The organism is Mesorhizobium sp. GbtcB19, assembly GCF_019091085.1.
In the GTDB taxonomy this organism is placed as follows: Bacteria; Pseudomonadota; Alphaproteobacteria; order Rhizobiales; family Rhizobiaceae; genus Mesorhizobium.
The window spans coordinates 1-54800 of record NZ_JAGXJY010000013.1; the positions used below are offsets into that span (position 1 = coordinate 1).

General features: G+C 63.9%; 60 protein-coding genes, 3 tRNA genes and 1 pseudogene. 26 read left to right on the forward strand and 38 right to left on the reverse strand.

Annotated features, from left to right (window positions below; translation table 11 throughout):
• Positions 1–88: 88 nt before the first annotated feature.
• The 3 genes from KVT37_RS20900 to KVT37_RS20910 all read right to left on the reverse strand — a co-directional run bounded on the left by KVT37_RS20900 (position 89) and on the right by KVT37_RS20910 (position 3537).
• Complete coding sequence (locus tag KVT37_RS20900) at positions 89–811, reverse strand: 3-keto-5-aminohexanoate cleavage protein (RefSeq protein WP_217576548.1); 723 nt, start codon at positions 809–811, stop codon at positions 89–91.
• Between the two features lie 166 nt (positions 812–977).
• Positions 978–1910: a dimethylarginine dimethylaminohydrolase family protein gene (locus KVT37_RS20905; protein ID WP_217576550.1), complete on the reverse strand. Its 933-nt coding sequence runs from the start codon at positions 1908–1910 to the stop codon at positions 978–980.
• Positions 1911–1941: 31 nt separating this feature from the next.
• Positions 1942–3537: an amidohydrolase gene (locus KVT37_RS20910; RefSeq protein ID WP_217576552.1), complete on the reverse strand. Its 1596-nt coding sequence runs from the start codon at positions 3535–3537 to the stop codon at positions 1942–1944.
• 82 nt (positions 3538–3619) lie between these two features.
• On the opposite strand from KVT37_RS20910, the gene KVT37_RS20915 reads away from it, so the two are divergent.
• From KVT37_RS20915 to KVT37_RS20935, 5 genes are all read left to right on the forward strand, one after another.
• The gene (locus tag KVT37_RS20915) at positions 3620–4507 is read left to right on the forward strand and encodes a LysR substrate-binding domain-containing protein (RefSeq protein ID WP_127228293.1); all 888 of its coding nucleotides are present in this window, start codon (positions 3620–3622) and stop codon (positions 4505–4507) included.
• 162 nt (positions 4508–4669) lie between these two features.
• Positions 4670–5764 carry an ABC transporter ATP-binding protein gene (locus tag KVT37_RS20920; RefSeq protein ID WP_217576554.1) on the forward strand — a complete coding sequence of 365 codons (1095 nt, stop codon included), beginning with the start codon at positions 4670–4672 and terminating at the stop codon, positions 5762–5764.
• Between the two features lie 68 nt (positions 5765–5832).
• Positions 5833–6948: an ABC transporter substrate-binding protein gene (locus KVT37_RS20925; RefSeq protein WP_217576556.1), complete on the forward strand. Its 1116-nt coding sequence runs from the start codon at positions 5833–5835 to the stop codon at positions 6946–6948.
• Positions 6949–6970: 22 nt separating this feature from the next.
• Positions 6971–7804, forward strand: coding sequence for an ABC transporter permease (locus KVT37_RS20930; RefSeq protein WP_112101393.1), 834 nt, complete (start codon positions 6971–6973; stop codon positions 7802–7804).
• Positions 7805–7809: 5 nt separating this feature from the next.
• Entirely contained in the window at positions 7810–8616 is an 807-nt protein-coding gene (locus KVT37_RS20935; protein WP_217576558.1) for an ABC transporter permease, read from the forward strand.
• Between the two features lie 477 nt (positions 8617–9093).
• On the opposite strand, the gene KVT37_RS20940 is transcribed toward KVT37_RS20935, so the two are convergent.
• Complete coding sequence (locus tag KVT37_RS20940) at positions 9094–9453, reverse strand: helix-turn-helix transcriptional regulator (RefSeq protein WP_040988334.1); 360 nt, start codon at positions 9451–9453, stop codon at positions 9094–9096.
• 424 nt (positions 9454–9877) lie between these two features.
• On the opposite strand from KVT37_RS20940, the gene KVT37_RS20945 reads away from it, so the two are divergent.
• From KVT37_RS20945 to KVT37_RS20955, 3 genes are all read left to right on the forward strand, one after another.
• Positions 9878–10072, forward strand: coding sequence for a hypothetical protein (locus KVT37_RS20945; protein WP_127228299.1), 195 nt, complete (start codon positions 9878–9880; stop codon positions 10070–10072).
• A gap of 108 nt (positions 10073–10180) precedes the next feature.
• Entirely contained in the window at positions 10181–10426 is a 246-nt protein-coding gene (locus tag KVT37_RS20950) for a DUF982 domain-containing protein (RefSeq protein WP_217576560.1), read from the forward strand.
• Positions 10427–11144: 718 nt separating this feature from the next.
• The gene (locus KVT37_RS20955; protein WP_217576562.1) at positions 11145–11387 is read left to right on the forward strand and encodes a DUF982 domain-containing protein; all 243 of its coding nucleotides are present in this window, start codon (positions 11145–11147) and stop codon (positions 11385–11387) included.
• A gap of 56 nt (positions 11388–11443) precedes the next feature.
• Here KVT37_RS20955 and KVT37_RS20960 read toward each other — a convergent pair whose 3' ends face one another.
• From KVT37_RS20960 to KVT37_RS33985, 3 genes and pseudogenes are all read right to left on the reverse strand, one after another.
• Positions 11444–11836, reverse strand: coding sequence for a RidA family protein (locus tag KVT37_RS20960; RefSeq protein WP_217576564.1), 393 nt, complete (start codon positions 11834–11836; stop codon positions 11444–11446).
• 556 nt (positions 11837–12392) lie between these two features.
• Complete coding sequence (locus KVT37_RS20965; RefSeq protein ID WP_217576567.1) at positions 12393–13352, reverse strand: glycosyltransferase; 960 nt, start codon at positions 13350–13352, stop codon at positions 12393–12395.
• Between the two features lie 104 nt (positions 13353–13456).
• Positions 13457–13684, reverse strand: a pseudogene (locus KVT37_RS33985) (DapH/DapD/GlmU-related protein); the annotation flags it as partial.
• 449 nt (positions 13685–14133) lie between these two features.
• Between KVT37_RS33985 and KVT37_RS20975 the strand changes: the two are divergent.
• On the forward strand, positions 14134–14919 hold the full coding sequence (locus KVT37_RS20975) for a hypothetical protein (RefSeq protein WP_217576571.1): 786 nt from the start codon (positions 14134–14136) through the stop codon (positions 14917–14919).
• Between the two features lies 1 nt (position 14920).
• Here the strand turns inward: KVT37_RS20975 and KVT37_RS20980 are convergent, their stop codons facing one another.
• A complete protein-coding gene (locus KVT37_RS20980; protein WP_217576574.1) occupies positions 14921–15826 on the reverse strand; it encodes an NmrA family NAD(P)-binding protein in 906 nt (301 codons plus the stop codon).
• A 154-nt stretch (positions 15827–15980) separates the two neighbouring features.
• On the opposite strand from KVT37_RS20980, the gene KVT37_RS20985 reads away from it, so the two are divergent.
• Positions 15981–16886 (forward strand): LysR family transcriptional regulator, encoded by a 906-nt coding sequence (locus KVT37_RS20985; RefSeq protein WP_217576576.1) that lies wholly within the window; start codon positions 15981–15983, stop codon positions 16884–16886.
• A 4-nt stretch (positions 16887–16890) separates the two neighbouring features.
• Here KVT37_RS20985 and KVT37_RS20990 read toward each other — a convergent pair whose 3' ends face one another.
• The 7 genes from KVT37_RS20990 to KVT37_RS21020 all read right to left on the reverse strand — a co-directional run bounded on the left by KVT37_RS20990 (position 16891) and on the right by KVT37_RS21020 (position 19306).
• Entirely contained in the window at positions 16891–17262 is a 372-nt protein-coding gene (locus KVT37_RS20990) for a hypothetical protein (protein WP_217576578.1), read from the reverse strand.
• A 21-nt stretch (positions 17263–17283) separates the two neighbouring features.
• Positions 17284–17348 (reverse strand) — tRNA-Arg (locus tag KVT37_RS20995).
• 13 nt (positions 17349–17361) lie between these two features.
• Positions 17362–17670, reverse strand: a complete 309-nt coding sequence (locus tag KVT37_RS21000; RefSeq protein WP_217576580.1) for a HigA family addiction module antitoxin — start codon at positions 17668–17670, stop codon at positions 17362–17364.
• A 27-nt stretch (positions 17671–17697) separates the two neighbouring features.
• Positions 17698–17976, reverse strand: coding sequence for a type II toxin-antitoxin system RelE/ParE family toxin (locus KVT37_RS21005; protein ID WP_217576876.1), 279 nt, complete (start codon positions 17974–17976; stop codon positions 17698–17700).
• Positions 17977–18062: 86 nt separating this feature from the next.
• Positions 18063–18716 carry a suppressor of fused domain protein gene (locus KVT37_RS21010; RefSeq protein ID WP_217576582.1) on the reverse strand — a complete coding sequence of 218 codons (654 nt, stop codon included), beginning with the start codon at positions 18714–18716 and terminating at the stop codon, positions 18063–18065.
• A gap of 152 nt (positions 18717–18868) precedes the next feature.
• A tRNA-Arg gene (locus KVT37_RS21015) sits at positions 18869–18945 on the reverse strand.
• A gap of 55 nt (positions 18946–19000) precedes the next feature.
• The gene (locus KVT37_RS21020) at positions 19001–19306 is read right to left on the reverse strand and encodes an ETC complex I subunit (protein ID WP_126061746.1); all 306 of its coding nucleotides are present in this window, start codon (positions 19304–19306) and stop codon (positions 19001–19003) included.
• Between the two features lie 297 nt (positions 19307–19603).
• Here KVT37_RS21020 and KVT37_RS21025 point away from each other — a divergent pair, with 297 nt between their 5' ends.
• The 4 genes from KVT37_RS21025 (at position 19604) to KVT37_RS21040 (ending at position 22415) form a co-directional block, all read left to right on the forward strand.
• Positions 19604–20779 carry an NAD(P)/FAD-dependent oxidoreductase gene (locus tag KVT37_RS21025; RefSeq protein ID WP_217576878.1) on the forward strand — a complete coding sequence of 392 codons (1176 nt, stop codon included), beginning with the start codon at positions 19604–19606 and terminating at the stop codon, positions 20777–20779.
• A gap of 141 nt (positions 20780–20920) precedes the next feature.
• Positions 20921–20997, forward strand: a tRNA-Pro gene (locus KVT37_RS21030).
• Between the two features lie 45 nt (positions 20998–21042).
• Positions 21043–21765: a hypothetical protein gene (locus tag KVT37_RS21035; protein ID WP_217576584.1), complete on the forward strand. Its 723-nt coding sequence runs from the start codon at positions 21043–21045 to the stop codon at positions 21763–21765.
• A gap of 371 nt (positions 21766–22136) precedes the next feature.
• Complete coding sequence (locus tag KVT37_RS21040; protein WP_217576586.1) at positions 22137–22415, forward strand: hypothetical protein; 279 nt, start codon at positions 22137–22139, stop codon at positions 22413–22415.
• On the opposite strand, the gene hdaA is transcribed toward KVT37_RS21040, so the two are convergent.
• The 3 genes from hdaA to KVT37_RS21055 are packed head-to-tail and all read right to left on the reverse strand — an operon-like array spanning position 22412 to position 24888.
• On the reverse strand, positions 22412–23116 hold the full coding sequence (gene hdaA / locus KVT37_RS21045) for a DnaA regulatory inactivator HdaA (protein WP_217576588.1): 705 nt from the start codon (positions 23114–23116) through the stop codon (positions 22412–22414). The two genes, KVT37_RS21040 and hdaA, sit on opposite strands and share 4 nt — an antisense overlap.
• Before the next feature lies 1 nt (position 23117).
• A complete protein-coding gene (locus KVT37_RS21050) occupies positions 23118–24359 on the reverse strand; it encodes an AI-2E family transporter (protein ID WP_217576590.1) in 1242 nt (413 codons plus the stop codon).
• Complete coding sequence (locus KVT37_RS21055; RefSeq protein WP_217576592.1) at positions 24271–24888, reverse strand: CDP-alcohol phosphatidyltransferase family protein; 618 nt, start codon at positions 24886–24888, stop codon at positions 24271–24273. The genes KVT37_RS21050 and KVT37_RS21055 overlap by 89 nt, the downstream gene beginning before the upstream one ends.
• 383 nt (positions 24889–25271) lie before the next feature.
• On the opposite strand from KVT37_RS21055, the gene purM reads away from it, so the two are divergent.
• The 3 genes from purM to KVT37_RS21070 are packed head-to-tail and all read left to right on the forward strand — an operon-like array spanning position 25272 to position 27579.
• Positions 25272–26351 (forward strand): phosphoribosylformylglycinamidine cyclo-ligase, encoded by a 1080-nt coding sequence (purM, locus tag KVT37_RS21060; protein WP_217576594.1) that lies wholly within the window; start codon positions 25272–25274, stop codon positions 26349–26351.
• Complete coding sequence (gene purN / locus KVT37_RS21065) at positions 26348–27055, forward strand: phosphoribosylglycinamide formyltransferase (RefSeq protein ID WP_217576596.1); 708 nt, start codon at positions 26348–26350, stop codon at positions 27053–27055. The genes purM and purN overlap by 4 nt, the downstream gene beginning before the upstream one ends.
• Before the next feature lie 8 nt (positions 27056–27063).
• A complete protein-coding gene (locus KVT37_RS21070) occupies positions 27064–27579 on the forward strand; it encodes a histidine phosphatase family protein (protein ID WP_217576598.1) in 516 nt (171 codons plus the stop codon).
• A 182-nt stretch (positions 27580–27761) separates the two neighbouring features.
• Here the strand turns inward: KVT37_RS21070 and KVT37_RS21075 are convergent, their stop codons facing one another.
• The 5 genes from KVT37_RS21075 to KVT37_RS21095 form a co-directional block, all read right to left on the reverse strand.
• Entirely contained in the window at positions 27762–28004 is a 243-nt protein-coding gene (locus KVT37_RS21075; RefSeq protein ID WP_217576600.1) for a DUF680 domain-containing protein, read from the reverse strand.
• Between the two features lie 275 nt (positions 28005–28279).
• A complete protein-coding gene (locus tag KVT37_RS21080; protein ID WP_217576602.1) occupies positions 28280–28480 on the reverse strand; it encodes a DUF680 domain-containing protein in 201 nt (66 codons plus the stop codon).
• 327 nt (positions 28481–28807) lie between these two features.
• Positions 28808–29014 carry a DUF680 domain-containing protein gene (locus tag KVT37_RS21085; RefSeq protein WP_217576604.1) on the reverse strand — a complete coding sequence of 69 codons (207 nt, stop codon included), beginning with the start codon at positions 29012–29014 and terminating at the stop codon, positions 28808–28810.
• A 54-nt stretch (positions 29015–29068) separates the two neighbouring features.
• Complete coding sequence (locus tag KVT37_RS21090) at positions 29069–29275, reverse strand: DUF680 domain-containing protein (RefSeq protein ID WP_217576605.1); 207 nt, start codon at positions 29273–29275, stop codon at positions 29069–29071.
• A gap of 57 nt (positions 29276–29332) precedes the next feature.
• Positions 29333–29566: a DUF680 domain-containing protein gene (locus KVT37_RS21095; protein ID WP_217576607.1), complete on the reverse strand. Its 234-nt coding sequence runs from the start codon at positions 29564–29566 to the stop codon at positions 29333–29335.
• A 460-nt stretch (positions 29567–30026) separates the two neighbouring features.
• Between KVT37_RS21095 and KVT37_RS21100 the strand changes: the two genes are divergently transcribed.
• Both KVT37_RS21100 and KVT37_RS21105 read left to right on the forward strand, forming a co-directional pair.
• The gene (locus tag KVT37_RS21100; protein ID WP_217576609.1) at positions 30027–30704 is read left to right on the forward strand and encodes a response regulator; all 678 of its coding nucleotides are present in this window, start codon (positions 30027–30029) and stop codon (positions 30702–30704) included.
• Positions 30701–32074, forward strand: coding sequence for a sensor histidine kinase (locus KVT37_RS21105; RefSeq protein ID WP_217576610.1), 1374 nt, complete (start codon positions 30701–30703; stop codon positions 32072–32074). Before KVT37_RS21100 ends, KVT37_RS21105 begins: the two co-directional genes overlap by 4 nt.
• Positions 32075–32170: 96 nt before the next feature.
• Here KVT37_RS21105 and KVT37_RS21110 read toward each other — a convergent pair whose 3' ends face one another.
• The 5 genes from KVT37_RS21110 to speB form a co-directional block, all read right to left on the reverse strand.
• Complete coding sequence (locus tag KVT37_RS21110; protein WP_217576612.1) at positions 32171–33049, reverse strand: ABC transporter permease; 879 nt, start codon at positions 33047–33049, stop codon at positions 32171–32173.
• 11 nt (positions 33050–33060) lie between these two features.
• Positions 33061–33870 (reverse strand): ABC transporter ATP-binding protein, encoded by an 810-nt coding sequence (locus tag KVT37_RS21115; RefSeq protein WP_217576614.1) that lies wholly within the window; start codon positions 33868–33870, stop codon positions 33061–33063.
• A 106-nt stretch (positions 33871–33976) separates the two neighbouring features.
• Entirely contained in the window at positions 33977–34936 is a 960-nt protein-coding gene (locus KVT37_RS21120) for an ABC transporter substrate-binding protein (RefSeq protein WP_217576880.1), read from the reverse strand.
• 229 nt (positions 34937–35165) lie between these two features.
• Positions 35166–35936 (reverse strand): 4-hydroxy-tetrahydrodipicolinate reductase, encoded by a 771-nt coding sequence (gene dapB, locus KVT37_RS21125; RefSeq protein ID WP_217576616.1) that lies wholly within the window; start codon positions 35934–35936, stop codon positions 35166–35168.
• A gap of 61 nt (positions 35937–35997) precedes the next feature.
• Positions 35998–36807, reverse strand: coding sequence for an agmatinase (speB, locus tag KVT37_RS21130; protein ID WP_217576618.1), 810 nt, complete (start codon positions 36805–36807; stop codon positions 35998–36000).
• A 216-nt stretch (positions 36808–37023) separates the two neighbouring features.
• Between speB and KVT37_RS21135 the strand changes: the two genes are divergently transcribed.
• Positions 37024–39819, forward strand: a complete 2796-nt coding sequence (locus KVT37_RS21135; protein WP_217576620.1) for a hypothetical protein — start codon at positions 37024–37026, stop codon at positions 39817–39819.
• Here the strand turns inward: KVT37_RS21135 and KVT37_RS21140 are convergent, their stop codons facing one another.
• Positions 39820–41925: a molybdopterin-dependent oxidoreductase gene (locus KVT37_RS21140; protein ID WP_217576622.1), complete on the reverse strand. Its 2106-nt coding sequence runs from the start codon at positions 41923–41925 to the stop codon at positions 39820–39822. It abuts the gene before it with no gap.
• Positions 41926–42133: 208 nt separating this feature from the next.
• Entirely contained in the window at positions 42134–44011 is a 1878-nt protein-coding gene (locus tag KVT37_RS21145) for an ABC-F family ATP-binding cassette domain-containing protein (RefSeq protein WP_217576624.1), read from the reverse strand.
• Positions 44012–44113: 102 nt separating this feature from the next.
• On the opposite strand from KVT37_RS21145, the gene KVT37_RS21150 reads away from it, so the two are divergent.
• From KVT37_RS21150 to KVT37_RS21160, 3 genes are all read left to right on the forward strand, one after another.
• On the forward strand, positions 44114–44380 hold the full coding sequence (locus tag KVT37_RS21150) for a hypothetical protein (protein ID WP_217576626.1): 267 nt from the start codon (positions 44114–44116) through the stop codon (positions 44378–44380).
• A 207-nt stretch (positions 44381–44587) separates the two neighbouring features.
• Complete coding sequence (locus KVT37_RS21155) at positions 44588–45277, forward strand: lysozyme inhibitor LprI family protein (protein ID WP_254634166.1); 690 nt, start codon at positions 44588–44590, stop codon at positions 45275–45277.
• 286 nt (positions 45278–45563) lie between these two features.
• The gene (locus KVT37_RS21160) at positions 45564–45764 is read left to right on the forward strand and encodes a hypothetical protein (protein WP_217576628.1); all 201 of its coding nucleotides are present in this window, start codon (positions 45564–45566) and stop codon (positions 45762–45764) included.
• Positions 45765–45870: 106 nt separating this feature from the next.
• Here the strand turns inward: KVT37_RS21160 and KVT37_RS21165 are convergent, their stop codons facing one another.
• From KVT37_RS21165 to KVT37_RS21190, 5 genes are all read right to left on the reverse strand, one after another.
• Positions 45871–46176, reverse strand: coding sequence for a hypothetical protein (locus KVT37_RS21165; RefSeq protein WP_217576631.1), 306 nt, complete (start codon positions 46174–46176; stop codon positions 45871–45873).
• 3 nt (positions 46177–46179) lie between these two features.
• The gene (locus KVT37_RS21170; protein ID WP_217576633.1) at positions 46180–46623 is read right to left on the reverse strand and encodes a MucR family transcriptional regulator; all 444 of its coding nucleotides are present in this window, start codon (positions 46621–46623) and stop codon (positions 46180–46182) included.
• Positions 46624–46978: 355 nt separating this feature from the next.
• Positions 46979–47191, reverse strand: a complete 213-nt coding sequence (locus tag KVT37_RS21175; protein WP_217576635.1) for a hypothetical protein — start codon at positions 47189–47191, stop codon at positions 46979–46981.
• On the reverse strand, positions 47181–48326 hold the full coding sequence (locus KVT37_RS33495) for a DMT family transporter (RefSeq protein ID WP_254634167.1): 1146 nt from the start codon (positions 48324–48326) through the stop codon (positions 47181–47183). Before KVT37_RS33495 ends, KVT37_RS21175 begins: the two co-directional genes overlap by 11 nt.
• Positions 48326–49159 carry a hypothetical protein gene (locus KVT37_RS21190; RefSeq protein WP_217576637.1) on the reverse strand — a complete coding sequence of 278 codons (834 nt, stop codon included), beginning with the start codon at positions 49157–49159 and terminating at the stop codon, positions 48326–48328. Before KVT37_RS21190 ends, KVT37_RS33495 begins: the two co-directional genes overlap by 1 nt.
• Before the next feature lie 113 nt (positions 49160–49272).
• Between KVT37_RS21190 and KVT37_RS21195 the strand changes: the two genes are divergently transcribed.
• Positions 49273–50241: a LysR substrate-binding domain-containing protein gene (locus KVT37_RS21195; RefSeq protein ID WP_217576639.1), complete on the forward strand. Its 969-nt coding sequence runs from the start codon at positions 49273–49275 to the stop codon at positions 50239–50241.
• Positions 50242–50377: 136 nt separating this feature from the next.
• Here the strand turns inward: KVT37_RS21195 and KVT37_RS21200 are convergent, their stop codons facing one another.
• The 3 genes from KVT37_RS21200 to KVT37_RS21210 form a co-directional block, all read right to left on the reverse strand.
• Entirely contained in the window at positions 50378–51058 is a 681-nt protein-coding gene (locus KVT37_RS21200) for a hypothetical protein (RefSeq protein WP_217576641.1), read from the reverse strand.
• Positions 51059–51405: 347 nt separating this feature from the next.
• Positions 51406–51759, reverse strand: a complete 354-nt coding sequence (locus tag KVT37_RS21205) for a hypothetical protein (protein ID WP_217576643.1) — start codon at positions 51757–51759, stop codon at positions 51406–51408.
• A gap of 323 nt (positions 51760–52082) precedes the next feature.
• Positions 52083–52256, reverse strand: coding sequence for a hypothetical protein (locus tag KVT37_RS21210; RefSeq protein WP_217576645.1), 174 nt, complete (start codon positions 52254–52256; stop codon positions 52083–52085).
• A gap of 122 nt (positions 52257–52378) precedes the next feature.
• Here KVT37_RS21210 and KVT37_RS21215 point away from each other — a divergent pair, with 122 nt between their 5' ends.
• Together KVT37_RS21215 and KVT37_RS21220 are read left to right on the forward strand one after the other, a co-directional pair.
• Positions 52379–52552: a hypothetical protein gene (locus tag KVT37_RS21215; protein WP_217576893.1), complete on the forward strand. Its 174-nt coding sequence runs from the start codon at positions 52379–52381 to the stop codon at positions 52550–52552.
• Positions 52553–52679: 127 nt separating this feature from the next.
• Positions 52680–54761: an ATP-dependent helicase gene (locus KVT37_RS21220; protein ID WP_217576647.1), complete on the forward strand. Its 2082-nt coding sequence runs from the start codon at positions 52680–52682 to the stop codon at positions 54759–54761.
• Positions 54762–54800 lie beyond the last annotated feature (39 nt).

Here is a 54800-nt window from a genome sequence, read left to right on the forward strand (position 1 = left end):
CGGAGCGGGGGCCTTCGTAGGGCGCTCCCCTCTCCGTCTCGGCTTCGCCGAGCCACCTCTCCCCACTTCGTGGGGCGAGGAACCCGGGTCACGCCCGGCGATAAATCCGCACCGCCGCAGCCACCAGCGCGGCGTTGCCGTCCGCCACACTGCCGTTCGGCAACTCCTTGCCATCCTCCAGTCCGACCCGCGTCGACAAGTTTCTTGCCGCCGCTTTCTCCACGAAGGGCCAGACCGTGGCGTTCTCGCCATGCAGCAGGATCGAGCGGCGGATGCCGGCGCGTTGCAGCACCTTCTCGATGCCGTCGGCCACGGCAAAGGCCTCGTCCTGCGCCTGTTCGGAAATCTCGATCAGCACGCGCAGCACCCGGCCGCCATGATCGAGGCCGACCAGCCGTTCGGCGTCGGCGATGGACGCCAATCCAGCCTCGATGCCGATGCCGCGCTGGCGCAAGCTTTCCATGACGATGGGCGCCGCGGTCTCGCTGAGATTGACCGAAGCATAGTCGGGCAGCTCGCGCCAGCCGGAGATGGCGACAAGCGTGCGCAAATCGTCCTTCTCGATCCAGGCGCCGGTGGAGACGCCGATCAGCGTGCCCGGACAGGCACGGCGGAGCGCTGCGACCGTCCTGTCCATCGCTTCGGGCGCCAGGCTCTCCCGGCCGTCGGCGCCGCGCGCGTGGACATGCAGCTCGGCCGCGCCCGCCGCGATCGAGGCGGCGGCGGCGCGCGCCATCGCCTCGGGGTCGAGCGGCAAAGCTGGATGAAAGTCGGCGGGACGGGCACCGTTGATGCAGGCCTGGACGATCATCTTCGCGGCAATCCTGTTTCGGCTGGCGTGAGCCTAGCGCAGGATCGGATTGGCCGGAACCTGAGCGATGAAATCTCCTGACAGGCCGGGGAAAGCAAAATCCCCCTGGCCTGACGACCAGAGGGATAGGTGTTCATCGTGGGCGACTACCGAATTTCGAAATCCTTTACGCCGGCACGCGCTTCAGCGCCTGCGCCATGCAGTGAATGCCGCCGCCGGTCTTGGAGATCTCGCTCATGTCGACGGCCGCGACCTCGAAGCCTTGAGCCTTCAGCTTTTCGATCAGCGTCTTGCTGGAGGTCGGCGCGATCACCCTGTCCTTGCCGAGCGACATGAAGTTGCAGCCGAGCGCCATCGTGTCCTGGAAGGGCACGTCGATGATGTCGTGGCCCTTGCCCTTCAGCCAGTCGACGATGCCCGGCTCAGTGCAGGCGAGGCAGACAGCGGTGAGTTTTTCGGCGATCGGTACCACCATCAGGTCGATATGGACGTAATATTCGTCGATGAAGGCAAGGCGCGTCTCCCAGCCCTCCTTCTCGAACCAGGCCTGCACCTGGCGGGCGCCCTCTTCCTGGGTGCGGGCACCGCCGCAGCCGATCAGCACGACGCCGTCTTCGATGACGTTGAAGTCGCCGCCCTCGAAGGTGCCGGCCGTCACCATGTCGTAGATCGGGATGCCGAGCTTTTCATAGGTGCGGATGGCGGCGTAGTTCTCGCCGCGCCGCCACCAGTTGGCCATGGCGGTGATGAAGGCGCCGTAGGGCGTCATGACGCTGGAGTCGCGTGAATAGACCTGCATCGGCAGTTCCGGCGTCGGCTCGTGCCAGTGGATGTTGACGCCGAAATGCTCGTAGGCAGCGACCAGGTCCTTGTGCTGCGCCTGCGCGATCTGGACGTTGCAGGGCGCCTCGCGCAGGTGCTTCCGCGACAGCGAGCTGGTCGACAGATGGCGCAGGAAATTGGGCGAGCCGAGCAGCACATCGGTCAGCACATCGGTCTCGTTGGCGAAGCCCCAGGCGGTCAGCGGCTTGGTGCCGCCATTGGGGTTGCGGCGCTGCAGCGAGAACGGCTCGGCGACGATGCGGTCATGGACGGTCATAGTGTTCTCCTCGAGCTAGGTTGTTGGTCGGTCATGCGGTGGAAGCGGCCGGAATCCACCAGTCGCGCCCGCGCGGCGTGGTGACATATTCCGGCCAGCGGAAATTGATCGGCGCCTCGTAATCACAGAGCGGCGCAATCCAGTTCGAGCCGCCGGCGCCGCCGCCGGTGCGCTCGACGAACTCGTCCATCGCGGCGTCGCGCGCAGCCTTGTCCTCGAGCAGGCGCAGCGCCGTCAGCGCGACTGTCTTGGCAGCGCATGTTACCATCGGATCGATGGTGGTGGGGATGCCGCCCAGCGCGTTCATTGCCCAGGACGGATAGGCGTGGCCGCTTGCCGAGCGCAGCGCTGGGCGGGCGATATAGAAGCGCGATGTCGGCGCGTGCCAGCTCATGTCGGTATAGTCGTCGGAGGTGGAATTCACCTGCGACGGTGGCAGGTCGCGGCGCAGGATCGCCTCGGCCTCTTGCGGCGTGATCAGCCGCTCCAGCTCATCGATGAACGGATTTTCCGTCGCCTCGCCGCCGGCATTGACCTGGACCTCGCGGGCAATGGCTTTGGCCTCTTCGCTCCATTGCGGTGCGCCGACCGTGGCGAGCGAAGCGTAAGTGATCCCGGCCAGGGCGTGGTTGGCCAGCCCCGGCCGCGACTTCGACACCCAGTGGCGCTCGTAGCGGCAGCCGCTCATCTTCGCAGCCGCTTCGGCGTTGCGATCGAGCACGGCGGTCACCTGCTCGGCCATGGCAATGGTCGGCACACGGATCATGTACTGGATCTCGGCAAGGCCGGCCGGCAGGTTGTCGGCGGTCGCCTGCCCTGCCGTCAGGATCGCCTCGCTGATCGACCAGCCGCCCTGATGGGTCAGCATGGAATCGCGCAGCGCCTTGGAGGCCATGTACATCATCATCAGCGCGTCGTTGGCGCCCGGCGCCCTGACCGCGGAATGCGCCTGCGGGATCGGCGCGCCATCGCTTGCCGCGCGGCCCCAATTTTCGGGCTCATCGCAGATGAAGCGGTAGATCATCGCGTAAGCCGCGCCGCAATGCGTGTCCCAGCGCGCCGTGTTGCAGAGCGGCAGCATGTAGAAGGGATGGAAGGAGATCATGCCGGCAAGGCCGTCATAATAGCCTTTTGCCGCATGGATCGGCTTCGAGCCCCTCACCTTCTCCGCCGGCTCGCCGGTGAAGCGCAGGGTGCCCTTGATGCGGTGCTCGAGCATCGCCGCCTTTGTGGCCAGAAGCCCGCCGAGGCTGCCGATGCCGAGACCCGAATGCGGATCGGTGTGACCGCCGGCCTCGACACCGAGACCCGGCCTCGGCTGCTTTACCGTCGTGGCATCCTGGCAATTGCCGGGCACGGCGTCGTACTCGCCATACATGCCGATCACCGGGCCGTCGCCATTCGTCCAATGGGCGCAGAAGGCCGTCGGCATGCCGCCCGAGCCTTCCTCGACCGAAAAACCTTCCCGCTTCAGCCGGTCGACATACCAGGCCGCGGACTGGTACTCGCGCCAGGCGGTCTCGCCGAAATCGAAGATGGTGCGCGTCCAGGCCGACAGCAGCGGCTGGATGCTGTCGATGCAGGCAAGCGCGGTCTCCTGCGCGGAACTCGTCACCGGTTTGTCCATGACGCAAAGAAAGCAGTGAAGCGGCTCATCAAAAAGTGATATGTTTTCCCGGTTCGTGCAAATTCGGTTCACCTGAGGCCCCTTGCGCATACCATCCACGCAGGCGCTGCGCGCCCTCGACAGTTTCGCCCGTCATGGCAGCGTCTGGCGCGCCGCCGACGAGCTTCACCTCACCCGAAGCGCCGTCTCGCATCAGCTGCGGCTGCTCGAACGCGATCTCGGCTTCGATCTCCTGCAGCGCATCGGCAAAGGCGTGGCGCTGACGCCGCGTGGCCAGCGCTATGCGGCCGATGTCAGGAAGGCGCTGACCGTGCTCGGCGACGCGAGGACGCAGAACAGCGGCGCCGGGGTCGGCGGTTCCTTCGCCATTTCCTGTCCGCCAGGCTTCGCCTCGATGTTCCTGTGCACCCATATCGGCGAGTTCCAGCAGATGTATCCGGACGTGACGCTGTCGGTGCTCACGCCGCGACGCCTCGACGACGTCTCAAATCCGGATGCCGACGCCTTCATCGCCTTCGGCGTCGGCAACTGGCCGAACCGGGCGGTGGAGCTGCTTTGCGAGGTCTCCTTCACGCCGCTCTGCAGCCCGAGGCTGCTCAACAAGGTCGGCGGCTTTTCCAAACCCGCCGACGTGCTGCGCGCCAGCCTGCTGCATCTCAGCGACACCGAGGACTGGGCGCGCTGGCTGGCGCTGTCCAAGGTGGAAAATCCCGATACCGAAGGCGGCATCTTCTTTTCCGACATGAACCTCGTCTTCTCGGCGGCGATCGCCGGCCAGGGCATCGCGCTCGGCGACGAGCTGACCGGCCGCCAGGCGCTGAGCGAAGGCAGGCTGGTCAAGCCTTTCGAGGCGACCGTCCCCTCGCCGCGGTCCTATTACCTGGTGTTCGAGCATGCAAAGGCCAGGCACCCGGTGCTCAACGCCTTCAGCGACTGGCTGAGGGCGAAGCTGTCGGAGAGCAGGCTTTAGGCAACTGGCTAATCTCCCCCCTTGCGGGGGAGATCAGCAGCTTCAGCGCCGACCTATCCCGCTCACCCGTGAATCAAATTTGCCGATCAGGCGAAAACTATTCGGTTGCGGTGAGCCGCAGCCATGCCTACGATTTCATTGGGAACTGAGGAAAGAGCCAGGATGCAGCAACCCGGCCGGGCCGCAGAAATCAAAGCGAACGGGATCGGCAAGAGCTTCGGCTCATTCCGGGCACTCGACAATCTGTCGCTCGATATCGGCCGCGGCGAGTTCCTGACGCTGCTTGGCCCTTCCGGTTCCGGCAAAACCACCTTCCTGATGATCCTCGCCGGCTTCGTGCAGCCGAGCGAAGGCAAGCTTTTCAGCGACGGCGTCGACATCACTCACCGCCCGGCCGAGCAGCGCGCCGCCGGCATGGTGTTCCAGGGCTATGCGCTCTTTCCGCATATGAGCGTGGAGCAGAACATCGCCTTCCCGCTCAAAGTGCGCAAGAAATCCGCATCCGAGATCAAGCAACGCGTCGGCGAGATGGTCGAGCGCGTCGGGCTGAAGGGCCATGAGAAGAAACTGCCGGCGCAGCTTTCGGGCGGCCAGCAGCAGCGTGTGGCGCTGGCCCGTGCGCTGGTGTTCGAGCCGGGGGTGCTCTTGCTCGACGAGCCCTTCTCGGCGCTGGACAAGAGCCTGCGCGGCCAGATGCAGGCCGAGATGAAGCGGCTGCACCAGGAGACCGGCACCACCTTCGTCTTCGTCACCCACGACCAGAGCGAGGCGCTGGCGCTGTCGTCGCGCGTCGCCATCTTCAATCATGGCAAGCTTCTGCAGGTCGGCAGGCCGGACGAGGTCTATGACCGGCCGGCCAATCGCTTCGTCGCCGAGTTCCTGGGCGAGATCAACATGCTGCCGGTGAAAGGCGTCAAGCCCGCCGACAATGGCGCCACCGGGCTCTGCGAGGACCGCGCAGTCAACATGCGCTGCAAGGCGGAAGCGATAAAGGGCGATGCGATCCTGGCCATCCGTCCGGAGGACATGTCGATCGCTGCGGAAGCGTCGGCCAACCAGAATGGCATCGCGGCAACGGCCATCGCCTCGACCTATCTCGGCGCGGCGACCAAGCTCGACCTCACCACGCGCCAGGGCGCGAAAGTCACCGTCTCGGTGCCGAACGAGGTCGCGGCTTCGGCGCTCAGCAAGGGCAATTCCGTCTGGCTGACCTGGCCGGCCGAAAAAGGTTTCCTCCTTCCGGACGGAGGACAATGAGCGCTGCTGCGGCCTGAATTCGCCGCACCGGCTTCCGGATCAGATCAACGACAACAAGGGGAACTGACATGACGAACGATACCAAGAAACTGGCGATGGAAAATCTTGCCGAGCGGGCGAAGCGCGGCGAGATCTCGCGGCGCCAGTTCGCGCAGCTTGCGGGCCTGGTGCTGGCCGGCACGCCGATGCTGTTGCGCTCGACCGGCGCCTATGCAGAAACCAAAGGGCTGGTGCTGGTGAACTGGGGCGGCGACGCTATCACGGCCTATGATGCCGCCTACGGCCAGGCCTTCACCAAGGACACCGGCATTCCGGTCAAGATGGACGGCTCGGGCCCGACCGAAGGCGCGATCGCCGCGCAGTTCAAGAGCGGCGCGCCGACCTGGGACCTGGTCGACGTCGATCCGTTCTCGGCCATCACGCTCGGCGGCCAGGGCATGCTCGAGCCGATCGACTACAAGGTCGTCGACAAGAGCAAGATGCGGCCGGGCTTCGGCTGGGAATTTGCGGCTTCGACCTACTTCTTCTCCTATGTGATCGCCTACGACTCGCAGAAGTTCGGCTCCAACGCGCCGACCGGCATGGCCGACTTCTTCGACGTCAAGAAATTCCCCGGCAAGCGCTCGCTCTACAAATGGGGCGTGTCGAGCTGGGAAGCCGCTTTGTTGGCCGACGGCGTGGCGCCGGCCTCGCTCTACCCGCTGGATCTCAAGCGCGCGCATGACAAGATCGCCGCCTTCAAGGAAAACGTCGTCTCCTATTGGGGCGGCGGCGCCGAGAGCCAGAGCGTGCTGCTCAACGGCGAAGCCTCGATGGCGATCGTGTGGTCGACCCGCGCCTCGCTGATCGAGCAGGATTCCGGGGGCCAGATCAAGTTCATCTGGGACCAGGGCCTGATCTCGCCCGGTGCGCTGGCCGTGCTGAAGAACAATCCCGGCGGCAAGGACGCCGCAATGAAATTCATCGCCAGCACCCAGGATCCGCAGAAGGAACTGGTGATGTTCGACAAGCTCGGGCAGGGCCCGGCCAATCCGGCCACCGATGCGCTGATCCCGGCCGACAAGAAGCGCATCAACCCGGTCGATCCGGAGAACATGAAGAAGCAGATCGCGCTCGACATGGAGTGGTACGCCAAGAACTACGGCGCGGCGCTCGACGAATACACCAAGATCATCTCGGCCTGACCGGGCCGAGAACTTCTTGGCGATGAGAGGCACCCTCTCCGACAGGATGGGCGCGGCGCTGTTGATGGCGCCGCTGCTCCTGTTCCTGATCCTTGCCTATGCCTGGCCGTTCCTCGGCGTGGTGAAGTGGAGTTTTACCCTCCCCACCCCCGGCCTCGGCCAGTACCACGCTTTGCTCACCGACGAGCTGGTGCAGTCGGTGTTCATCCGCACGTTGCGCATCGCGGCGATCGTCACCGTGGTTTCGGTCACCGCCGCCTATGCCATCACCGTGGTGTGGGTGCGCGGCAGCCCGGTGCAGCGCGTGCTCGCCGAATTCTGCATCCTGGTGCCGTTCTGGATTTCGGTGCTGACGCGCGCCTTCGGCTGGGTGGCGCTGCTCTCCAACCGCGGCCTGATCAACACCTGGCTGCAATCGATCGGCTTCATCTCCGAGCCGCTGACTTTGGTGCGCAACGAATTCGGCGTCATCGTCGGCATGTCGCATTTCCTGATCCCGTTCGCGGTCTTCCCGCTGGCATCGGCCATGCGCAGCCTGGATGAGCGTGTGCTGCTCGCCGCGCGCGGGCTGGGCTCCAGCCGCATGCGCACCTTCTGGACGGTGTTCGTGCCGATGACGCGCTCCGGCATCATCGGTTCGGCGCTGATCACCTTCGTCTTCTCGCTCGGCTTCTTCGTCACGCCGGCGATCCTCGGCGGCGGCCGCTCCGTGATGATCGCTGAGCTGATTTATCTGCGCATCTTCCAGAGCCCGGACTGGGGGCTGGGTGCCGCGATCAGCGTCGTGCTGGTGGTGTTCGTCGGCGCGCTGATGGCGCTGCTTTTCCGCTACGTCAAACCGAAGCAATTGGTGTAGCCAAGATGCCGACCTACCGCCCCGGTCCCGTCTCGCTCGCCCTCGCCGTGCTGGTGGCGCTGTTCCTGCTGATGCCGCTGCTTGCCGTCATCCCGGTGTCGCTGACGCCGAGCCGCATGCTGGCCATGCCGACCGGTGAGTTGTCGCTGCGCCATTATCGCTCGCTCATCGAGGATCCGCGCTGGCTGGACTCGATCCTGCTTTCGCTCAGGATCGGCATCGTCAGCAGCATCCTATCGACAGTGCTTGCCCTCACCTTCAGCCTGGGCGTCTGGATGTTCCAGCCGCGCTTCACCGCCGCCCTTGTCGGCTTCGTGCTGCTGCCGATGGTGGTGCCGCCGGTGGTTTCGGCGGTGACGCTCTATTTCCTGCTCACCTCGGTCTCAGGCCTCACCTCGTTCTTCGGCTATGACACGTGGCTGGGTGTCGCCATGGCGCATTCGGTGATGACGGTGCCATTCGCCACCGTGCTCATCCTGGTGTCGCTCAGCCAGCTCGACCGGCGCATCGACCTTGCCGCGCGCGGCCTTGGCGCCAGCGTGTGGGAGCGCGCGACGCGCGTCATCATGCCCAACATCAAATTCGGCATCGTCACCGCGGCGCTGCTCTCCTTCGTGCTGTCCTGGGAAGAGATCGGCGTGACGTTGTTCATCACTTCGGTCAACGCGATCACCCTGCCCCGCCTGATGTGGATGGGGCTGCGCGACAACATCGACCCGGCAATCGCGGCCCTTTCGGTGATCCTGATCATCATCACCGTGCTGGTGCTCATCGCGCGCAGCCTGATCACGCGGCGCAAGGCATCGGCATAGGCGCCACCGCGCAGTTCCCATGCGCCGCTTGAAACGAAAGAGGCCCGCCGGGAGCGGCGAGCCTCTTACGGAGCCGGAGTGGAAGGTCCAGCGCCGTCATGATCCGGGGGTGTGGATCGCCTCGAAATTTAGCCAACGGGGCTCGGCCGAGCCACTTACAAATCTGTAATCTTCGGCCGGACGGATCGGTCGCCAGCGCAAGAAATCCCTGTTCTATCAACATCTTGCAAGAGACGGTCGATTTCGAAGCAGCTCCTCTCAAGCAAACGTGATGAACCATCCGAGCGGCGCGGCAGGGTCGGTTTCAAGCTGTGCCAAAGGTGAGCAGGCGCCGCAACGCGGTCCGTCTTTTTGCGGTTCCGCGTCATTTCGAGCAATTCCAGGAAAAGTGCCTCGCGGTTTTCCGTCCGGAATTGCGTGAAGGCAGGCGCCGCGCAGACGAAGGCCCCCCGGCCTCGTCCGTGCGTAGCAGTCGGATCAGGCGGCCTGCGGCCGCCGCATCCTCTCGACAAAGGCCTGCCTTGCCGGTCCGGCAAGCGGCTTGTCCATGGCCAGCAGGCCGTCGAGCAGCGCCAGGAGTTCGCGTGCTGCCGAAGACTTGCAGGAATAATAGACCATCTGACGATCGCGGCGGGTTTCAACCAAGCCAAACCTGCGCAGTTTGGCCAGGTGTTGCGACAGCGCCGACTGGCTGAGTTCGACCTTGTCGGCGAGCACGCCGACGGAGAGTTCGCCCTCGGCGAGGTAGTTCATGATGAGCAGACGCTTCTCGTTGCCCATCACCGCAAGAAAGGCTGCCGCGCTTTCTGCGTTGGCGGTTAGTTTCTTGGTGACCATCGATTTCCCCATGGTTCATGCTCTTCCGAAGGCCATGGGGGCAATGGCTTCAGAGTTCCAGAGCGTTGATTGGCCTGCCCCGATTTGGACACGGGACCTGCCCTGCTTCTTTTCAACCAGAACCCCTTCGTAACCCGGTTGCCACCACGTCGGAGTTGCTGGTCAGGGACAAAATGCGCGGCGCTTTTCCTCGCCAAGTCAATGCAGACTCGGAAAAATTCCGCACTGCTAATGCGTATCAGCGCTGCGCTCTTTCGGCAAGAATATAACGAGGAGCGCAAAAAACAGCGGCCAGAAGCAGAGCGAAGAAGCACGCTAGCCGCCAAGCCCGGCTCCTGCCGCGATGTTGCCGCGACTCACTCCCAACCTGGAAGCGTGGTAATATTAGCCGGGCAAAAAAGCGGTCGAGCCAGAGGAGGAAGCCATGTCCGCTGTGCGCAACACATTCACCCCCGATGAGACGGCCATGCTTGGCCGTGTCTATGAGAACGGCAATGTCGAGGGCGAGACCGCAGAGCAGAAGGAAGCACGTGCCTCGCGCATCATCGCCAATTACATGGCGGGCATCACCGACGAGGCGGAGCTGATCGAGCTTTCGCGGAGGCCGCTCGGACGATGAGCAGCGTGCGCCGCCTTCGTGAGACGGCTTCACGTCAAGTTGACGTTTCGGAACGCAACTCTACGGTAAAATATATCGTGTTCCGACATATTTCGGGAGAGTTCAGCGATGATCCAGGGATGGTTTTCCAAGCCGGTGGAAGTGGCCGTCGGCGTAGCGGGCTCTATCCGGCATATCTCCAACGCCGAGCAGGCCGTCGAATTGTTGACCGGCCAATGGCGCGACGCCGGCAGCGCCCTGCATGGCGCGGCGTTGCGCGCCTGCCGCCGGGCGATCAGCGGTGACGTCGCGGCGGACAATGCCAGGGAGGCCTTCGTCAGCGCGGCACGCGAGGCGCATGTGCTGGTGGAATGAGCGGGGCCGGTGTTCCGCAGCCTGCCTAGTGCGTGTCACCGTTTCACGGAAATGGCGAAACGCACTATCTCCTTGTTTTTACGCAGTTCCGGACGGAAGGCTACGGCGAAGTCGCCGAGCCTAACCGCTCACACTTTTCCTGGAATTGCTCTATCGATAGAAAAGCCATAAGAGCACCAGCATCGCGAACGCTGCCGGAGAGAGCAGGATTGCGGCCCGAAAGATGCACATGGCCAGGGAAAGCGGCGTGAACATGCCTGGCGGCGCCGAGCCCTACCGATCGCGCGGATTGACGGAAAACCGACGCGCAGTTCGAAATGCGCGCATCGGTTCCGCCTCGACATGTGCACGGTCCCGCCGGGTCTCCTCGTAAAGTCCAACGGCGGTCGCCATCAAGGTCGCGGCGGTCATGGTGAATGCAAGCACAGCGATAAGCATGAGGTCTTCCCGCGTTTCATCAACCTGCCGGAACGATTAGCGCCGTCCGCGAGGGTACGGCCAGTGACTTTGGTCACGCGATTTTTGGCCCCCTCGGGCCGCCTGTCCATCGCGTCGTGACCCGCTCCGAACGCGGTCCGCCACAAGCTCGAAATTCTTCGGAACCTAATGCGCACTGGTTGGTTAACGCGCGGGTCGGCAATCGCCCTCGGCCCGCAGCGCCGCCATCCAGTGCCGCTTGCTTGCCCAAAGAACAATCATAATAAGAACGGAGAAAGTGATGAACGATGTCTGGTTTTCCGAACCGGTCGTGATCGATTTCCGGCCAAACGGCCAGCGCAAGGTGTCAAGCTGCTTCGAGGCAGTGGAGTGCCTTGACCAACGTTGGCCCGGACAGGCGCGCGACGGCGCCTGGCGCTCGGCCAGCCGCGTCTGCCGCGACGCGCTCGACGGCCTGCGCAGCCCGGTGGAAGCCCGCAAGACGCTGCGCAAGGCGGCCAAGGTCGCCGGCCTGCTCGCCTAGTCCCTCTCGTGTCTGATGAAGACGCGGGCCGCAGACGCTAGCTCCTGGTGGTCTCGTCAAATGACCGCTATCGCGTCGACCTCTATGAGATAGCCCGGAGACATTATCGCCACGCCGACAATCACATTCGCCGGTTTGTGATCTCCGAACAGCGAAATCTGCGCTTCCTCGATGATCGGAACGTGTTCGTCGCGATCATAGTCGACGACGTAGATCGTGATCTTGCAAACCTGCTCGGGCCGTGCGCCTGCAGCGCCGAGCGCGCGGCCGAGATTGCCGAATGCCAGGCGCGCCTGCGCCGCAAAATCACCACGCCCGACGAGCTTGCCGTGGATGTCTTCGGGCTGCTGGCCAGAGACGAACACCAGCCTGGATCCGGTCGCGACGACAACCTGTGAGTAAATCTCCGGAGTTGGCAGATCGTCCGGGTTGATGAGTTCGAGCGGCATACGATATCTCCTGTTTCGATCAGCTGAAATCGACATTGGCGATCACCGCGCGCCCGGCACGCCGGACGATGCTAGGCGTCGGCGCTGATGCGGGCGGCGATCAGCGGCATGATGAGGCCGTTTCGTTCGAGTGTGACGATAGAGCCCGCCGGACACCGCGCGGCGCCTGCCCTTCGACTCATCCGTCTATTCGTTGCGGGCCTCCGGCAAGGAGGCGACGATGAGGATACGTTACCGGACCGAGCTGAGACAAGCCGAGCACGACGAACAGGCATGCGCGCGCGCTCAAATGACTAAACCCCATTGGCCACAGCCGGCACCAACCCGCCATGGAAAGGCGACCGCTGGATGGCAGCCGAAGCGACGACCGACGCATACTTTCGGGAGCGGCAACAACGCTCCCGGTTGGGGAACTTGAAAACGCCGGTCGCTGGGCTTCGGGGCGCCTGTTTGTTCAGGCCTTTTCATTTGGGCGAGTCGGGCGCCGGACCGCAACGCGAGCGCCGGAGCGTGGTAAACGGCCGGTTACTATCCACAGGCCGCCCGCTGCAGGTGGTCAGGCGAAACCGCCAAGCACTTCCGGAAACTGGACCGCCATAGCGCCTTCATCCGCCTGGACGGCGTAGATCCGGTGCATCTTCGTGCCGTCATACCTGGCCCGGCGGCGCTGCAAGTCCTTGCCGAAGAGACCGGCAACGACGTCGAACCGCCGCAAGAGGCGCTTCGTCACGCCGCGTTCGAAAGGTATGCGCTGCTCGAAGGGCTTGCCCCAGGGCGTGTCCCTGGCCAGATCGCGCCAGATCCTCAGCGCTTCGAGCTCGACCCCGACCTGGTTGCCCCACGGCTTGCCGCCGGCGAAGTGCCTGGCCCAGGCCTGCGAGAAGCGGAACTTCCTCGTTCCCAGCGATTGCAGGTTCCAGTTCGGATGCATCGTCTGCCATTTGCCCTCGAAGACGACGTTGAGGGCATTCTGGTCGTTCATCCTGCCCTGAATGGCAGTCTTGCGCGTGCGTTCCAGCAGCCCATCGGCCCGGACGGCGTTCATATCGAAGACCACGACGCCGGAATTGAAATAGGGCGCGCCCGGCTTCAGCCCGAGCTTTTGCCGGTAGGACGGCCGCAAATACATGTAGTCATCATGTGCGGCGAGCATTGGGGCGGACAGCGCCTGCCCGGCCAGGTCGTTGATATCCCTGTTGAACAGAACATCGCAGTCTGTGTAGGCGATGCGGTCATATTGCGCGAAAACGGGGAACTGGTCGGCGAAAAGACGGGTATAGGCCGCGATGCTGTATGTTCCGAAGCGGAAGCCGTAATTCGTCATGAAGTCCGCGACGTCGACCAGTTCGACCTTGCCATTCAAAAGATGACGGCCGGCTTCCAGATCCGTTTCGCTCGCGCCGGTGTAGAGCAGATAGCCGTCGACCCGCGCGGAGACGTCAACGATCCGACGCGCCGCCAGGCAGGCATACGGAAAATATTGAGCATCCGCCGCCAGGAAGAAGCACTTAGTCATTCGCACCGCGACCCTTATTTCGCCGCGGTGCCTGCCACAAAATGCTTCTCGACGAAAGCCTCGATCGGGCCGGTGAGCACGGCCGCCTCGCGTCTGACCTTATCGTCGTCCCAGCGCCACCACTGGATTGCAAGCAGCTTCGATATGATCTCCTCGGAGAAGCGATATCTGATCAGCCGGGCCGGAGACCCGCCGACAATGGCGTAAGGTGGCACGTTGCTGGTGACGACGGCTCCGGCGCCGACAACCGCGCCGTCGCCGATCTCCACGCCTGGCAGGATCATCGCGCCGTTGCCGATCCAGACGTCATTGCCGACGCTGATGCCAGCCGGCTTGCTGTCCAGCGCGATCGGCTCCGGCTGCTTCAGCAACCGGCTGTAAATTGGAAACGACGTCGCGCTCGCGGTCGGATGCTGACCGGAGCAAATGAAGAGCACCCGGCCGGCAATCGAGCAGAAGGCCCCGACCCGCAGCGGGGCATCCTTCAAGGGAAACAAGACCTTTCGCCAGGTCACGCCATAAGTGTGGCGGCCGACCGTCACATGCTCCGGCAATCCGGAGCGCAAGTCCCTCAGCCATTTGGAAAGCGCCGACATTTCAGATCCCTTCCCCAACGCTCATGCGACATAGCCCCGGATCGGCGGAGCCATCAACCGGGAACTTTTGGGTGGCGCAAGGGAGCGATCCACCCGAGAGGGCACCGACATCGGGGAAGTTTTGAGTGGATTGCGGTAGCGCGTGTTGATAGTGGGAGGTCTCCAGACACTTCTCCCATGATCGAATGAACGACGTTTTTGGCTATATCGCTTATGGCGATAACGAGGTTTATCACTTTGGCGCATTACTGAGCGCACTTAAGCTTTTGCACCATTGCCCAGGCGCCAGAATAATCGTCGCAACCGACAGGCCCGACCTTTTTCGCGGATATCCCGTCGAGACTATCGCCATAACCGCCAAGCAGAAAGAGGCGATGTCTTTCGGATGGCGCTATCATTTCGGCATCAAGGCCGGGGGCCTGATCGAGCTTTTGAAGCGAGCCGACCGCCTGCTTTTCATGGACACGGACATGTATCCAGTCGGGGACATCTCCCGATGCTTCGAGGCAATCACGACCCGCCAATCGATCATGCGCCTTTGCGAGGGGCCGCATGCGTGGTGCCCACGACTGGAAGGCAAAGATGTGCGGATCGGCGACTACGTTTTGACAGGCCATGAGCCGATGTGGAACAGCGGTATCTTGGGCGTCCACGGGGACAATCTTCCCGCCTTGATCGAAGCTTACCCGCCGATGATCGCCGTCCATGAGATCGCAAAGATAGATGCCGCGGAACAGTTCTGCATTGGTATAGCTCTATCCCAGGATGGCCGAGCTATCACCCCGCATCGCCTGCCGATCAGAAACTACAACACGCGAGGCAAGAAGGCGTTCGCCAGTCCACGCATCCTGCTGTTCTTCAAAACACATGGTAACGCGCCGATCGCCGAGCAAATCAGGCGAGCCGGTCGGTACCGGCTCTGGCGCGCTCCTTTGGACATATGGCGCCAGCGGGCTAGGTGGTCGTTTTAAGTTACTTGCGCCGGACATCGAGAGTGTCGCCGACGATCTTCGCAATCGCCTCGTCGATCCCAATCCTCCCCTTGCGCCTTTGCGCACTCGGATCGCGAAAGTCGATCCAGCCTTCGTTGAAGCCGTCGAGCATATGCATGCGCATTTCGGGATGGCGCATGCCCTGGCCGCGGAAGATCGTTTCCCAGCGCTCGCGCGGGACGAGGCGCGCCTCGACCTCGCGGCCGAGCGCCTTGGCGAAGGCGGCGGCGACCCGGTTCGGCGAGACCCTTTGCTCCGCCTCCAGTTCGATCACGCGGTGGCCGTTCCAATCCTCCAGCAGAAGGTCGGCGGCAGTCCTGCCGACATCGGCGGCCGCGATCATCGCGATCGGGCGATCGAGCGGCTGGAGATAGCTGTCGATGACGCCCTGGTCGCGCGCCGAGGCGATATCCCACTCAGCATTTTCCATGAACCAGGCGGCACGCAGGAAGGTCACGGCCACGGGCAGATCGGCGAGCGCCTCCTCCAGCAGGCGCAACACATTGAGCAGATTGGGCTGCGCCGCATCGGCGCCGATCGTCGACAGCACGACGACCTTGGGTGGCAGCGCCCGATGCAGCGCCTTGCGGATGACGGCGATCCTCGGCAGCACGTCCGGAAAGCCGGGCTCGGCATCATAGACTGGCGGCAACAGGATGAACGCGCCCTCAACGCCCGAAAGTGCCGCGGCAAGCGGTCCGGGATCGCCGAGGTCGGCGACTCCTGGATCGCCGAGGTCGGCGACGGCGACCTCGCAGCCTTTGGCCAGCCATGACGCGCCTTTGGCTTGATCGCGGACGACGGCGCGAACCTTGTGGCCGGATGCCAGCAGTGTTTCGGCAAGGACACCGCCAACACGGCCGGTAATGGCAGTAACGGCAAACATGATCTTCCTTTCGGATCGTTTGGTTGATCGGGATCGCGCCCGACGGCTGCAAACGTGCCGGCTGCGATCGCTGGCCGGTCTTTTCACATCGTTTGCTTGCTGATCCCAGCGCCGATATGTCATCATAATCCGGACTTGCAGTTGGGAATGGCGAATGGCCTATGACGGAAGATTGCTGTCCGGCGTGACGGTGCTGATGGCGGTGGTCGAAGCCGGGTCGATGGCGCGGGCCGCGGACACGCTCGGCATGACCGCTTCGGGCGTCGGCCGCGCCATCCAGCGGCTGGAGGCCCGTATCGGGGTGCGGCTGCTCGACCGAACGACGCGCACCATGCACCTGACCGACGAAGGGCGGCGCTTCCACGAGCGGGTCGGGCCTCACCTCGACGGCATCGAGGAAGCGGCGGTCGAGGCCACCGGCGCGGCATCGGCGGTACGCGGCCGGCTGCGCGTCAATGTCGACCCGTTCTTCTCGCAACTGGTGCTGGCCGGGCATGCCGGCCGGTTCCTGGCACTTTATCCGGAGCTTCGCCTCGAACTCATCATGCGCGACGCGGTGGGCGACTTGGTGGCGGACGGGTTCGACCTCGCCTTGCGCTTCGGCGATCCGCCGGCAGGCTCATTCACCGCGCGCAAACTGTTCGAGACGCGCATACTCACCGTCGCGGCCCCCGCCTATATCGAGCGCCGGGGGCGTCCTCTGCATCCTTCCGACCTGCCCGACCACGACGCCATCGACTTCTGGGACGCCGCGCATGGCCGCGCCTATGAGTGGGAGTTTCGCACCGGCGACGAGGCGCTACCGGTCAGCGTCCAGACCAGGCTGATGACCTCCGACGCCCCGACCATGCTCAGCGCCTGCCTGTCCGGCGCCGGCATCGCGCAGGTGCTGGAATTCGCTACGCGCGAGCAGGTGCGCGACGGACGACTGGTCGAGCTGTTCCCGGATTGGTCGGACGAACTCTTCCCCCTCTACGCGATCTACCCCTCGCGGCAGTATCGTACCGCCAAAGTGCGGGTGTTCGTGGAATTTGTGATGGGGTTGTTGGCGGAGGTTTAGTTATCTAACGGTAGAGTCCTGGATATTTGGCCTTTTCGGTCTGGCAATTTCCCGCCCTCTGGACCGCCATGGCATAAGCTCTTTCATAGGTATGGGCCGCCCTTTTGAACTTAGGGAGATCAGGCGCCAGGTGCTTATCTAGCCCGTCGTACAAAAGGACGGGAACCGTCATGATGGCTTTTCCATCCTCGGTTGGCCTCAACCGACACCTTTCCATGACGCCAATCATATCGCCCGCCATTGTTGCGGCTTTACTCAGCTTGTCATCAGCCATCCGGGCCAAGTAATCGATGTTTTTCTGCTCTCCATTTCCAGCCGAAGCAGCCGATATTGTGCAAAAAAATCCGGCAGCGGCCGTTGTCAGAATACGCTTCAAAATTACCTCCCCCAGACGGATTGGCGATCCCGGCAGGATTCGAACCTGCGACCATCGGCTTAGAAGGCCGGTGCTGAGCAAGCAACCGCCGGGCAAACGTTAAGCCGCGTGCAAAGTCGGTATAGCGCTGACATCCACTTCCCGTTCGGCATGCCAGGCATCATGGGCCGCCTGCATGCGAAGCCAGATTGCAGCACCGTCGCCGAACATCTTTCCGAGCCGAGCCGCAACGGCCGGCGAAACCGGCTTCCGTTCGCGGGTGATGTCGTAAAGCTGCTGTCGGGAAATCCCGAGCAGCCTGGCAATTTCCACCTTGGTCTTTCCAGTCGCCGGGATGATGTCCTCAAGCAGCGCTCCCGGATGGGACGGGCAACGCTCGATCGGACGCTTCGGCTTGTGCTCGCTCATAAACCTAACTTCCCCAGTCTGTCCGCCTCAATGATACTGCTCGAAATCGACGCGGGCGGCGTTTTCGCCGTCGAATTCAAATGTGATGCACCACGGACCGTTCACGTGAACAGTATAGCGGGTCGGGTCGAAGCCTTTCAGTGCGTGAAAGTCAAAGCCAGGCAGATTCATGTCTTCGGGCCGTTCCGAGACTTCGAGGCGATCAAGCCTGACAAGGATGCGCTTATGCATCTTAACGTCGATTTTTCCGGTTTTCCCGGTCTCGAACAAATCGGCCAGCGCCTTACTCTTGAACGACTTAATCACAGTCGCATGTAAGCAGATCGCATACACGCGTCAAGCCTTGTAAGCAAAAAACGTACATCGTCGCCTGGCGATTCCACGCGGCGCGGCTAAACGACGGACTGCCGTCGCGGATCGGTCACCGGAAAGAGGCCGTTCGAGGCAAGCTTAGCGATTAGTGCCTCGTTGCCGTTCGCCTTGGCGAAATCCAATTCCTTGTCGGTCATTCCAACAAAGGTGAAAAACTCGACGCGGCCCGACGGCAAGGTGAAGTCGGACGGAAGCAAGGGAGTGCGTAGGACGACCACATTGCGGACTGCGCAGCCTTCGACACCGTTTATCGGCGAGCGCAATGGGACTCTGTCGCCCTCGCCCAAAGGTCCGCGACCGCCGAAATGGCCGGCGCCGAGGAGAAGGTCGAAGGCCAGCAAATTCTGCAGGCAGCGGATCGCCCAATCGCCCTGTTCGGTAGAAGCCAGGATGAATTCGACCCCTGCTCCGGATTCGCCTTCAGGATCGTAGGCGCCTTCCTCCTGTTCCCAGGGATTTGAGTGGCCAGATGTCACATAGAGCCAGTAAGGCCGCTCCGGCGTCGGGCCATGTTCGAATACGCCAAGGAAGAGCCACCTGGGGTCGACCTCTGCAATACCAAATCTCTGCTGGAACAATTCAGGCCGTAGCACAAAAATGCCTCGACTTTCTCCACCGAAGATGGCCGGATAGATGTCTTCTTCGCGGATGCGCCAGACTTCTTCGAGATTCATTCGACAGACCTGTGTCATGCGCCCAAGGCGGCGCATTTGCTGCCGAACATGCTGGAATTCTCCCAGGAGGCATAGCCCCCTTCGAGCCGAAAGTTACCGGCATCGCCGGTCTCAACCGTACCCCATGTGTCCAGAATGGACCCCCGACGAAATGGCGATCCCGGCAGGATTCGAACCTGCGACCATCGGCTTAGAAGGCCGGTGCTCTATCCAACTGAGCTACGGGACCGTCGGCCGGCCAAGCCGGCTGGTACGCTATGCCACGTGACGCAAGACTCGGGAAGTCAGTGCGTCCAGGGCGTCCTGCGGTCATAGCGGAAATTGTCCGAATAGGAAATCTGCCGGCGCTTGGCTTCCTTCGGCTCTTCGACGCGATAGGCGATCTTTTCCTTTTCGGCATAAGCCACCGCCTCTTCCTTCGTCTCGAAGGTGAGCTTCACCTGGCTCAGCATGTCGCCCGAGGTGGTGTAGCCCATCAGCGGGTCGATCTTCTTGCGCTGGGCGGGATCGAACTCCAGCACCCAATGTCCGGTCTTGGCCTTGCCGGACTGCATCGCGGTTTTGGCTGGACTGAAAATGCGCGCGGACATGACCACCTCTTTGCCGCCCGAAAATCCGGGCATTTCTTGCGGCGCCATCTTCGAGCCGTCACAGGGAGCCTTAAAACTCGCGCCAACCCGTCATTACTGTGCAATGGCCGCGGCGGCAAGGCCGCAGGCGTCGCTCCGCCAGGCAGCCGACCCGGTTCATTAGCCGGCCCTTTAGGATGCGCGACACAATGCCGGAGGCTTTTGCAACACCCGCCTATTCCTTTTGGCCGGTGAGCGGCATATGTCAGATACATGGTCGTGCCATTTGAAGGCATGACGGCGACGATAAAGACACGAATGGGCGCGGAAGCGAAAGTCTTGCCGTCGGGGGTCGGCGAGCCAGCGATACTGGAAGGCGCGATTGTCATCGGCGCGGGCGCCGCGGGGCTTGCCGCCGCGCATGCGCTGGCCAAGGCCGGCGTGACGATACAAATCCTGGAACGCGAGCAACGGCTGGCCGAGCCCTGGCATCGCCGCCACGACAATCTGCATCTCAACACGCATCGCGACCTGTCTTCGTTGCCGGGCGTCTCTTTTCCGGCAGGAACGCCCGCCTTCCCGCACCGCAGCACCGTCATCCGCCATCTCAACGACTTCGCCGAGACGCACAGCCTGCCGATCGCCTTGGGTGTCGTGGTCGACGAGATCGAATTTCGCGGCGACCATTGGCTGCTGCGGACGAGCGAAGGCCTGAAGGCGGCGCGACACGTTGTGATCGCCACCGGACGCGACCGGCAACCCTTCATCCCGGCCTGGAAGGGCATGGAGGGCTTTTCGGGCAGGATCATCCATTCGGCCGATTTCGGCAGGGCCAGCGATTATGCCAGCAAGAAGGTGCTGGTGGTCGGCGCCGGCAATTCCGGCTTCGACACGCTGAACCATCTCTCGGGCGCCGAGACGGGTCAGATGTGGCTTTCGGCCCGCAACGGCCCCTCGCTGCTGCCCAAGCGCATCGGCAAGATAGCGGTGCATCGCATATCGCCGCTCATGGCCAGCCTGCCCACATGGCTCGCGGACGCGGCCATGGCGGCGACGCAGCGCCTGGTGTTCGGCGATCTGACGAAATATGGCCTGCCCCCTGCCCCGTCGGGCGGCGCCAGCCGGCTCGGCTCCGACTATACGGCGATCGCCGCCGACGACGGCGCGGTCGATGCCATCAAGGCCGGGCGCATCATCGTCGTGCCGCAACTGCGCGAATTCGGGCGTGACCACGTGGTGCTCGACAATGGCCAGCGAATTGCGCCCGACGTCGTCATTGCCGCCACCGGCTACCGCACCGGACTGGAGACGATGCTGGGCAAGCTCGGCGTGCTCGACGCCAAGGGCGTGCCGCTGTTCAACGGTGCAGCGAACGACCCGAAGCTGCCCGGGCTCTGGTTCACCGGCATGCGGCCGAGCATTCGCGGCTGCTTCGCCAATGCAAGGATCCAGGGCGCGGCGATCGCCGGGAAGATCGCCGGCCGGAAGCGCTGAGCCGAACGATCATTTCTGCATGAAGACCGTGAAGGCCGGCGTGGTGGTCGCGCTCCTCAACTCCGTCGCATCGGCTCGATCGGGGCGCTTCCGTTTTTGTGTTGCCTTCCGGGCGTGCGCCCCCTATACGCCGCGGGACGTCGGAGTGTAGCGCAGCCTGGTAGCGCACCTGATTTGGGATCAGGGGGTCGCGTGTTCGAATCACGCCACTCCGACCATTGTTGCTTCCCGGAAAGAACCACCCGGCCAGAGGGGCTCTCATCTTGGCAGCCGTGGTTGTAGCGATTCTGGACAGGGACAATTGGGACGCCAACGCCGACATCATCGTCGTCGCGGATGTTTCCAGGCGGCAGCTGACATGGGTGCCGCGCGACTTGTGGTCTCCCCTCGTCAGTGACCGCGTCAACGCGGCCTTCGCCCTGGGTGGCGGCACCTTGCTGCTCGATGCACTCGCGGGACTGGGATTTACGGCTGAGAGCGCCATCTGTCTCAGGCGCGGCGCGACCGAGGCGGCACTTGCCAGCGTCAGTGTCCGGGTGCCGGTCGGCGAGCCGCTCGATTTCTGGTATCCGCTCATCCCCACGAGCCGCCTCGAGGACGGCCGAAAACAGGTGTCGTTCCGCCCGCCCGGCGAAAACTTATCCGGCGAACGGTTGCACCAGTGGATCGGCGCCCGCACCATGGTCAATGGCGAGGGAACCGACTTCCACCGCATGCGGCGCCAGATCGTGTTCCTGCGCGCGCTTGTCGCCCAGGGTTTCGATTTCCACCAGGCTCTGAAGGATCCAGCACTGGTGCGGATCACAGGCGAGGACCCGTTGCCGCTGCTTGCCCGCGTCAGCGCCAACTGGCGCATGCGGGTGCATGACTGGGTGGACGACGCTGTCATCGGCGGCAAGATGGTGCTGGTCCCGCGCAAGCCGAAGCCATGGTGGCGGCGGCAATTGCGAAGGTTGCGGGATAGGCTCAAGAGTAAGCAGGCCTAGAGCGTTTCACCGTTTCACGGAAACTGCAAACCGCTCTATCTCTTTGTTTTGACGCAATTCCTGACGGAAAACCATGTCACACTTTTCCTGGAATTGCTCCAGCCCATTCGGCCGCTGGAACGGTAAACCCGCCGGGCGAGAACCCCAACACCTCGAGCCCGGCGAGCCTACAACCCGATCAGGAACGCGACCGGGACCGGGATCAACCGGCACGGTCTGCGTTGCAAGATCAATGCCGGAAAGAGTGTTCCGAAATGGGACGGCTGCGCCGCATGCTGCCACGGATCACTGAGACACCGGCCGCGGCCGGAACAATCCCCTCGCTTCCAACTTTGTCGCCAGTCTAGACTTCGGGCAAAGGGGGATTTTCGATGCCTGTTCTCGAGGCGCTGCTGTCGCTGATCGGCCCGGCCTATTTGGCCTATTACGGCTTTGCGGTTCCGGTCATGGTCGTCTGGGCAATTCTGTGCGCTGCCCTGTGGGTCTGGAACAACCGGCCGAGCAAGAGGCAGAACGGTGTCGTCCGGTCACGGTCCGCCGGCCTGATGGTCTTCGTCCTTGTCGCCGCCTGTTACGTCGCGGCGCATACGGGCGTGTATCTCTTGGCCTGGCATCTGGCCCGGCTATGGCGTAACAGCCTTCTAATCTAGATATCGAACTCGCCTTGCCCTTCGTCCATGGCGCTGACGGTTTCGGCGGCTAAGGCGCGAGTGATCGGCGTCTTGCGCTCGAGGGCCGCGCGGTCGAGGCGTTCCACCACACGCATGGCGGTGCCGAGCGAGCGCTCGATGCGGCGCACCAGATATTGCACCACGTGCGGCTCGACCTCGATCTGGCGGTCGGCGAAGAGCTTTGTGATGACGCCGGCAAGCAGGAGGTCGTCCGGCTCGTGGATTTCGACGGTCGCCGCCGCCTTCAGCCGCGAGACGAGATCGGGCAGCGCGACGCGCCAGGCCGAGGGGAAGCGCCGCGCCGTCAAAAGCAGCGTCGAGCCGGCGCCGCGCACGGCGTTGATCAGGTGGAACAGGCCCGGCTCGTCGATCGCCGCCTTGTCGATGTCGTCGATGAGCGCCGGCCTGACGCCGAGCCCGGCAATGTGCTCGTCGATGCGGCCGGGATCGACGGCGACGGCGTGCGTGCGATCCTGCCAGATCTGGGCGAGGTGCGTCTTGCCGGAGCCGGGCGGCCCGGCCAACACCACGACCGGCGACGGCCACTCCGGCCAGCGGTCGATCAACGATGCCGCCTGCGCATTGGTGCCCGACACGACGAGCTCGTCGCGCGAATAGCCGGTGCCGTGGCCGAGATCGAGCGGCAGCTGGCGCGGCGTATCTGCTGGCTGAGCAGCCATTTCAGCCCCGCGTCGAGCGATGGCCGCCGCCGCGATCGGCCGGCAATGGCGGCACGGGCTGGGCGGCGTGGCCCTTGTAGAGCGGCGATTCGAGATAGCGGGCGATCGCGAAGCGCACCAGAACGGCAATCGCCGCGGAGGCCGGCACGGCAATCAACAGGCCGACGAAGCCGAACAGCGCGCCGAAGGCGAACAGAGCGAACATCAGCCATACCGGATGCAGGCCGACGCTCTTGCCGACCAGCCGGGGCTGCAGGATGTTGCCCTCGATGAACTGGCCGACGAAGAACACGCAGGCGACCAGCACGATCATCGTCCAGTCCGGCCAGAACTGGACGAAGGCGACGCCGACGGCGAGCACCAGCCCGGTCAGCGAGCCGACATAGGGGATGAAGGAGATCAGCCCGGCGAAGAAGCCGATGAGGATGGCGAAATTCAATCCGGTCAGCGTCAGCCCGGTGGCGTACATGGCGCCGAGCACCAGGCACAGCGTGCCCTGGCCACGCACGAAGCCGGCGGTGGCGGTGTTGATGTCGCGGGCAAGCGCGCGCACCGTCTCGACATGATCGCGTGGCACCCAGCCGTCGACCTCGGCCACCATGCGGTCCCAGTCGAGCAGCATGTAGAAGGCGACCACCGGGGTGACGACGAACAGGCTGATCACCGAAACCAGCGCCACGCCCGAGCTCCAGATCGAGGTGAAGACGGTAGTGAGCAGGCTGAAGCCGGAGGTGAGCAGCGAGTTCAACCCGTCGCGCAGGCCGGCGGCGTTGACGCCAAAGCGCTGCTCCAGCCATTTCGGGTCGAAGCTGGTGATCAGCGACTGCAGGCGGGTGAGATATTCCGGCAGCTTGCGGGCGAAGTCAGCCATCTGGGTCGCCAGCACCGGCACCAGGATGACGAAGGCCAGCACCACCACGACGATGAAGGCAATCAGGATCACCACCGTCGCCATCAGGCGCGAAAGCCCGAGCCGCTGCAGCCAATCGGCGACCGGATCGAGGAAATAGGCGAGCACCATGCCGGCGACGAAGGGCAGCAGAATGCCCGAGAAGACATAGAGGAACAGCGCCAGCAGGACCGCCGTGGCCAGCCAGAAGAAGATCTGGCGGCGAAGCCCGCTCGAGCCGTCGCCGGTCGCGATCACCGCGCCATCAGGCGTCCGCGCCGGAGCCGCCCGACCTGCCGATGCCCGATCTGGTGTCGCCGGTTTGGGAGTTGCTCGTCCGGGAGCCTTCGCCATAGCCGCTCATATGCCTTAGCCAAGCCACGAGATAGGCCGCGGCCGAAGCCACGGTCAAGACCCCGGTCAGCAATATGAGCGCGGTCCGCAGCGAGCCCAGTTGCACCGAGAAGGCGAGTTCCCCCAGTACCAGCGCCGCCAGCACGATCTGCGCAGCGGTGTTGGCCTTCGACACGAAGAGCGGCTTGACCTCCACCGGATGGCTCATGACGCTCGACAACAGCACGGCGCAGACGATCAGCCCGTCACGCGAGACCATGGTCACCACCAGCCAAAGCGGCAGTTCGCCGGCAAAGCCCATGACGACGAAGACCGAGACCAGCAAAAGCTTGTCGGCGACCGGATCGAGATAGGCGCCGAGACGGGACGACTGGTTCCAGCGACGCGCGATGAAGCCGTCGACGCCGTCGGAGATGCCGGCGACGAGGAAGCCGGCGAAGGCCCAACCCCAAAGCGACTGCAGCATGGCCAGCACCACGGCGGGCACGAGCAGCAGCCGCATGATCGTGATCATGTTGGGAAGGGTCACGTGATGTCCCGTCGCGTCTTTTGTTGGGAAAAAGATGAGGGAGATGGGGGATTGGCGCAAGGGAGGAGCTGCTGATCTCCCCCCTCGTGGGGGAGATGGCCGGCAGGCCAGAGGGGGGCGCGAAGGAACTCCGGCGTTCGGGTTTGGGAAGGATAGCGGTCAGAAGGGCATGAACAAAGATTTCCTGATATGCTGGCGGGACAGCGCCCCCCTCTGTCCTGCCGGACATCTCCCCCGCAAGGGGGGAGATTGGCCGTAGCCTCGGCTTTCGCCAATCACCCCTGCTTTTCCTCGGGAACAAACTCCCTCACCCGCGCGTCATCCTTGCTCCCCGAAACCATTCATGCGAAGAGCCCGCAAGGACAAACAGGGACGAGCCGGATATGAGCAAGGGCGACCAGGCCAAGCGCAAGAACGGGCTCACCTATGCCGAGGCGGGCGTCGACATCGATGCCGGCAATCTGATGGTCGAGAAGATCAAGCCGCTGGTGCGCGCCACCCGCCGGCCGGGCGCCGACGGCGAGATCGGCGGCTTCGGCGGCCTGTTCGACCTGAAGGCCGCCGGCTTCACCGATCCGGTGCTGGTCGCGGCCAATGACGGCGTCGGCACCAAGCTCAAGATCGCCATCGATGCGGGCAAGCACGACACGATCGGCATCGATCTCGTCGCCATGTGCGTCAACGACATCGTCGTGCAGGGCGCCGAGCCGCTGTTCTTCCTCGATTATTTCGCCACCGGCAAGCTCGATCCGGACCAGGGCGCTGCGATCGTCGGCGGCATCGCGCAGGGCTGCCGCCAAGCCGGCTGCGCGCTGATCGGCGGCGAGACGGCGGAAATGCCCGGCATGTATCACGACAAGGATTACGACCTTGCCGGCTTTGCCGTGGGCGCGGCCGAACGCGGCCAGTTGCTGCCGACCGACGACATCGTCGAGGGCGATGTGCTGCTAGGCCTTTCCTCCTCCGGCCTGCACTCCAACGGCTTTTCGCTGGTGCGCCGCATCGTGGCGGCAAGCGGCCTTGCCTGGAGCGACCCGGCGCCGTTCAACGACGAACTCAGCTTGGCCGAGGCGCTGCTCGAGCCGACGCGCATCTATGTGAAGTCGATCCTCAAAGCCATCCGCAACACGCATGGCATCAAGGCGCTGGCCCACATCACCGGCGGCGGCTTTCCGGAAAACATTCCGCGCGTGCTGCCCAAGGATTTTTCGGCCGAGCTCGACCTCGAGGCGATCGACGTGCCGCCGGTGTTCTCGTGGCTGGCAAAGACCGGCGGCGTGGCGCCGGAAGAAATGATGCGCACCTTCAACTGCGGCATCGGCATGATCCTGGCGGTCGCGTCCGGCCAGGCGGCGCAGGTCGCGGCGGTGCTGCAGGAAGCCGGCGAGACGGTGACGCCGATCGGCCGCATCGTGCCGCGCCGCGACGCCGGCGTCATCTATCGGGGCTCGATCAGCCTATGAGCAGGAAACGCACGGTCGTCCTGATCTCGGGGCGCGGCTCCAACATGACGGCGCTGATCGCGGCGGCCGCCGATCCCAGCTATCCGGCCGAAATCGTCGGTGTCATCTCCGACCGCGCCAACGCCGCCGGCCTCGGCATCGCCCAGTCGCGCGGCATCGCCACCAAGGTGATCCAGCGCGCCGACCATCCGAGCAAGGACGCCTATGACGCCGCGATCGACGCCGCGCTCACCGGCTTCGGCGCCGACATCGTGGCCCTGGCCGGCTATATGCGCATCCTCGGCCGCGGCCTCGTCGAGAAATGGCAGGGGCGCATGGTCAACATCCACCCTGCCCTGCTGCCGGCCTTCAAGGGGCTGGACACGCATGCGCGGGCCATCCGCGCGGGCGTGCGCATCCATGGCTGCTCGGTGCATTTCGTCACGCCCGAGATGGATGACGGTCCGATTATCGCGCAGGCCGCCGTGCCGGTGATGGTCGGCGACAACGAAGACACGTTGGCGGCGCGGGTGCTGAAGGTCGAGCACCGGCTCTATCCGCTGGCGCTGGGCCTCGTCGCCGAAGGCAAGGCGCGCATGGAAAAGGGCCACACCGTGCTGGCGCATTTCGCCGACGACGCCGAGAACGCCACCTCGGTGGTGATGGCGCCGGATCCGCTGCGCGAGGAGACGGACCTCGAACAGCTGGCGCGGATCACGCCTTAGAGGCTGCAATGCCCGTGAGACAGCTGCTCATCCTGCGTCACGCCAAGTCGAGCTGGGACGACGCTTCCCTCGCCGACTTCGACCGGCCGCTCGGGCCGCGCGGGCAAAAGACCGCGCCGCTGATGGGGCGCGAGCTTGCCCGGCGCGGCTGGCTGCCGGATCTGGCGCTGGTGTCTCCGGCGCTGCGCACCCGCGAGACCTGGCAGATGGTCGCGGCCGAACTGCCCAGGCATGTGCCGGCGCAATTTGCCGAGGAACTCTACGAGGCGGCCGCGGGCAGCATCCTGGCGCGTGTGCGGCAGGCCAAGGCGACGAGCCTGCTGGTGATCGGCCACAATCCCGGCCTGCAGCACTTTGCGCTGCGGCTGGCCGGCGCCGGGTCGGACGAGAGCGTGTTCAAGAAGGTCGAAGCGAAGTTCCCGACGGCGGCACTCGCGCGGTTCACGCTGGACGAGGATTGGGCGGACCTCGACTTTCACGGCGCCCGGCTGACGCATTGCGTTAGGCCGACGGATTTGGGGTAGAGGGCGACGCCGCCGATCCCGCCGCAAACAAAGGGCGGCGGAGCAAGCCCCCGAGCTAAAGCAATTCCAGGAAAAGTGCGCAGCGGTTTTCCGCCCGGAATTGCGCAGAAACAAAGATTTAGAGCGGTTCGGCGCTTCCGTGAAACGCTGAACCGCTCTAGCAAATCCTGAGAGATGAAACCTCAGTTGCCCCAGATGCCCTGGCCCGGATCCGGCCAGGCCTTGGAACCGGGGGCGCCGGTCGTCATCGAGGTATCGACATTGGCCGGTTTGGCGACCTCGTGCTTGCGGACCGAGGCCGTATAGGCGCTGTCGACGCCAGCGGTCGGCTGGTTGGCATTGGTGTCACCGTAATGGTCGCTGCCGGCGAAAGCGGAGCCCATGGCGAGAAGCATTGCGGCTGTGGTGAGAGCGATCCTGGTCATTTTCAGTTTTCCTTGTTCCGTATCGGTTGATCGGCGGTGGCCTTGGGAGGATGGCCCCGCTGCCGAGAAGACCTGGCGCCGTCGGGATTTATTCCCCACGCGTCGCTGTTTTCAGCGGCCACCGCAGCGTCGGCCTCGACTTCGCTCGGAAAAAGGCAAACGATTACAAATACTTGTGATACAAATACTTGTGAAGGGATTCATCTTGCCGGTAGCCGGCTGCAAAAAGCAAAGCGGCGGGACAAGCCCGCCGCCTGGTATTGCCGGGAACCGGATCAGTGGTTGCCGAACAGGTCGCGATTGGCGCCCTGGACGACCGGCTTATGGACATCCGACTTGGTGATCGAGGTCGTCACGGTCCGGTCGATGGTGACGGCCGGCTGACTGGCATTGGCCGAGCCATAATTGTCGGAACTGGCGAAGGCAGTGCCCACGGCGACGAGAATGGCGGCTGCGGTAAGTACGATCTTGGTCATTTCAAATACTCCTGGTTCTAGGGTTGCGCTTTCGATCGGACGCAATCGACGGATCATGTGACCCAGCGGATCGGTGCAGGACGGCCTCGGACATCGCCCGGGGCGCTGCCCGCTCGTTCCACTCGCTTGAATTTCCCTGGATCGGCCCCGTCTATCGGCCCTTGCTTCCGGTTCGGCGGCACCGGCGGCCTCGTTACAGCCATCACCGCTTCGTGATAAAGGCTTGATCGATTGCCGCAAAAAGCCCGGTCGACGGATAGCCGGCTGCATAAAAACAGAGCGGCGGGACAAGCCCGCCGCTTTGAGGTCTGTCGAGGACAGAACCGTTTAGCGATTGCCGAACAGGTCGTGGTTGGCGCCCGTGACGACAGGCTTCTGAGCGGCCGCATCCGACTTCGTGACCGAAGCGGTGAACGAGGTGTCGACCGAAGCGGCCGGCTGGTTGGCATTGGCCGAGCCGTAATTGTCCGAGCCGGCGAAAGCGGCACCGGTGGCAACGAGAAGGGCGGCGGCGGTAAGAGCGATCTTGGTCATTTCAGTTACTCCAGATTTGAACGTTGTTGGTTGAAGGTTCGCCTGGCGGACCGATTAGTTGTTGCCGAACAGGTTGTGATCGGCGCCGGTGACTACCGGCTTCTGAGCGCCCGCGTCCGACTTCTTGATCGAGCCGGTGAACGAGGTGTCGACCGAAGCGGCCGGCTGGTTGGCATTGGCCGAGCCGTAATGATCCGAGCCGGCGAAAGCGGCACCGGTGGCAACGAGAAGGGCGGCGGCGGTAAGAGCGATCTTGGTCATTTCAGTTACTCCAGATTCGAGATTGTTGGTTTTGAACTTGGTCAGGCGGCAACCGGATTAGCGGTTGCCCCAGTTGCCCTGGCCGGATTCCGGCTGGTTCTGATTGGGCGTGATGTGGAGGTCGCGCTGTTCGAAGCTGCGGATCGAGCCGGTGATGCTGTTGTCGACATTGCCAGTGGGGGCAGTCACGGCCGGCTGGTTGACATTGTCGGAACCGTAGTGGTCGGAACCGGCGAAAGCAGCGCCCGTGGCAACCAGAAGGGCGGCGGCGGTAAGAGCAATCTTGGTCATTTTAAGTACTCCAGAATTTCAAAGTCTTGTCCGTCTAGTGGCGTGCCTTGATGGAAATTCGCGTCGCTCGGACCACCCCGAAATGGGTCTGCCCTGCTGCCAGTTCCAATCACGAAAAGTTGTGAACCGAACCGTTCGGTTCGATCTTGAAATCACGCAAGCGACGCAGCGGCCACATTATTATTGTTTTATATCAATATGTTATGTCGACGCCCACGCGATCCGGCACCCGGTTTCGACCTGCCAGCGTTCACCCTGGCTGCACGAACCGTCAACATAAATTGAACCGAACGGTTCGGTTTTATCACTTGTCCAACCGATGAGGTGGCTCGACAGGTGCCATGGCCACGTTTGCCTTGTGGGCGGATCGATACTATCGGTTGGCTTCAAGGACCAATTCGGACGCCACCTGCCGCCCTTGGGCCAGGCGGGGGCCGTTGGGAGGAAACAGCGACGAACCATGCGGCTGCTGCTTGTCGAGGACAATCGCGAACTGGCCGATTGGCTGAGCAAGACGCTGCGCCAGGCGAGCTATGTCGTCGACGTCGTGCATGACGGCGAGGATGTCGAACATGCTTTGGCGGCCGGCGATCATGCCTTGATCATCCTCGACCTGGCCCTGCCCCGCATGGGCGGCATGGAGGTGCTGAAAAGGTTGCGGGCGCGCGGCAACCCGGTGCCGGTGATCGTGCTTACCGCCAATGCCAGTCTCGACGGACGGGTCAAGGGCCTCAACGAAGGCGCCGACGACTATCTGGCCAAACCCTTCCAGATCGAGGAGCTGGAAGCGCGCATCCGTGTGCAGCTGCGCCGCGCCAACGACCGCACCGCGCCGGTCATTTCCTGTGGCGATCTCGTCTTCGACACCAACACCCGGCTGTTCTTGCTTGCCGGCACGACGCTGTCGCTGACGCCGCGCGAGCATGCGGTGCTGGAACAGCTGGTGGTCAAAGCCGGGCGCACGGTGAGCAAGGCGGCGCTGTCGGCCGCGATATACGACTTCGAGACCGACGCCGACCCCAGCGCCATCGAGATCTATGTGCACCGCCTGCGCAAGAAGCTCGAAGGATCGCGTGTCCAGATCGCCACCTTGCGCGGCCTTGGCTACCTCTTGCGCCACGACGATCCGGCGCCATGAGAGCTGGGAGGCTTCGGATCGGCAGCCTTCGGATCCAATTGCTGGCCTGGGTGGTGCTGCCGCTGGCCGGCCTCGCCGCCATCAATCTGTGGACCAGCCATGGCAATGCGCTGGCGACTGCGGATCTGGTCACCGACCGGATGCTGATGGCGTCGGCGCGCGCTATCGCCGAACAGGTCGCGGTGAAAGACGGCGTGCTCGACGCCACCATCCCGCCGGCGGCGATCGAAATGTTCGATACCGGCGATCGCGACAGTGTCTATTACCATGTCGAGACCGCGGGTGGACGCCTGCTGACGGGCTATCCCGACCTGCCAAAGGCGACGTTGCGCGGCAGCATCGAGACCGGTTTTCGCGATCACCGTCTGCGGCTGGCAACGCTCAGCCATGCGGTGATCGGCGCCGGGTCGGATTCGCCGATCACGGTCACGGTCGGCGTGACGCTCGGCGGGCATGACGCGATGGTGAGGCGCCTGTGGTTGAGCGCCTTTGGCCAGCAGCTGGCGCTGGTGGCGATCGCCGGCGTCTTCGTGCTGCTTGGCCTGCGCCGCGGGCTGGCGCCCTTGATCCGCCTGCGCGACGCGGTTCGCTCGCCGGGCCGTAGCGACCTCGACCCGATCGAGGTGCCTGGCGCGCAGAGCGAGATCAGGCCGCTGATCGAGGCGCTCAATGCTTACATGGAGCGCGTGCGGGCACAGATGGCGGCGCAGCGCCGCTTCATCGCCAATGCCGCGCACCAGTTGCGCACGCCGCTTGCGCTGCTGTCGACACAGGCGAGCTACGCCTTGCGCGAAAGCGCCGCGGATCGACGGCGCGAGGCGCTTGTGGCGTTGCAGGCAAGTTCAGGCAAACTGGCGCGACTGGCCGAACAGTTGCTCACGCTCTCGCGTGCCGAGCCCGGCAGCCGGCGGCCACGCGCCGATCGCATCGACCTCACCGAGGCAGCCCGCCAGGTGCTGGAGGCACATGCGCCGAAGGCAGTCGAACGCAACATCGACCTCGGCCTCGAAGAGAGCGGTCCCGTGCCGGTCATCGGCGACGGGACGATGTTGCGGGAGATGATCGTCAACCTTGTCGACAACGCGCTGCGTTACACGCCGACCGGCGGTAGCGTCACCGTCAAGCTCGCCGCCATTGGCGACGAGGCTGAACTAACGGTCACCGATGCCGGACCCGGCATTCCCGTGGAAGAGCGGGAGCACGTCTTCGAACGCTTCTACCGCATAGCCGGCTCGGCCGAGGAAGGCAGCGGGCTCGGGCTCGCCATCGTCCACGAGGTGGTCGAGAATGCCGGCGGCAGCGTCACGCTGGGCGACGCCGCCGCGGGCGGGCTCAAGGTCGAGGTGCGGCTGCCGCTGGCAGGCAACTGAAGCGCGTCGCGCTGAAACGGATTCAGGCGACGCGCTCTAAGTCTTTGTTTTGATGCATGTCGCTGCGCACTTTTGGGCGACATGCATTAAGGCAGTTCACTGCGTCTCGTGCAGCGGCTGAGGACGCCACTTTGCCAGCCGGTTCTCGACCATCGTCATCAGGTATTCGGCGCCCAGCGCCACCACCATGACGATGACGATCGCGGCATACATGCCGGCCGCGTCGAACGAACCCTTGGCGATGTTGATCAGGAGGCCGATGCCGTAGCGGGAACCGACGAACTCGCCGACGATGGCGCCGATGATGGCGAAGCCGAAGCTGACATGCAGGCTGGCGAAGATCCAGCTCATCGCCGAAGGCACGATCACCGAGCGGGTCAGCTGCCAGTCGGAGGCGCCGAGGATGCGGGCGTTGGCGATCATCGCGCGGTCGGCCTCGCGCACGCCCTGGAAGGCGTTGTGGAAGACGACGAAGAACACCATGACGAAGGCCAGCGCCACCTTGGAGGCGAGGCCGAGGCCAAGGATCATGATGAAGATCGGCGCCAGCACCACGCGCGGGATCGAGTTGATCACCTTGATGTAGATCGAGAAGATATCGGCGGCCATGCGGTTGCGGCCGAGCGCGACGCCGATGATGATGCCGGCAACCGAACCGGTGACGAAGCCCAGCACCGACTCTTCCATGGTGACATAGAGATGGTACCAGAGCGGGCCTTCCGAGGTGCCCTCCGTGATCCACTCATAGAGCCGCCCGGCGATCGAGCTCGGCATGGCGTAGAAGAAGGGATCGATCCAGGCCATGCGGCCGGCGATTTCCCACAGGGCAAGGAAGACGACCAGGATGCCCAGCCGCCAGAATGTGACGGTGTGGCGGCGATGCGCGGCGGCCTTGGCGGCGGCGGCCTCGATCTCTGCGTCCGAGGTTCCGGGCCTGAAAGCGGCGGTCGGTATGTTGACGGTGGCGTCTGTCATGTCGGTTCTCCTCACGCCGCCGCGCGGGCATAGCTGGTCTCGACCTCTTCCTTGAGATCGGCCCAGATGGTGCGCGAATAGTCGATGAAGCGCTGCTCGTAGCGGATGTCGGCGACGACACGCGGGCGCGGCAGGTCGATCGTGTAGACGGATTTCACCGTCGCCGGCCCGGCGGTCAGCACATAGACCTTGTCGGCCAGCGCGATGGCCTCCTCGAGGTCGTGGGTGACGAACACCACCGACGCCTTCGCCTCGGACCAGAGGCGCAACAGCTCTTCATGCATGAGCACGCGCGTCTGCACGTCGAGCGCCGAGAACGGCTCGTCCATCAACAGGATCTCAGGGCCGTTGATGAAGGTCTGGGCGAGCGCCACGCGCTTGCGCATACCGCCGGAAAGCTGATGCGGGTAGTGCTGCTCGAAGCGTGCCAGGCCGACGCGTGCCAGCCAGTCGCGCGCGGACGCCTGGGCCTGCGCCCTCGGCCTGCCGCGAAACAGTGGCCCGGCCATGACGTTCTCGATCACCGTGCGCCAGGGAAACAGCGCGTCGGTCTGGAACACGAAGCCGATGCGCGGATCGATCCCCTTGACCGGTGCGCCCATGACGCGGACCTCGCCGGCGCTCGGGCTGGCGAGCCCGGTGACGAGGTTGAGCGTCGTCGACTTGCCACAGCCGGTCGGGCCGACGACGGCGACGAACTCGCCGCGTTCGACCGTCATGGTGAAATCGCGGATCGCCGTGAGCGATTTGCCGGTGGGGGAAAGGAAGCGGCGGCTGACATTGATCAGCTCAATCGCCGGAGCGGTCTTTTCGACAGCCATGGTTGAACAGACTCCAATAGCGGGCGATCGCCGCGCGGGAAATCGCCGGGCGTGGAAACAAGGCAGCGCTGCGGCGCGAGGTGCAGACCTCGCGCCGTCCGGTCCGCTACTTCACGTTCTTGACGAATTCGGTGGTGTAGGTCTTCGACAGATCGATCTGCTTGCCCTGCAGTTCCTTCTTGAAGGCCGAGAGCACGGTCAGCACCGTTTCCGGGCCGCCTTGGGGCATCACGCCATCGGCAGTGAACATGCCCTTGCCGGCATCGAGCGCCTTCACGTAGCCTTCCTCGTCGCCGACATAATAGTCCTTGGGCATCTTTGCGGCGATCTCGGCACCGCTGTGCGTGTTGATGAATTTCAGCGTCTTGACGAAGGCATTGGCGAGCTTCTGCGCCGTATCCTTATGCGCCTCGACCCATTCGGTCTGCATATAAAGCGAGGCGGCCGGATAGGTGCCGCCGAGCGCCGCCTTGGTGCCGTCCATCGTGCGCATGTCGATCAAGACCTTGGCTTCGCCGGTCTTGAGCAACCGCGTGATCGTCGGCTCGGTCGTCATGCCGGCCTGGATCTTGTCCTGCTGCATGGCGGCGATGAAGGTGTTGCCGGCGCCGACCGGAACCGAGGTGAACTCGCCGAGCTTGAGCCCGTTCTTGACCGCCAGATATTCCGTCAGGAAGTTGGTTGAGGAGCCGAGACCGGTGACGCCAAGGCTCATGCCCTTGAAGTCGGCCGGCGACTTGATCTCGGGATGCTTGGAAGAGACCAGCTCGACCTCGCCCGGCGCCTGGCTGAACTGGACGACGGATTCGACGAACTTGCCCTTTGCCTGCAGGTCGATGCAGTGGTCGTAGAAGCCGACCACGCCCTGCACGGCGCCCGCCAGCATCTCGTTTTCGGCATCGACGCCGGCCGGCTCGTTGAGCAGTTCGACGTCGAGGCCTTCATCCTTGAAATAGCCGAGCGCCTCGGCGAGCTTGGCGGGCAGGTAGATCTGCTTTTCGTAGCCGCCGACCATGATCGAGATCTTGTCGGCCGCCGATGCCGTCGTCGCGCCCGCGGCCAGCATGGCAAGCGTCAGCGTCGCCGAACGAAGAGCGTGTTTAGAGATAAAACCGGTCACGTAACTTCCTCCACCTGGGCGGCGCGCCATCCGGGCTACGCCGCATCTCCTCCTTGCCGACCCCTCCCGGGCCAGTCACGGCGAACGCCGCGAATACCGTCATGGCATGGCCAAGCTTTCAGCTGGCTTTCAGCCATTTTAGCGGCGTGGAAATGGAACCCGGCCTGGTTCCAGGTCACGAGCCGCTGAAGCCGAGCACGTCGCGCATGTCGTATTCGCCAGGCGGGCGACCGGCGACCCAGAGTGCGGCCGCAATGGCGCCGCGCGCGAACATCGAGCGGTCGCCAGCTGTATGCGAGAGCGTGAGCCTCTCGCCCTCTGCGAGGAAGCCGACGCTGTGATCGCCGACGATGCTGCCGCCGCGCAGCACGGCAAAGCCGATCTCGCCGGCAGGGCGCGGGCCAATGACGCCATCGCGGGCGCGCTTCGCCACATCGTCCAGTTCAATGCCACGTCCGCGCGCGGCCGCCTCGCCGAGCATCAGCGCGGTGCCCGACGGCGCGTCGACCTTGAAGCGATGATGCGCTTCCAGGATTTCGATGTCGCAATCGTCAAGCGCCCTCGCCGCCCGCTCGACCAGGCCGGTCAGCATGTTGAGGCCGAGCGAATAGCTGCCGGAGCGCACGATGGCGATCGTCTTTGCCGCCTCGGCGATTGTGGCCAACTCCGACGTTGCGAAACCGGTCGAGCCGATCACCAGCGCCGGGCCGCCGCGCGCAGCGCAGGCCTTTGCCAGTTCAGCCGAAGCCGCAGGCGTGGTGAAATCGATGACCACATCGGCAACCGCCAGCGCGTGGTCGCGCCCGATCAGCCCCTCGCCCGTGCTGCCCGGCCGATGGAAGCGCGCGACGAGTTCCAGCCGCGGGTCGGCCGCGACGGTCTCCGCCATCTGCCGGCCCATGCGTCCGAGCGCGCCGGCGATGGCTATCTTGAGCGGCTGCGGCATGTCGATCCCTGTCGAAAGCAAGTCGGAACAATCGTCTAGCACGCCGCCTTGGCAAATTGATTCAGCCGGCAGACACGCCATTCGTCTTCAGCATCATGCCGGCGATTTCCTTGACCAGCTTGGCGGCGACCAGCGCCGTTACGTTGGAAACATCCTGGCGCGGATTGTATTCGACGACGTCGGCGGCGACGATAGGCTGATCGATCGCCTGGACCAGGCCGATGACCTGGCGGGTGGTGAAGCCGCCCGGCTCGCGATGCGAGACGCCGGGCGCGAAGGCCGGATCGAGCCCGTCGAGATCGACCGAGAGATAGACGGGCGTCTTGAGGTCGAGCTTCATTCCTTCCCTGAAATGCCGCATCTCCACAACCTCGACGCCGAAACGCTCGAACTGGCCGCGAAGCTCACTGTTGAGGGTGCGCAGGCCGATCTGGATCAGCCGGCCGGCGAGCCGCTCCTCCATGATGCGCGCGAAGGACGAGGTGTGCGAGCGCGGATTGCCCTGATAGGCGTCATACATGTCCGGATGCGCGTCGATCTGGACGATCGTCAGGCTCGGATGGCGGCGCCGCACCGCGCGCAGCACCGGCCAGGCAATGGCGTGGTCGCCACCGAGCGAGATCAGCGGATGGCCGGCGTCGAGCGCGCGGCCGACCTCGTTTTCGATGCGCTCCCAAGGATCGCCGCCTTGCGCGAAATCGATGTCGCCATGATCGACAAGGCGATCGGCGATGTCGAAGCCGGTTTCCGACCATGAGCCGTGGGCATCGCTGTGGAGTTCGCGCCGGATCAGCGGTGGCGCCTCGGCCGGACCCTGGAGGTAGGACGAGTTTGCGTCATGCGGAATGCCCAGAAGCGAGACCTTGGCCATGACATCCTCCCCTCGCGTCGTTGAGACAGAACGCCTCTATAACGACGGGAGCTGGCAGGTGCGACGAGAGGCGCTTGGGCCAGATCGAAAGCACACCGCGAGCGCAGGCGAGCCGTACGCGAATGTGAAGCGCCGCACTGATCATCACCCTTGCGATGTGCTAATTTAGCTTGAGCGTCCGGCTGCACCCGGACCTGTGTCCGAGGGGGGACGCCCATGCCGCGGCCAGTGCATGTCCTGGTTCCTTTCTGCTTCGCTGTCCTTTCCTGCATTCCTCTGGCGCCGCTCGCTGGCGGAGCCCTCGCTGCACAGGCTTCTTCCGACAAACCCGACGATGCGGCCAAGAAGGCCGAGCTCGATGCGGCGAAGAAGGCCGCCCTCGCCGAGGCGATCAACGTCTGCGACAAGGGCGCCTCGGTGCCGCTCGACCCCGAGGCCAAGGCGCCGCCGGTCCAGTATAGCGAGCTCCTCCCGCAGGATTTCGATTTCAGCAAGCTCAAGGCCCTGGCCGACAAATGCCAGGCGGCGATGCTCGGCGCGCCGCAGGAAAAGCGGCTGACGCTCGAGTGGCTGCGGGTCCAGGTCGCGCTCAACCAGGCGGGGCTGGCGTTTCTCCTGCCGCAGATCAAGCTCATCGCCGACGGCGGCAGTCCCGAGGCGAATTACCTGCTCTACGAAGCCTACTCGGTGCATCGGCACGATAGCGCGGATGCCGGTCCGCCGCCGGTCTCGCGCGACATGGCGCTCGATGCCTTGCGGAAGGCAGGCGCCGCCGGTCATCTCACCGCCCTGGTGACGCTGCTGCATCAGTATAGCGATGGACCGCTGCTTCGCCGCGACGCGCGCAAGCTTGTCGAGACCGCGCAGCACATCATCGACGCACCTGTACAGGGCTCCTCGCCCGGCGAATGGGACAGCCAGGTCCGCAAGGCCATGCCGCTGCTGATCGCGCGGACGGTGCTGGAGAATGACGGTTTTGCCGCCGAGGAGCAGCAAAAGGCCTTTCAAGGCGTGGACGCGGATTCCAAGGCCGGCACCGGTGGGCCGGAACCGTCGGTGCTCGCTTATATCAAGGCGCTGCGGCTCGGCCGCGGCACGCAGCAGGACGCGGCGAAGGCCAGGCAATTGCTGGAGGCGCGCGTCGCCGACGATCAGTATGCCGTGCCGATGCTGGCCGACATGCTGGCCAAGGGCGAAGGCGGCGCTGCGAACGGCAAGCGCGCGATCGCGATGCTGCGCGCCGCCGCCAAGAACGTCGCCGGCGCCGGACCGCTGCTCGCCGGCCTGCTCCTGGACGGCAAGTTCGTCGGCCGCCAGCCGCGCGAGGCGATCCAGCTGCTCAACGCCCCGTGGGATCTCGACGCCTGCATCAGGCTGGCGAAGCTGCTTCCCGACTATGACGGCGTTCAGATCGACAATCCGGACCAGCTGGTCGAGCGCCTGAGCGACGCCGCCGAGGCCGGCGAGCCAGGTGCCGCACTGGCGCTGGCGCGGCTGCAGCTATCGGACGATCAGCAGTTCAAGAACGAGGATTTGGCGCGTGCCATGCTGAAGCCGCTGGCAGACGGAGGCGACCGCGACGCGCTCTGGCTCTACGCCTCGACGCAATATGCCAATCTCGATTCGACCAGCTATCGGCCGTCACGGCGGGACGACGGCCTCAGCGACGATCAATTGAAAGGGCTGATCGACGAAGGCGAGGCCAAGAAGGAGCCGCAGGCTTATCTGCTACAGGCCAAGCTGTTGCGCAAAGGCGTGGTCTATCCGCAGGACGACCAGAAGGCCACCGCGATGCTGATCAACGCCGCCAATCTCGGCAGCGTCGAGGCCATGGTGCTGCTCGGCGATGCCTATGCCGACGGTGTCGGCATCGACAAGAACCCACGCGAGCGGCTGCATGCCTGGCGCGAGGCGGCGCGGCTCGGCTCGCTCAAGGCCAAGGACAAGCTCGCGAACGCCTTCACCTTCGATAGTTTCGACCATCTGATGACGCTGCGCGAAGGCATCACCGACCGCATCGCGCTTTACAATGACGGAATCGGCAGGATGGGTCTCGGCGTGTTCGGCAACGATGCCGCCAGCATGGAACTGAGCGGCCTGTTTTCCGGACCTGCCTCGAGCGCCGGAAACGCGGCGGTCGCGGCCGCGGTGATGGATGCTTTCCGCGAGGCGCCGGCCGGGCTCGACGACCAGAACCTGGTCGGCATCGGCAAGGCTCTGCCCGACGAGGTCCGCGCCGCGATCGAGACGACGCTGAAGCGCGAAGGTTTTTATGCCGGCGAGCCGAAGGGCTATTTCGGCCCGGACGTGCGCAAGGCGCTGGCCGCCTGGGTCGACGCGAAAGGCCCGCTCGCCGATGCCCCCGCCCAGACCACGGCGACGCAGCAGGCCGCGCCGGCCGCAGGGCTGTTGACGAGCGAAATCATCGACCGGGTCCGCAGCCGGATCTCCACCCAGGCGCAGGCCGCCAAGACCGATAAACAGAGGCTAGCCGTCGTCAAGCAGTACGACATGCTCGCACGCTACGGCGACCTCCCCTCGCGCTGGGCGGTGGTGAGCAACTACCATCAGGCAAAGGTCGTGCGCACGGTCGTCACTCCGGAAGAGGTCACGCGCTATGCGCTGGACATACTGGTGTCGAAACCAGCCGGCGTCGACAAGCCGGAATTCGAGTTCATCTTCGACCTGACGCAGATCGCCCAGGACCGGAAATCCAAAGCCGTGGGCAGCGCCACCATCCAGGCGATCCGGGACGATCCGCGCCTGCAGGACCCGCTGACGCTCGGCGCCATCATGGGCCAGTTCGCCTTCGCGCCGGACGCTTGCGATTCCGTGCTCGACGCGGCCAAGAAAGCCGGCATCGACGGCGTGGGAGAAGGTGGATGCGACGAGGACACGCGCACCGCTCTCATCGCCTTCGCCAAGGACAAGGGCGCTTCCGGCGTCGACGCCGCGGCCCGCAAGGCGGCCGCCGACGAGATCAAGGCGCTTGACGCGCAGGCCGCGAAATAATCAAAGCGCCCTGAGCCAGACCTTGTTGTCATGGACGGCAGCGCCGCCATAGGGTGCAGGCGCATCGGCGCCAGTCAGCACGTTGATGCCCTCGCCGCGTTCATGCGCGCTGTTCGGCCAGATGCCTTCGGCGATCACCACGCCGCGCTTGACGCCGTCGAAGAACCTGGCGTGCAGCACCACCTCGCCGCGGCGGTTGCCGACCTCGACGCGGCCGCCGTCCTCGATGCCGAGCGCTTCGGCATCTTCGCGGTGGATAAGCAGTTCAGGCCTGCCTTCCTTAGCCTTCGACACCGGCGTCTCGGCAAAGCTGGAATTGAGGAAGTTACGCGCCGGCGAGGTCGCCAGCCGGAACGGGTGCTCCTCATCCGCGACCTCGATCAATTCGACATGGTCGGGGAATTCCGGCAGCCGCTCGACCGGACCGAACAGGCCCATGCTTTTCGGCGGCCGGTTGGGCGCCGACTGCCCTGCCCAGTTCGGCCGGAAGTGGAATTTCTTGTCGGCATGGCCGAAGCCGTTGATGAAATGCGCGTCGTCGAAGTCGGGCTGCAGGTCGACCCACTTCTCAGCCTTCAAACTGTCGAAGCTGCCGATGCCGCGCTTGCCGAGGATGATGTCGATATGCTCGCGCTCGGTCAGGCCGAAGCCCGGGCGGTCGCCGACGCCCAGCCGCTTGCCGAGTTCCTCATTGACGTAGTGGTTGGTGCGCGGCCCTTCCGGCGGATCGATCAGCTTGGGGCCGAGCGTGATGTGCTGGTTGCCGCCACCCTTGTAGATGTCGTCATGCTCCAAAAACATCGTCGCCGGCAGCACGACGTCGGCGAGCCTGGCCGTATCGGTCATGAACTGCTCGTGCACGCAGGTGAACAGGTCCTCGCGCAGAAAACCCTGTTTCACCAGCCGCTGCTCCGGCGCGACATTGGCCGGATTGGTGTTCTGGATCAGCATCGCCGTCACCGGCGGGCCGCCATAGAGCGCGTCATCGGCACCTGTCAGCACCGGGCCGATGCGCGAATGGTCGAGATAGCGCACCTTCGGGTCGCGCATCGCGGTGCCTTCCAGCACATCCTGGTTCAGCTTGAAGATACCCGAATTGGAATGGAAGGCGCCGCCGCCCTCATATTGCCAAGCGCCGGTGACGGCGGCGATGCAGGACGCGGCATGCATGTTGATCGAGCCGTTGCGCTGGCGGGCGAAGCCATAGCCGAGGCGGAAATAGGTTTTCTTCGTGGTGCCGACGAGCTGCGCGAAAGCCTCGATCTCGGCGACGGAGAGCCCCGTGATGGCGGCGGCCCATTCGGGCGTGCGGGTGCGCAGATGCTCTTCAAGCCCGCGCGGATCGTCGGTGTATTTTTCGAGATAGGCGCGATCGGCCATGCCGTCGCGGAACAGCACATGCATGACCGCGCAGGCCAGCGCGCCGTCCGTGCCTGGCTTCAGCACAAGGCCGAGATCGGCCTGTTTCATCGTGGCGTTGTCGTAGATGTCGACGACGACGATTTTCGCGCCGCGTTCCTTGCGCGCCTTCATCGCATGGGTCATGACATTGACCTGCGTGACCACGGCATTGGTGCCCCAGATCACCACGCAATCGGCCTTCGCCATCTCGCGCGGATCGGGCCCCCGCAAAGCGCCCGCTCCCATCATCCAGCCGGTCCAGGCCAGATTGGTGCAGATCGAGCCGAAGAAGCCCGAATATTTTTTCGCATGGCGCAGGCGCTCGATGCCGTCGCGCTGCACCAGCCCCATCGTGCCGGCGTAGAAATAGGGCCAGACCGTCTCGGAGCCGTATTTCTCTTCGGCGCGGATGAATTTCTCAGCGACGAGATCGAGCGCCGCTTCCCAGCTCGCTTCCTTCCAACCCCCCTCGCCCTTGGCGCCCGCGCGCACCAGCGGCTTCAGCAACCGATCGGGATGGTGGACGCGGTCGGCATAGCGCGCGACCTTGGCGCAGACGACGCCCGCCGTATAGCTGTTCGCCTTGGCACCATGCACGCGACCGATGCGGTTGCCGTCGAGCAGCTCGACTTCGAGCGCGCAGGTGGAGGGGCAATCGTGCGGACAGGCCGAATGGCCGATCCGGAGCTTGGCGTGCTGGTTCATGCGCGGTGTGTAGCGGGTTTTGGGGGAGAGTTGTAGGGCCAGATGGGGCTTCCCCTTCTCCCCTTGCGGGAGAAGGTGGATCGGCGCGATAGCGCCGAGACGGATGAGGGGTGTTCCAGCGGAGTGAGACGTTGGCGTTCCCTGGAGCACCCCTCATCCGTCGCCTTCGGCGACACCTTCTCCCACAAGGGGAGAAGGGGAAACCGCGCTACTCCGCGATGCCCTCTTCATACTCAGCCGACATCGTCAGCCACTTGTCCTCGTTCTGCGCCAGCGTGTGGGCAAGCTGCGAGCGCTCCTTGGCCAGACGTGTCGCGGTGGAGGGATCTTTTTCGTAGATCGCCGGATTCGCGAGCTCGTCCTCGATGAGGTCGATGCGTTTGCGCATGCGGTCCATCAGCGCTTCGGTGGCGCGGATTTCCTTGGCGAGCGGTTCCAACGCGGCGCGGCGCTGCGCGGCCTCGCGGCGGCGGTCGGCCTTGGAGGCCTTGTCGGCTTCCTTTTGCTCGCGGCGGTTGGACGAGACGCCAGTGACCAGCGTCTTATAATCCTCGAGGTCGCCGTCATACGGGTTGACCGCGCCGTCCTTGACCAGCCACAGCCGGTCGGCCGTGGCTTCGAGCAGATGCCGGTCGTGCGAGATCAGGATCACGGCGCCCGGGAAATCGTTGAGCGCATGGATCAGCGATTCACGGCTGTCGATGTCGAGGTGGTTGGTCGGCTCGTCGAGGATGAAGAGGTTCGGGCCCTCGAAGGCGGACAGGCCCATCAACAGCCGCGCCTTCTCGCCGCCCGACAGATCCTTGGCGGCGGTGTTCATCTTCTCGGTCGACAGGCCGAACTGGGCGACGCGGGCGCGTACCTTGGCTTCCGGCGCCTCCGGCATCAGCCGGCGCACATGCTCATACGCGTTTTCCTCGGGGCGCAGATCGTCGAGCTGGTGCTGGGCGAATATCGCCACCTTCAGGCCAGGCGCCACCGTCATGGTACCGGTCTCGGCCTTGAGGCGGCCGGCGAGCAATTTGGCGAAGGTCGACTTGCCGTTGCCGTTGGCGCCGAGCAGCGCGATGCGGTCGTCGGCATCGATGCGCAGCGTCATCTTCTTCAGGATCGGGCTGCCCTCGGTGTAGCCGACATTGGCGCCGTTCAGCGCCACGATCGGCGAGGCCACCGTCTTCACCGGCTCGGGGAAGGAGAACGGCCGCACCGTGTCGTTCACCACGGCGGCGATCGGCTTCAGCTTCTCCAGCGCCTTCAGGCGCGACTGCGCCTGCCTCGCCTTGGAAGCCTTGGCGCGGAAGCGCTCGACAAAGGACGCCATGTGCTTGCGCTGCGCTTCCTGCTTGACGCGGCTCTTTTCCTGCAGCTCGCGCTGCTCGGTCAGCTGGCGCTCGAACTGGTCATAGCCGCCGCGCCAGAAGGTCAGCTTCTTCTGGTCGAGATGGACGATCGAGTTGACGGCGCGGTTGAGCAGGTCGCGGTCGTGCGAGATCAGCAGAACCGTGTGCGGATATCTGGAGACGTAGTTCTCCAGCCACAGCGTGCCTTCGAGGTCGAGATAGTTGGTCGGCTCGTCGAGCAGCAAAAGGTCCGGCTCGGAGAACAGCACGGCGGCCAAGGCCACGCGCATGCGCCAGCCGCCGGAAAAGGACGAGGCCGGCCGCCGCTGCGCGGCATCGTCGAAGCCGAGGCCGGCCAGGATGGTGGCGGCGCGGGATTCTGCCGAATGCGCGTCGATGTCGGCGAGCCGCGTGTGGATCTCGGCGATGCGGTGCGCGTCGGTGGCGGTCTTTTCCTCCTCGAGCAGGGCCTGGCGCTCGACATCGGCTTTCAGCACGATCTCGATCAGCGGCTCCTCGGTGCCCGGCGCCTCCTGCGCCACCTGGCCGATGCGGGTGTTTTTCGGCAGGCTGATCGAGCCGGTCTCCGACGGGAAATCGCCGGTGATCGCCTTGAACAAAGTGGTCTTGCCGGTGCCGTTGCGGCCGACCAGTCCGGCCTTGGTGCCGGCCGGCAAGGTCAGCGAGGCATGATCGAGAAGCAGCCGCCCCGCCATGCGCAGCGAAAGGTCGTTGATGATAAGCATAAGCGGGCTTTTGCACGGGACGTCGGCGCTTCGCAAGAGCCAGGACTGGATGAGGCTCCGCGCGTGCGACCGCGAACCCTTCGCCAAAAAAAGCCGGGTGGGTTGGAACCAGTTGCCAGCCAGAGCGTTTTCGAGCCCGTGATCCGCTATCTTGCCCTCGCCTTCATCTTCTTCCAAGTCGCAACGACAACCGCGTTGGCGACGCAGGTGGTTCTATTCGAGGGCGATGCCGCCGCGGTAGCTCTTGCCGAACCGCTCGCAAGTGGGGCACAGGCGCAGCCAAGCTTTCCACCTGCGGCCGGCAGGCTGGAGACGCGCGCGCCGGAACACTTGCTGATCCAAATCGATACCGGAAGACAATCCGACTGACGGCGCGGGCGGCATAGCCGCCTCTGCCCTGCTCCGCCGTCCGCAATTGCGAAGGGGACCGAGCAAGCATCGACCCCTTCGCGCCTTCGCCAATCACCACCGGTCACACTTTGCTTGCCACGTCACCGGTTTGACGTTGATCGCGGCTATTGTCTCAACCTATGCTGGCGTGAGCGGCGGGCTTGCGAACATCATAAGGTGCCTTCGATGAAGCGATTGCTCTGCGCCGCCGGCCTCGCCTCGCTTTTCGCCATGCCCGCGGCCCATGCGGCAGCCGTCGACTGCGCGGCCGCCAAGACGCAAGCCGACCTCGCCACCTGCACGGCCACGGACGCTGCCGCGGCCGACGCGGCGCTCAACGCCGTCTACAAGGCGCTGGCGGGACGGCTCGCCGCCGCCGACCTCGGGCGCCTGCGCGACGCGCAGCGCGCCTGGATTCCGTTCCGCGACAAGGAATGCGCCTTCCGCACCCAGCCCTATGCCGACGGCTCGGTGCATTCGAGCCTGGTCGAAGCCTGCAAGGCTGAGTTGACCAAGGCACGGCTGGCGCAGTTGCAGCACCAACTGCAATGTCCGGAAGGCGACCTCTCCTGCGTGCCGCAAACCGGCGCCGCCGCGCCTGCGACGACCAAAGCCGCGCCTGCCACGGCCAAGGCCGCGCCTGTGGTCTCCGCCCCGGCCCAGGCAAGCAAGAACGACACCAGGCCATGCGTGCAATCCGCCGGCAAGGCGAAGTCGGATCAGTATGTCTCGCAATGCGTCCAGGTGTCGCCGGCGACCAATCCGCCCTGCAACGGGCAGAATGCCTGCAGCATGATGATCGAGGAGATCAAGCGCGGCTGCGCCATGATCGGCAACGACAACCCGCCGGCCTTCTGTTCCGCCTACAAGGACTGAGCGGCGCGGATCGCCCGTCGTCAGCGATCAACATCCCCACGCGAAAGATGAACCCGGCGCGAGAAGACAACCGCAAGTTCGCCTTGTGCTCAATATTGATGCAGCAAGTGACGATGTCACCAAAAAAGGACATCATGTCTATCGGGCCAAGCGTGATGCTTGGCAAAAATTGATTTCAGTTTTTCTCTTAAACCTGCGAGCTTGCAGATGCGCCGTGAGTCGTGAGTGGGCGCCAACGATAACTTGGGCCCAAGCAACTTGGCCCTTGGCATGTCAGGAGCTCACGATGGACGGGGCGGCCAACGACCTACGCACGCTGAGATATGTCGCGGAGATCACGCGCAAGCTGGCGAAAATGCTTTCGCGCACGCGCTACCAGATGCTCGCCTATCTCCTTGAAATGACGGCGGTCGAGGCGGAGAGCCTGGCGGACGAACAGGACCCCAAGCACGCACGGCCGGGCAAGCCGCCTCAGGCCCGAGGCTGACGGCTCGAGTGTTTCACCGTTTCACGGAAACGGAGAATGCTCTATCTCCTTGTTTTGACGCAATTCCGGACGGAAGGGCTACGGCGAAGTCGCCGAGCCTAACCGCTCACACTTTTCCTGGAATTGCTCTAGCCGTAAGGCCATCCAGAATGGCCAGGCAGTTCAGCCTGTGCATCTCGATGGCCGGCGAAGCGTCGCATTCGACGATGGCGCGCTCGAAACGGTCGAGCGCGTCGAGCGCGGCAAGCAGGTCGCCGGACGGCCTGCCCCGCGAAAACAGAACACGCCGCGCCTTGACGCCGCCAGCCGCGTCCACCGAGTACTGGGCGGCTACTCCCCGGCGCAGCGCGCCGAGGGCAGCCTGATGGTCGCGCCATGGCGTTGGCGCGACATCATCCGTTGTGGGCAGCATGCCTCAGGCCTTGGCCTTGCGCTTGCCTTTGCCCGCGTCGCCGGCGGCCGGCTTGCGGCCGAGGCCGGACGATTTGGCCAGCGCCGAGCGGGTGGCCGAATAGCTCGGCGCCACCATCGGATAGTCGGCAGGCAGGCCCCATTTGGCGCGGTATTCGTCCGGCGTCAGACCATGGTCGGTCGAGAGGTGGCGCTTCAACGACTTGAATTTCTTTCCGTCCTCCAGACAGACGATGTGGTCGGGGAAGACAGAGCGCTTCGGATTGACGGCGGGCGTCAGCGCCACCGCCTCCTTGACCACGCTGCCGCCGGCGAGCTTGCGCACCGATGCGCTGACGCTGGCGATCAGATCAGGCAGGCCGGAGGCCGGGAGCGGATTGTTGCCGACATAAGCCGAGACAATGTCGGCGGTCAGCTCGATTGCAGTCTTGTCGTCGATGTTGGACAATTTTTTCACCTTCTGCTGGCCCTCAAATCGCCAGCTCTTTTTTAAGACTTTCGTCGGTGTATCGAATTGGACCTGTCCCCCAACGGACCGCCCATAGTCAGTAAAGCTACCAGACTCAATACAGGATGATGTTTCTACGCGGACTGCAAACGCGCAAGTTAGGAATTCTAATAGCTATAACAAACGCTTTATAACACAGGCGATCCGCCTGGACGCGTAAAAGGCGCTATAGCACTTCGATCTAACGCGGAAGTTGCTGAAAAATCGAAGTTCAGGCCAAGTTCCGGCACCGCAACGATAATCCGCCGGCCGGATAATCGACCATGCGCGATTCGGCGGTGCCATGGCAAATCGCTCATTTGGCTGCGGCAGCGCGCGCAGTATCCGCCGTCGGCTTGTCGGCCAGGATTTCCAGCACGCGCTTCCAGCGCGCGCAGCGGCCGAAATCCTTCTGCTCGATGGCCTTTTCCGCCTTCATGGCCGCATAGAGCGGCGCCTCCGCGCCAAACTCCCTGACCAGCCAGTGCGCCTCCTGCCTGGCGCGGCGTTCGTCTTCGTCAACGACCATTTTGTACATCTTTCGTGGTCTCCGTACCTTCGATGCCGACCGCAAGGCAGCTGCCGATGACGAGGACGGCGCCAGCAATCGCCGTCATCGACAGGCTTTCGCCCGACAGGGTCAGCAGAAACGTAGAAGCGATCGGCGTCAGATAGGCGACGACCGCTATCCGGCCCCCGTGATCGAGCTTCGCAGCGCGCGACCAGAAATAATAACCGAGCCCCATCGGGCCGGCGCCGAGATAGAGGCCGAGCAGAAGGTGCGCGCCGGTCGGGCGCACGATGCCGTCATGCAGGCACCAGGCAAAGGTCAGCGCCACGCCGATCAGCGCCGAGGGCAAAAGCAGGCGCTCCGGCGACACGGCAAGACGACCGACGGCGAGCGAGTAGAAGGCCATGCAGAGCGCCGAGCCGAAAGCGGCAAGGTAGCCGCCGAGGCTGCCGCCTTCGAACCAGGCCCTGTTGAACCAAAAATGGGCGCGGCCGCCGGAAACGACCAGCGCCACGCCGACGAAACCGACAGCCGCTGCCAGCCCGAGCAGCAGCGGACGGCGCGGACGGCCGACCAGGATAACCGCCGCGGCGATCATCAGCGGCCAAGTATAGGCGACGAGGTTCGCCTCGATGACCGGCATCGAGGCGAAGCCGATATATTGCAGCACCATGGTGCCGACCAGTCCCAGGAAACCCACGGCGTAGGCGGCGAGCGAGACCCTTTCCTTCTCCCCTTGTGGGGTCCGAAGGACGGGGCGAGACCCGTCGCTCGCCCCCGGGTGGTGGCCGAGCGAAGCTCGGTCGGATGAGGGGTGTTCCAGGGAATGCAAACGTCTCACTTCGCTGGAGCACCCCTCATCCGCCTCGGCGCTGCGCGCCGATCCACCTTCCCCCACAAGGGGGGAAGGAGAAGTGCTCGTCAGCCGGATCAGCGCAAAGACCATGGCCGCGCCGCAGAATTGCAGGAACTGCACTTGCGACACCGGATAGACGGCCAGCAACGTCTTGCCGACCAGGGCGTTGGTTGCCCACAGCGCCACGGCGCCGAGGGCGAAGGCCAGCGCGGCCCCGGGGGCGGCGCTGGAGCGGCTTTGATTTTCCGGCGCGAGGCTCAGCGGCGCTGAAGGCTGCTCGACCGGGTCATGGCTCATTACCACGACTCCCTCGCCCCGCCGGGAACCGCCTCCGCGGTCGGCTGCGGCACGGGATGCTCTTCGGCATGGCGGCGGTAGGCGGGCAGCTGGTTGGTCCACACATCCTCGGCCAACTCGTTCACCCAGGCGCGGTCCTGGTCGTTGTCGGCGGCGAGGTAGAACATGCGGTTGTCGTCGACATAGGGCTTGGTCGCCGAGCGCTGGTTGAGCACCAGCGTGACGCGCTCGCCGAGCTGGATCGGCGCCGTGCGATGGAGCACGCCGAGGAACTGGCCGAGCGTGGCGTAGTTCATCTTGTGGTCGATGCGCATGATCTTGTTGCGCGGCAGGTCGCGGCCGGATTCCAGGATCGAGCGGCCCGTCTCGGAATCGTCGCAATAGATTTCCAGATGGCCGCCGATGAGCGGGTCGCTGATCGACAGCGGGATGAGCTCGGTCACCGGAACGCCATCGCAATGCCATTCGACCGCGCCGTCTTTTGGGTTCATGAAGGTGACGGTCGAGCCGACGATCGACAGCGGATACGGCTCGAGCTTGGTTCCCATCATGTCCGACAGCGCTTCCAGGCGCAGCTTGTCGTGCAAAAGCTCCTTGATCTCCGGAATAAAGCGGTCGGCGCCGGTGATGAAGGTGAGGTCGAGATGCTTGTGCACGGCGTGGCTGGCCTTCAGTTTCAGAGCAGCTTCCTCGATGGCGGCAAGCAGCGCGGGGTCATAACCGTGACGATACTGGGCGACACCGAAGGTCGACACTTTCCAGGCGGTCTCATGACCAATGATGGCCTCGCGGCTCATTGCGCAACGCAGTTCGGGAATTGTATGGGCGTTCATTCTATTTTCTCCAAGGTGGGGGCAACACTTGGTTAACAGTCATTTAAACGCCTACCCCTGTAAATTTAGGAATGCTGGTGGTAGCGTAAGCCCAGCTTAAGGTCGAAACCCCCGTGCGTCTGCTCAGTCAGGTCAACCTCAACTCGCTGAAAATCGTGGAGAGCGCCGCGAGGCACAGGAATTTCACGCGCGCCGGCGAAGAGCAGTTTATCACCGCTTCCGCCGTCAGCCAGCGGGTGAAAAGCCTGGAGGATCAACTGCGCTTCAAGATCTTCGAGCGCGGCGGCAATGCGGTGTCGCTGACGCCGGAGGGCGAGACCTATGTGGCGCGCGTGCGCGAGGCGTTGGAGCGGATCGTGGCGGCCAGCATGGAGGCAACCGGCCAGTCGCAGGCGCATGTGCTTCGGATCTGCGTTTTGCCGACCTTCGCGGCGCGCTGGCTGTTTCCCAGGATGTCGTCCTTCCAGCGGCATTATCCCGACATCGAGATGCGGGTGTCGACCTCCTACGCCACGCATGAATTCGCGACCTCGGAATATGATCTCGAGATCCGCTATGGCGACGGCAATTTCCCCGGCCTCAACTCGGAGCTGCTGTTCAAGGAAGACCTGACGCCGGTGTGCAGCCGCAAGCTGTTTTACGAGGTGCTCGGCGACAAGCCGCTGTCGAAGGTGACGCCGGACGACCTGCGCTATTTCACGCTGCTGCACTCCGAAACCTGCACCCAGAACTGGCAGTCGTGGCTGGGCTTTGCCGGGGCGAGCTTCGTGCTTGGGGAGAGCAGGAGCGTCTATTTCGATTCCTGCATGATGGCCTACGAAGCGGCCAATGCCGGCATGGGCTTTGCCGTCGCCAACCGCGCCTATATGGCCAGCGACATCCGTGCCGAACGGCTGGTGGCCCCCTTCGCGGTCCACCACCCCAACACCGCCGGCTGGTATTTCGTCAGCCCGCTCAAAGCGCTCGGCGCCCGCAAGGTGGAGCTGTTCAAACAGTGGATCATGGCCGAAGCGGCGCTGACACAACGCCAGCTCGACCTTGAGATCGCCAATGTACCGGTGAGGCGCTCGGCGCTGGCGTGAGGGTCACTCCTTGACGAATGCCCTATGAAATGAATCCAGGATCGGTCGCAGGCGATATTCAGCGAAAGTGCGGTCGCCACCGGAATATAGTTTTGCGCGAGTCCTTTTAATCAGCCGGTATTCGTGACCTTGCGTGTCAGCCACCCAATCCCCTGACGTCGTCGACGTCAATGGTGTATTTGGATAGAAATCCGGCCACCGCTTCGCAGCTTTTGCCATAGTCGCCAAAATAATTCGCTTTCGGCATATTAATTTTGACGCTCCATCCTTTATAATGCATATAAACCATGCAACGCCGCTCTAACTTATCATTTACGTCACATGCTCTAAATTTTAGCTTCTTTGTCCCAAAAAACTCATCTATCTCGTCGTCTCGTATACATTTATATGTTTTTGAAAATTTGTAACCAACAATACTATTCCGTAGGCTAACATAGAAACCTCTAGTGGCATTGTCTCGTGGCTCAGAAAAAACAGATGGAGAGAAATCCCCATTTTGGTCTATTGTTGCAGCTATGTCGACAAAATAAGGCTGGTGACTTGTACCACCTATATTGCCGTTGTCGCCAAGCTCAGACCAAATAAAAGCCCTCGGCATTTTTAGATGCCACTCGTTCAGGGGCGCCGATGGAATATCATCGCTGCGTCTGTCATATTTTAGGACAACGTCGTATGGCTGCATACTTCTCGAAGGAGACGCCGCGGAACCAGGCAGGATCGAATGTGACAATCTGACAAACCCTCTCACCACCCAGCCGCCAAGGCCAAGCAGCGCCACTAGTCCAACCATGACCAGCAAGATAGCGGATCTCTTCATGGATGAGTTGCCCAGGCCTCTATAGACATATGAAACCAGTCACAAGAATTCCGGAGTAGCTCTCCGTTAATATTAGACAATTCTTACGATAGCGTTCAATTATCGCATGATCGCTTTTATACTTTAGATGGCAATAGTCGTATGCGGCGGGTGGTGAAATATTTCGGCCGGCGGTCTTTACCTTTTTAGACTTGTTTTCGGCAAGCCGTGTCGAATGCGACCCGATGCACTCGGCGCGCGCACCGGAAATGTTGATGCAGCGGCGGCGCCGACGAAGTGCGCCCTGTGGAGATGGCCGGCGCCCCATGCGGCGCGCCGCGATGGTTTGAGGGGCATTGGATTGCCGGCTACCAACGTTCCCGCGTGTTCTCCTCTATGCCTCTGGCCTCCAATATCCGGCCGCTGGCATCGATTGCTACTTCACGGAAATAATATCTCGGCTTCGGCGGACTTTCGATGAGATAGCTCATCTGTACCAGTGAGACGCCGCCTTCGTAGAGGCGCGCCGGAAACTCCAGCCATTGGTGGTTGGAACGCCTGACGACACAGCAACCGGGGTTGCTTGCTATCAGTTCGCCAGCGGAGGTGTAAGTGATCGACCCAAGGTTCCATTTCGCAGCGTCGGTTGCCGCAATCGAAATCAACTGACGGTCGCTGATCCGTTCCTGAAAATTGTAGGCGACCGTCCATGCGACCAGCACAGCGATGGCGAGCTACGCAACAACGAGCGTAGTGGCAAGAACCTTCTGCATCTTTTCTCCGAGGATGTACGGATCCTCCCGACAATAGGACCCGCCATAGGTGAAGCAACAGGGCAACACCTTGCAGATTTTCGCCATTTTCTCCGGCGATTTCCTGGAGTTGTCCACCAATGCCTCGAGCCGTTCCATGACGCAGCGGCAAGACTCAGCTATGGTTTGTTTTGCGGCGGGCCTGATTTTCCCGCTTGGCCGGCGCTATCGAGCTTCCTCCCAAGCAGCGCCGGCCTTCTTCGTTCAGCCCGACAATAATTGCGGCCCGACCTCTATTGCTTTGGCGGCGTGCCTGGCTGATCGCCGCCGGTGGTCGATTTCGGCACCGGATTCTTGTCGATCTGCGGGTTCTGGTCAGCGGGCGCCTTGGTCGGAGGGATGCTGTTGTCGCAGGCGGCGAGCGCGAGCCCCGCCGCAAGAGCCAGCAGTACAGGAAGCTTCATCATCGTGACGACCTCCTCTCGTTCGCCCCTTCTTCATCAAAGGCAACGAGGCGCGGGCGGTTTGGTTGCCTGGGCGGGAACCAACCGACCCGCGTCCGGTTGAAACCACCGAACCCAACGAGGAGATGATCATGATACGCCTGCTGCTTACGGGTCTGTTCGCCTACACCGCCTATCGAGTCGCGGTGAGGATCATCGACGAGGTGCCAGGAGACGTCGCACCGCTGGAGATGCCCGGCGACGAAAGGCGCACGCTGCGGCGACAGTCGGCAGCGATGGGGGTCGAGCCCAGGCGGTAGTTACCTCGGTTCGATGCTCTGGTGCGCCGGCGCAGCCCCCTCTCCGGCCGCTTCGCGGCCACCTCTCCCCGCTCGCGCGGGGCGAGGAAAATATTGCGAACAAAGCGGAAACGATGCTTGATGGGCGATGAACATCGCCGCTCGTGATTCGTCCTTCGAGACGCCCGCCTATCTTGCCCGGCTGAACGACGAGCAGCGGCTGGCGGTGGTGCATGGCGACGGCAAGGTAGCCACCCCCCTGCTGGTGATCGCCGGCGCCGGCTCCGGCAAGACCAACACGCTGGCGCATCGCGTCGCGCACCTCATCGTCAAGGGCGCCGATCCCCGCCGCATCCTGCTGATGACCTTTTCGCGCCGCGCGGCGTCAGAAATGGCCAAGCGCGTCGAGCGTATTGCCGGCGAGGTGCTGGGGCGCGATGCCGCCATCATCGCCGACGCGCTCGCCTGGGCCGGCACGTTTCACGGAATCGGCGCGAGGCTCTTGCGCGACTACGCCGAGCAGATCGGGCTCGACGCCGCCTTCACCATCCACGACCGCGAGGATTCGGCCGACCTGATGAACCTCGCCCGGCACGAGCTGGGATTTTCCAAGACCGAAAGCCGTTTTCCGACCAAGGGCACCTGCCTGCAGATCTACTCGCGCGCGGTGAACGCGCAAGCTCCGCTGGGCGAAGTGCTGGGCTCGGCGTTTCCATGGTGCGCGGCGTGGGCGGATCAACTCAAGGAACTGTTCGCGGCTTACGTGGAAGCCAAGCAGGCGCAGAACGTGCTCGATTACGACGACCTTTTGCTCTACTGGGCGCAGATGGCGGCGGAGCCTGAGATCGCAGCGCATCTCGGCAGCCGCTTCGACCATGTGCTGGTCGACGAATACCAGGACACCAACCGGCTGCAGGCCTCGATCCTGTTGGCGCTGAAGCCGGACGGCGCGGGCTTGACCGTGGTGGGCGACGACGCGCAGTCGATCTATTCCTTCCGCGCCGCGGAAGTGCGCAACATCCTCGATTTCCCAAAGCAGTTCGCGCAAGGCGCCGAGATCGTCATGCTGGAGCGCAATTACCGCTCGACCGAGACGATCCTGGCCGCCGCCAACAAGGTGATCGGCGAGGCCAGCGAGCGCTTCACCAAGAACCTTTGGACCGAGCGCCGGTCCTCGCACAAGCCGCAACTGGTCAGCGTGCGCGACGAGGCCGAGCAGGCCAATTATGTCTGCCAGGCGATCTTGGCCGAGCGCGAGGCCGGCACGGCACTGAAGGCGCAGGCGGTGCTGTTCCGCACGTCGAGCCACAGCGGGCCGCTTGAGGTGGAACTGACGCGCCGCAACATCCCCTTCGTCAAATTCGGCGGCCTGAAATTCCTCGACGCCGCGCATGTGAAGGACATGCTGGCCATGCTGCGCTTTGCCGAAAATCCGCGCGACCGCGTCGCCGGTTTTCGCGTGCTGCAGTTGATGCCGGGCATCGGGCCGTCCGCCGCCTCGCAGATCGTCGACGCCATGGCGACATCACTGGACGAGACGCTGGGCCTTGCCCGCTTCCGGCCGCCGCAGCGCGCGGCGCAAGACTGGCCGGTGTTCCTCGACATCTATAGCGGCTTACGCGCCGGCGCCAAATGGCCGGCCGACCTCGAACGGATCAGGCTCTGGTACGAACCGCATTTGGAACGCGTCCACGAGGACGCGATCACGCGCCGGGCCGATCTCATCCAGCTCGAGCAGATCGCCTCGACCTATCCCTCGCGCGAGCGTTTCCTCACCGAACTGACGCTCGACCCGCCCGACGCCACCAGCGACCAGGCCGGGCCGCCGCATCGCGACGAGGATTATCTCATCCTGTCGACCATCCATTCGGCGAAGGGGCAGGAGTGGAAGAACGTCTTCGTGCTCAACACCGTCGACGGCTGCATCCCGGCCGATCTCGGCGTCGGCACCAAGGAGGACATCGAGGAGGAGCGCCGGCTGCTCTACGTGGCGATGACCAGGGCCAAGGACAGCCTGCATCTCGTCGTGCCGCAGCGCTTTTATCCGCACAACCAGCCGGCACGCGGCGACCGTCACGTCTATGCCTCGCGCACCCGCTTCATCCCGGCCTCGATGCTTGCCGCCTTCGAGCAGTCGTCCTGGGCGAGTGCGGCGCTCAAGGACGACCCGCGCCAGCGGCCGGGCGTCAAGGTCGACCTCGGCGCCCGCATGCGCGGCATGTGGAAATAGGCCGCTGACCCACTCCGGCCGATTGCCGGCGAAGAGCCC

Coding starts and splice junctions, on each gene's coding strand:
- KVT37_RS20900 (WP_217576548.1), bottom strand. CDS start 811: ATGATCGTCCAGGCCTGCATCAACGGTGCCCGTCCCGCCGACTTTCAT.
- KVT37_RS20905 (WP_217576550.1), bottom strand. CDS start 1,910: ATGACCGTCCATGACCGCATCGTCGCCGAGCCGTTCTCGCTGCAGCGC.
- KVT37_RS20910 (WP_217576552.1), bottom strand. CDS start 3,537: ATGGACAAACCGGTGACGAGTTCCGCGCAGGAGACCGCGCTTGCCTGC.
- KVT37_RS20920 (WP_217576554.1), top strand. CDS start 4,670: ATGCAGCAACCCGGCCGGGCCGCAGAAATCAAAGCGAACGGGATCGGC.
- KVT37_RS20925 (WP_217576556.1), top strand. CDS start 5,833: ATGACGAACGATACCAAGAAACTGGCGATGGAAAATCTTGCCGAGCGG.
- KVT37_RS20930 (WP_112101393.1), top strand. CDS start 6,971: ATGAGAGGCACCCTCTCCGACAGGATGGGCGCGGCGCTGTTGATGGCG.
- KVT37_RS20935 (WP_217576558.1), top strand. CDS start 7,810: ATGCCGACCTACCGCCCCGGTCCCGTCTCGCTCGCCCTCGCCGTGCTG.
- KVT37_RS20940 (WP_040988334.1), bottom strand. CDS start 9,453: ATGGTCACCAAGAAACTAACCGCCAACGCAGAAAGCGCGGCAGCCTTT.
- KVT37_RS20945 (WP_127228299.1), top strand. CDS start 9,878: ATGTCCGCTGTGCGCAACACATTCACCCCCGATGAGACGGCCATGCTT.
- KVT37_RS20950 (WP_217576560.1), top strand. CDS start 10,181: ATGATCCAGGGATGGTTTTCCAAGCCGGTGGAAGTGGCCGTCGGCGTA.
- KVT37_RS20955 (WP_217576562.1), top strand. CDS start 11,145: ATGAACGATGTCTGGTTTTCCGAACCGGTCGTGATCGATTTCCGGCCA.
- KVT37_RS20960 (WP_217576564.1), bottom strand. CDS start 11,836: ATGCCGCTCGAACTCATCAACCCGGACGATCTGCCAACTCCGGAGATT.
- KVT37_RS20965 (WP_217576567.1), bottom strand. CDS start 13,352: ATGACTAAGTGCTTCTTCCTGGCGGCGGATGCTCAATATTTTCCGTAT.
- KVT37_RS20975 (WP_217576571.1), top strand. CDS start 14,134: ATGAACGACGTTTTTGGCTATATCGCTTATGGCGATAACGAGGTTTAT.
- KVT37_RS20980 (WP_217576574.1), bottom strand. CDS start 15,826: ATGTTTGCCGTTACTGCCATTACCGGCCGTGTTGGCGGTGTCCTTGCC.
- KVT37_RS20985 (WP_217576576.1), top strand. CDS start 15,981: ATGGCCTATGACGGAAGATTGCTGTCCGGCGTGACGGTGCTGATGGCG.
- KVT37_RS21000 (WP_217576580.1), bottom strand. CDS start 17,670: ATGAGCGAGCACAAGCCGAAGCGTCCGATCGAGCGTTGCCCGTCCCAT.
- KVT37_RS21010 (WP_217576582.1), bottom strand. CDS start 18,716: ATGAATCTCGAAGAAGTCTGGCGCATCCGCGAAGAAGACATCTATCCG.
- KVT37_RS21020 (WP_126061746.1), bottom strand. CDS start 19,306: ATGTCCGCGCGCATTTTCAGTCCAGCCAAAACCGCGATGCAGTCCGGC.
- KVT37_RS21025 (WP_217576878.1), top strand. CDS start 19,604: ATGGGCGCGGAAGCGAAAGTCTTGCCGTCGGGGGTCGGCGAGCCAGCG.
- KVT37_RS21040 (WP_217576586.1), top strand. CDS start 22,137: ATGCCTGTTCTCGAGGCGCTGCTGTCGCTGATCGGCCCGGCCTATTTG.
- hdaA (WP_217576588.1), bottom strand. CDS start 23,116: ATGGCTGCTCAGCCAGCAGATACGCCGCGCCAGCTGCCGCTCGATCTC.
- KVT37_RS21050 (WP_217576590.1), bottom strand. CDS start 24,359: ATGGCGAAGGCTCCCGGACGAGCAACTCCCAAACCGGCGACACCAGAT.
- purM (WP_217576594.1), top strand. CDS start 25,272: ATGAGCAAGGGCGACCAGGCCAAGCGCAAGAACGGGCTCACCTATGCC.
- purN (WP_217576596.1), top strand. CDS start 26,348: ATGAGCAGGAAACGCACGGTCGTCCTGATCTCGGGGCGCGGCTCCAAC.
- KVT37_RS21070 (WP_217576598.1), top strand. CDS start 27,064: ATGCCCGTGAGACAGCTGCTCATCCTGCGTCACGCCAAGTCGAGCTGG.
- KVT37_RS21075 (WP_217576600.1), bottom strand. CDS start 28,004: ATGACCAGGATCGCTCTCACCACAGCCGCAATGCTTCTCGCCATGGGC.
- KVT37_RS21080 (WP_217576602.1), bottom strand. CDS start 28,480: ATGACCAAGATCGTACTTACCGCAGCCGCCATTCTCGTCGCCGTGGGC.
- KVT37_RS21085 (WP_217576604.1), bottom strand. CDS start 29,014: ATGACCAAGATCGCTCTTACCGCCGCCGCCCTTCTCGTTGCCACCGGT.
- KVT37_RS21090 (WP_217576605.1), bottom strand. CDS start 29,275: ATGACCAAGATCGCTCTTACCGCCGCCGCCCTTCTCGTTGCCACCGGT.
- KVT37_RS21095 (WP_217576607.1), bottom strand. CDS start 29,566: ATGACCAAGATTGCTCTTACCGCCGCCGCCCTTCTGGTTGCCACGGGC.
- KVT37_RS21100 (WP_217576609.1), top strand. CDS start 30,027: ATGCGGCTGCTGCTTGTCGAGGACAATCGCGAACTGGCCGATTGGCTG.
- KVT37_RS21105 (WP_217576610.1), top strand. CDS start 30,701: ATGAGAGCTGGGAGGCTTCGGATCGGCAGCCTTCGGATCCAATTGCTG.
- KVT37_RS21110 (WP_217576612.1), bottom strand. CDS start 33,049: ATGACAGACGCCACCGTCAACATACCGACCGCCGCTTTCAGGCCCGGA.
- KVT37_RS21115 (WP_217576614.1), bottom strand. CDS start 33,870: ATGGCTGTCGAAAAGACCGCTCCGGCGATTGAGCTGATCAATGTCAGC.
- KVT37_RS21120 (WP_217576880.1), bottom strand. CDS start 34,936: ATGCTGGCCGCGGGCGCGACGACGGCATCGGCGGCCGACAAGATCTCG.
- dapB (WP_217576616.1), bottom strand. CDS start 35,936: ATGCCGCAGCCGCTCAAGATAGCCATCGCCGGCGCGCTCGGACGCATG.
- speB (WP_217576618.1), bottom strand. CDS start 36,807: ATGGCCAAGGTCTCGCTTCTGGGCATTCCGCATGACGCAAACTCGTCC.
- KVT37_RS21135 (WP_217576620.1), top strand. CDS start 37,024: ATGCCGCGGCCAGTGCATGTCCTGGTTCCTTTCTGCTTCGCTGTCCTT.
- KVT37_RS21140 (WP_217576622.1), bottom strand. CDS start 41,925: ATGAACCAGCACGCCAAGCTCCGGATCGGCCATTCGGCCTGTCCGCAC.
- KVT37_RS21145 (WP_217576624.1), bottom strand. CDS start 44,011: ATGCTTATCATCAACGACCTTTCGCTGCGCATGGCGGGGCGGCTGCTT.
- KVT37_RS21155 (WP_254634166.1), top strand. CDS start 44,588: ATGAAGCGATTGCTCTGCGCCGCCGGCCTCGCCTCGCTTTTCGCCATG.
- KVT37_RS21160 (WP_217576628.1), top strand. CDS start 45,564: ATGGACGGGGCGGCCAACGACCTACGCACGCTGAGATATGTCGCGGAG.
- KVT37_RS21165 (WP_217576631.1), bottom strand. CDS start 46,176: ATGCTGCCCACAACGGATGATGTCGCGCCAACGCCATGGCGCGACCAT.
- KVT37_RS21175 (WP_217576635.1), bottom strand. CDS start 47,191: ATGGTCGTTGACGAAGACGAACGCCGCGCCAGGCAGGAGGCGCACTGG.
- KVT37_RS33495 (WP_254634167.1), bottom strand. CDS start 48,326: ATGAGCCATGACCCGGTCGAGCAGCCTTCAGCGCCGCTGAGCCTCGCG.
- KVT37_RS21190 (WP_217576637.1), bottom strand. CDS start 49,159: ATGAACGCCCATACAATTCCCGAACTGCGTTGCGCAATGAGCCGCGAG.
- KVT37_RS21200 (WP_217576641.1), bottom strand. CDS start 51,058: ATGAAGAGATCCGCTATCTTGCTGGTCATGGTTGGACTAGTGGCGCTG.
- KVT37_RS21210 (WP_217576645.1), bottom strand. CDS start 52,256: ATGATGAAGCTTCCTGTACTGCTGGCTCTTGCGGCGGGGCTCGCGCTC.
- KVT37_RS21215 (WP_217576893.1), top strand. CDS start 52,379: ATGATCATGATACGCCTGCTGCTTACGGGTCTGTTCGCCTACACCGCC.
- KVT37_RS21220 (WP_217576647.1), top strand. CDS start 52,680: ATGAACATCGCCGCTCGTGATTCGTCCTTCGAGACGCCCGCCTATCTT.